At 39.0% G+C, this 57,671-nt stretch carries 46 protein-coding genes (1 of these 46 only partly in view); 27 read left to right on the forward strand and 19 right to left on the reverse strand.

The window, feature by feature from the left end:
- Positions 1-623: the end of a methyl-accepting chemotaxis protein gene (locus AC2INI_RS17090; RefSeq protein ID WP_486305811.1), read on the forward strand. The gene continues 1,261 nt to the left of window position 1, outside the view; only the last 623 of its 1,884 coding nucleotides appear in the window; its start codon lies beyond the left edge, outside the window; its stop codon occupies positions 621-623.
- Between the two features lie 315 nt (positions 624-938).
- Positions 939-3,362, forward strand: coding sequence for a bifunctional diguanylate cyclase/phosphodiesterase (locus tag AC2INI_RS17095; RefSeq protein ID WP_486305812.1), 2,424 nt, complete (start codon positions 939-941; stop codon positions 3,360-3,362).
- An 82-nt stretch (positions 3,363-3,444) separates the two neighbouring features.
- Here the strand turns inward: AC2INI_RS17095 and arsB are convergent, their stop codons facing one another.
- The gene (gene arsB / locus AC2INI_RS17100; protein WP_486305813.1) at positions 3,445-4,488 is read right to left on the reverse strand and encodes an ACR3 family arsenite efflux transporter; all 1,044 of its coding nucleotides are present in this window, start codon (positions 4,486-4,488) and stop codon (positions 3,445-3,447) included.
- Positions 4,489-4,669: 181 nt separating this feature from the next.
- On the reverse strand, positions 4,670-5,011 hold the full coding sequence (locus AC2INI_RS17105) for an ArsR/SmtB family transcription factor (RefSeq protein WP_371413425.1): 342 nt from the start codon (positions 5,009-5,011) through the stop codon (positions 4,670-4,672).
- A gap of 273 nt (positions 5,012-5,284) precedes the next feature.
- Here AC2INI_RS17105 and AC2INI_RS17110 point away from each other — a divergent pair, with 273 nt between their 5' ends.
- The 6 genes from AC2INI_RS17110 to ccoP all read left to right on the forward strand — a co-directional run bounded on the left by AC2INI_RS17110 (position 5,285) and on the right by ccoP (position 11,385).
- On the forward strand, positions 5,285-5,623 hold the full coding sequence (locus AC2INI_RS17110; protein ID WP_486306461.1) for a hypothetical protein: 339 nt from the start codon (positions 5,285-5,287) through the stop codon (positions 5,621-5,623).
- A gap of 75 nt (positions 5,624-5,698) precedes the next feature.
- Entirely contained in the window at positions 5,699-6,361 is a 663-nt protein-coding gene (locus AC2INI_RS17115) for a hypothetical protein (protein WP_174213421.1), read from the forward strand.
- Between the two features lie 491 nt (positions 6,362-6,852).
- Positions 6,853-7,191 carry a c-type cytochrome gene (locus AC2INI_RS17120; RefSeq protein WP_122032618.1) on the forward strand — a complete coding sequence of 113 codons (339 nt, stop codon included), beginning with the start codon at positions 6,853-6,855 and terminating at the stop codon, positions 7,189-7,191.
- Between the two features lie 5 nt (positions 7,192-7,196).
- Complete coding sequence (gene ccoN / locus AC2INI_RS17125; RefSeq protein ID WP_486305814.1) at positions 7,197-8,612, forward strand: cytochrome-c oxidase, cbb3-type subunit I; 1,416 nt, start codon at positions 7,197-7,199, stop codon at positions 8,610-8,612.
- Positions 8,612-9,226, forward strand: coding sequence for a cytochrome-c oxidase, cbb3-type subunit II (gene ccoO / locus AC2INI_RS17130; RefSeq protein ID WP_122032848.1), 615 nt, complete (start codon positions 8,612-8,614; stop codon positions 9,224-9,226). The genes ccoN and ccoO overlap by 1 nt, the downstream gene beginning before the upstream one ends.
- A 2-nt stretch (positions 9,227-9,228) precedes the next feature.
- Complete coding sequence (ccoP, locus tag AC2INI_RS17135) at positions 9,229-11,385, forward strand: cytochrome-c oxidase, cbb3-type subunit III (protein WP_486305815.1); 2,157 nt, start codon at positions 9,229-9,231, stop codon at positions 11,383-11,385.
- 70 nt (positions 11,386-11,455) lie between these two features.
- On the opposite strand, the gene AC2INI_RS17140 is transcribed toward ccoP, so the two are convergent.
- Entirely contained in the window at positions 11,456-12,580 is a 1,125-nt protein-coding gene (locus tag AC2INI_RS17140) for a M14 family metallopeptidase (protein ID WP_486305816.1), read from the reverse strand.
- A gap of 45 nt (positions 12,581-12,625) precedes the next feature.
- Positions 12,626-13,780, reverse strand: a complete 1,155-nt coding sequence (locus AC2INI_RS17145; RefSeq protein ID WP_486305817.1) for an aminotransferase-like domain-containing protein — start codon at positions 13,778-13,780, stop codon at positions 12,626-12,628.
- Between the two features lie 113 nt (positions 13,781-13,893).
- Between AC2INI_RS17145 and AC2INI_RS17150 the strand changes: the two genes are divergently transcribed.
- A complete protein-coding gene (locus AC2INI_RS17150) occupies positions 13,894-14,763 on the forward strand; it encodes an AraC family transcriptional regulator (RefSeq protein ID WP_486305818.1) in 870 nt (289 codons plus the stop codon).
- On the opposite strand, the gene AC2INI_RS17155 is transcribed toward AC2INI_RS17150, so the two are convergent.
- Positions 14,750-15,601: an EamA family transporter gene (locus tag AC2INI_RS17155; RefSeq protein WP_486305819.1), complete on the reverse strand. Its 852-nt coding sequence runs from the start codon at positions 15,599-15,601 to the stop codon at positions 14,750-14,752. The genes AC2INI_RS17150 and AC2INI_RS17155 overlap by 14 nt on opposite strands.
- Before the next feature lie 140 nt (positions 15,602-15,741).
- Here AC2INI_RS17155 and AC2INI_RS17160 point away from each other — a divergent pair, with 140 nt between their 5' ends.
- Both AC2INI_RS17160 and yghU read left to right on the forward strand, forming a co-directional pair.
- Positions 15,742-16,362: a DsbA family protein gene (locus AC2INI_RS17160; RefSeq protein ID WP_486305820.1), complete on the forward strand. Its 621-nt coding sequence runs from the start codon at positions 15,742-15,744 to the stop codon at positions 16,360-16,362.
- Positions 16,363-16,414: 52 nt separating this feature from the next.
- Entirely contained in the window at positions 16,415-17,275 is an 861-nt protein-coding gene (gene yghU, locus AC2INI_RS17165) for a glutathione-dependent disulfide-bond oxidoreductase (protein WP_122032625.1), read from the forward strand.
- An 80-nt stretch (positions 17,276-17,355) separates the two neighbouring features.
- On the opposite strand, the gene AC2INI_RS17170 is transcribed toward yghU, so the two are convergent.
- Entirely contained in the window at positions 17,356-18,558 is a 1,203-nt protein-coding gene (locus AC2INI_RS17170; protein ID WP_486305821.1) for a putative manganese transporter, read from the reverse strand.
- A gap of 322 nt (positions 18,559-18,880) precedes the next feature.
- Here AC2INI_RS17170 and astB point away from each other — a divergent pair, with 322 nt between their 5' ends.
- On the forward strand, positions 18,881-20,215 hold the full coding sequence (gene astB, locus AC2INI_RS17175; protein WP_486305822.1) for an N-succinylarginine dihydrolase: 1,335 nt from the start codon (positions 18,881-18,883) through the stop codon (positions 20,213-20,215).
- 488 nt (positions 20,216-20,703) lie between these two features.
- Positions 20,704-22,173: a NarK family nitrate/nitrite MFS transporter gene (locus AC2INI_RS17180; RefSeq protein WP_486305823.1), complete on the forward strand. Its 1,470-nt coding sequence runs from the start codon at positions 20,704-20,706 to the stop codon at positions 22,171-22,173.
- Between the two features lie 105 nt (positions 22,174-22,278).
- On the opposite strand, the gene AC2INI_RS17185 is transcribed toward AC2INI_RS17180, so the two are convergent.
- The 3 genes from AC2INI_RS17185 to AC2INI_RS17195 are packed head-to-tail and all read right to left on the reverse strand — an operon-like array spanning position 22,279 to position 25,257.
- Positions 22,279-23,379, reverse strand: a complete 1,101-nt coding sequence (locus AC2INI_RS17185) for an ABC transporter permease (protein ID WP_122032629.1) — start codon at positions 23,377-23,379, stop codon at positions 22,279-22,281.
- Positions 23,376-24,302 carry an ABC transporter ATP-binding protein gene (locus AC2INI_RS17190; RefSeq protein WP_122032630.1) on the reverse strand — a complete coding sequence of 309 codons (927 nt, stop codon included), beginning with the start codon at positions 24,300-24,302 and terminating at the stop codon, positions 23,376-23,378. Before AC2INI_RS17190 ends, AC2INI_RS17185 begins: the two co-directional genes overlap by 4 nt.
- Entirely contained in the window at positions 24,295-25,257 is a 963-nt protein-coding gene (locus AC2INI_RS17195; RefSeq protein WP_122032631.1) for an HlyD family secretion protein, read from the reverse strand. Before AC2INI_RS17195 ends, AC2INI_RS17190 begins: the two co-directional genes overlap by 8 nt.
- Positions 25,258-25,618: 361 nt before the next feature.
- On the opposite strand from AC2INI_RS17195, the gene AC2INI_RS17200 reads away from it, so the two are divergent.
- Entirely contained in the window at positions 25,619-27,763 is a 2,145-nt protein-coding gene (locus tag AC2INI_RS17200; RefSeq protein ID WP_122032632.1) for an LruC domain-containing protein, read from the forward strand.
- 11 nt (positions 27,764-27,774) lie between these two features.
- Positions 27,775-28,239 (forward strand): hypothetical protein, encoded by a 465-nt coding sequence (locus tag AC2INI_RS17205; RefSeq protein WP_122032633.1) that lies wholly within the window; start codon positions 27,775-27,777, stop codon positions 28,237-28,239.
- Positions 28,240-28,291: 52 nt separating this feature from the next.
- Here the strand turns inward: AC2INI_RS17205 and AC2INI_RS17210 are convergent, their stop codons facing one another.
- Positions 28,292-29,482, reverse strand: coding sequence for a leucine-rich repeat-containing protein kinase family protein (locus AC2INI_RS17210; protein WP_486305824.1), 1,191 nt, complete (start codon positions 29,480-29,482; stop codon positions 28,292-28,294).
- A 204-nt stretch (positions 29,483-29,686) separates the two neighbouring features.
- On the opposite strand from AC2INI_RS17210, the gene AC2INI_RS17215 reads away from it, so the two are divergent.
- The 3 genes from AC2INI_RS17215 to AC2INI_RS17225 all read left to right on the forward strand — a co-directional run bounded on the left by AC2INI_RS17215 (position 29,687) and on the right by AC2INI_RS17225 (position 32,479).
- Entirely contained in the window at positions 29,687-30,508 is an 822-nt protein-coding gene (locus AC2INI_RS17215; RefSeq protein WP_162922443.1) for a hypothetical protein, read from the forward strand.
- 116 nt (positions 30,509-30,624) lie between these two features.
- Positions 30,625-31,317, forward strand: a complete 693-nt coding sequence (locus AC2INI_RS17220; RefSeq protein ID WP_486306462.1) for a hypothetical protein — start codon at positions 30,625-30,627, stop codon at positions 31,315-31,317.
- Between the two features lie 10 nt (positions 31,318-31,327).
- The gene (locus AC2INI_RS17225) at positions 31,328-32,479 is read left to right on the forward strand and encodes a GGDEF domain-containing protein (RefSeq protein WP_162922444.1); all 1,152 of its coding nucleotides are present in this window, start codon (positions 31,328-31,330) and stop codon (positions 32,477-32,479) included.
- On the opposite strand, the gene AC2INI_RS17230 is transcribed toward AC2INI_RS17225, so the two are convergent.
- The 4 genes from AC2INI_RS17230 to AC2INI_RS17245 form a co-directional block, all read right to left on the reverse strand.
- On the reverse strand, positions 32,470-33,402 hold the full coding sequence (locus tag AC2INI_RS17230) for a LysR family transcriptional regulator (protein WP_486305825.1): 933 nt from the start codon (positions 33,400-33,402) through the stop codon (positions 32,470-32,472). The genes AC2INI_RS17225 and AC2INI_RS17230 overlap by 10 nt on opposite strands.
- 142 nt (positions 33,403-33,544) lie before the next feature.
- Positions 33,545-34,690, reverse strand: a complete 1,146-nt coding sequence (locus AC2INI_RS17235) for an OmpP1/FadL family transporter (protein ID WP_486305826.1) — start codon at positions 34,688-34,690, stop codon at positions 33,545-33,547.
- A gap of 251 nt (positions 34,691-34,941) precedes the next feature.
- Positions 34,942-36,081 carry a DUF1254 domain-containing protein gene (locus tag AC2INI_RS17240; protein WP_486305827.1) on the reverse strand — a complete coding sequence of 380 codons (1,140 nt, stop codon included), beginning with the start codon at positions 36,079-36,081 and terminating at the stop codon, positions 34,942-34,944.
- A 170-nt stretch (positions 36,082-36,251) separates the two neighbouring features.
- On the reverse strand, positions 36,252-37,172 hold the full coding sequence (locus tag AC2INI_RS17245) for a LysR family transcriptional regulator (RefSeq protein ID WP_486305828.1): 921 nt from the start codon (positions 37,170-37,172) through the stop codon (positions 36,252-36,254).
- A gap of 210 nt (positions 37,173-37,382) precedes the next feature.
- On the opposite strand from AC2INI_RS17245, the gene AC2INI_RS17250 reads away from it, so the two are divergent.
- The 3 genes from AC2INI_RS17250 to AC2INI_RS17260 all read left to right on the forward strand — a co-directional run bounded on the left by AC2INI_RS17250 (position 37,383) and on the right by AC2INI_RS17260 (position 39,402).
- Positions 37,383-37,694 carry an Mg2+ and Co2+ transporter gene (locus AC2INI_RS17250; RefSeq protein ID WP_122032640.1) on the forward strand — a complete coding sequence of 104 codons (312 nt, stop codon included), beginning with the start codon at positions 37,383-37,385 and terminating at the stop codon, positions 37,692-37,694.
- Positions 37,691-38,722: an HlyD family secretion protein gene (locus tag AC2INI_RS17255; RefSeq protein ID WP_122032641.1), complete on the forward strand. Its 1,032-nt coding sequence runs from the start codon at positions 37,691-37,693 to the stop codon at positions 38,720-38,722. Before AC2INI_RS17250 ends, AC2INI_RS17255 begins: the two co-directional genes overlap by 4 nt.
- Positions 38,723-38,874: 152 nt before the next feature.
- Positions 38,875-39,402 (forward strand): lipocalin family protein, encoded by a 528-nt coding sequence (locus AC2INI_RS17260; protein ID WP_486305829.1) that lies wholly within the window; start codon positions 38,875-38,877, stop codon positions 39,400-39,402.
- Positions 39,403-39,462: 60 nt separating this feature from the next.
- Here AC2INI_RS17260 and AC2INI_RS17265 read toward each other — a convergent pair whose 3' ends face one another.
- Positions 39,463-40,722: a hydroxymethylglutaryl-CoA reductase gene (locus tag AC2INI_RS17265; RefSeq protein WP_122032643.1), complete on the reverse strand. Its 1,260-nt coding sequence runs from the start codon at positions 40,720-40,722 to the stop codon at positions 39,463-39,465.
- A gap of 344 nt (positions 40,723-41,066) precedes the next feature.
- Here AC2INI_RS17265 and speA point away from each other — a divergent pair, with 344 nt between their 5' ends.
- Both speA and speB read left to right on the forward strand, forming a co-directional pair.
- The gene (speA, locus tag AC2INI_RS17270; RefSeq protein WP_371413427.1) at positions 41,067-42,959 is read left to right on the forward strand and encodes an arginine decarboxylase; all 1,893 of its coding nucleotides are present in this window, start codon (positions 41,067-41,069) and stop codon (positions 42,957-42,959) included.
- Positions 42,959-43,885, forward strand: coding sequence for an agmatinase (gene speB, locus AC2INI_RS17275; RefSeq protein ID WP_274443020.1), 927 nt, complete (start codon positions 42,959-42,961; stop codon positions 43,883-43,885). Before speA ends, speB begins: the two co-directional genes overlap by 1 nt.
- Before the next feature lie 61 nt (positions 43,886-43,946).
- Here speB and AC2INI_RS17280 read toward each other — a convergent pair whose 3' ends face one another.
- Positions 43,947-44,855 (reverse strand): M15 family metallopeptidase, encoded by a 909-nt coding sequence (locus AC2INI_RS17280; protein ID WP_486305830.1) that lies wholly within the window; start codon positions 44,853-44,855, stop codon positions 43,947-43,949.
- Positions 44,856-45,232: 377 nt separating this feature from the next.
- On the opposite strand from AC2INI_RS17280, the gene AC2INI_RS17285 reads away from it, so the two are divergent.
- Entirely contained in the window at positions 45,233-48,283 is a 3,051-nt protein-coding gene (locus tag AC2INI_RS17285) for a DUF748 domain-containing protein (RefSeq protein ID WP_486305831.1), read from the forward strand.
- A 98-nt stretch (positions 48,284-48,381) separates the two neighbouring features.
- On the opposite strand, the gene AC2INI_RS17290 is transcribed toward AC2INI_RS17285, so the two are convergent.
- From AC2INI_RS17290 to AC2INI_RS17300, 3 genes are all read right to left on the reverse strand, one after another.
- Positions 48,382-49,434 carry an aldo/keto reductase gene (locus AC2INI_RS17290; protein WP_486305832.1) on the reverse strand — a complete coding sequence of 351 codons (1,053 nt, stop codon included), beginning with the start codon at positions 49,432-49,434 and terminating at the stop codon, positions 48,382-48,384.
- A 33-nt stretch (positions 49,435-49,467) separates the two neighbouring features.
- Positions 49,468-50,259 carry an ABC transporter permease gene (locus tag AC2INI_RS17295; RefSeq protein ID WP_486305833.1) on the reverse strand — a complete coding sequence of 264 codons (792 nt, stop codon included), beginning with the start codon at positions 50,257-50,259 and terminating at the stop codon, positions 49,468-49,470.
- A gap of 103 nt (positions 50,260-50,362) precedes the next feature.
- On the reverse strand, positions 50,363-52,237 hold the full coding sequence (locus AC2INI_RS17300) for an SUMF1/EgtB/PvdO family nonheme iron enzyme (protein ID WP_122032650.1): 1,875 nt from the start codon (positions 52,235-52,237) through the stop codon (positions 50,363-50,365).
- A 474-nt stretch (positions 52,238-52,711) separates the two neighbouring features.
- Between AC2INI_RS17300 and AC2INI_RS17305 the strand changes: the two genes are divergently transcribed.
- The 3 genes from AC2INI_RS17305 (at position 52,712) to AC2INI_RS17315 (ending at position 57,526) form a co-directional block, all read left to right on the forward strand.
- The gene (locus AC2INI_RS17305) at positions 52,712-53,491 is read left to right on the forward strand and encodes a helix-turn-helix transcriptional regulator (protein WP_162922446.1); all 780 of its coding nucleotides are present in this window, start codon (positions 52,712-52,714) and stop codon (positions 53,489-53,491) included.
- A gap of 145 nt (positions 53,492-53,636) precedes the next feature.
- On the forward strand, positions 53,637-56,804 hold the full coding sequence (gene putA / locus AC2INI_RS17310; protein WP_486305834.1) for a bifunctional proline dehydrogenase/L-glutamate gamma-semialdehyde dehydrogenase PutA: 3,168 nt from the start codon (positions 53,637-53,639) through the stop codon (positions 56,802-56,804).
- 14 nt (positions 56,805-56,818) lie between these two features.
- Positions 56,819-57,526 (forward strand): 1-pyrroline-5-carboxylate dehydrogenase, encoded by a 708-nt coding sequence (locus AC2INI_RS17315; protein ID WP_122032652.1) that lies wholly within the window; start codon positions 56,819-56,821, stop codon positions 57,524-57,526.
- Positions 57,527-57,671: the final 145 nt, after the last annotated feature.

A 57,671-nucleotide genomic window follows, 5' to 3' on the forward strand; every position in this document is an offset into this window, starting at 1 on the left:
GCCGCTCGACATTGGAAGATTCTATATCATTAACTATTAATATTAATGAATCAGTTCAGCAAACTGCGGAAATGATTACGGCCTTAAGAGATGATGCTATAAATATTGGCGAAGTCACCGATGTGATTAGGAGCATATCAGAACAAACCAATTTGCTTGCTCTTAATGCGGCCATCGAAGCGGCGAGAGCCGGAGAGGCAGGGAGAGGCTTTGCTGTTGTAGCAGATGAAGTTAGAAATCTTGCAGCGAAAACTCAAGAATCAACAATAAATATTCAGGGAATTATTAGTAAATTACAAGCTCAATCAGAAAACGCTAATAAGAATATGTTGGAAAATGTCCACTCAATTCAAGAATCAGTGAATCTGACTGAAAGTGTCAAAGAATCGTTTAATGAAATTGTAAATGCTGTTCAGTCTATTTCTGATATTAATACGTTAGTTGCTACGGCATCGCAAGAGCAGTTTAGTGTGACTGAAGATATCGCTAAGAATACGACCCGAACGTTTGATTTAGTTACACAGAATGTATCAGCCATAAATCAAACTCAACAAGCAGCTGGTGAACTATCTAAATTAGCTGTTGCTCAAAAAATGGAGTTGGATTTTTTTAAAGCGAAGTAAATCTACAATAATTGCCTTTAGACCATTATGTCTAAAGGCTTTTATAGGTTTATGACTAGGTTTCATTCTGGCCTTCCAAGCATAAATAGAAGATAAGCATAACAGGACTCATACTTATAGGAATAAATACCCCTTGTTTAGGTGTCGGTAAAATAGCTCAATTTTGATACTTTTAATTTTAGGGTTTGATGTATTATAAAATATAGGGCAAAATATTACTGTTTGTTTTCTAAGCGAGTTTGAGTATCTATGCATTCACTAAAAAATAGTAAATTACTACGATTACTACAGTATTTACCAATTATGGTGATCGTTGTGTTTACTATCGTTCTAAATTTGAATGTTATTAATAGTAACGAAAGGAAAATAACAGCATTACTTGATGCGGTTCATAGTGAGGTGTTAGAAACAAAACAACGGCAAGCACAAGCCGTTGTTGAACAAGCTTATCAACAGGTTGAGCATGAAAAAGCATTGATTGATAGGATTGCTCGTGAAAAATTACGTCTTCGTGTGCAGACCGCTTTTAGTATTGTCGATGGTTTACTTAAGATAAATAAAGTTAAGCCAGTCAGTGAAGCCAAACAGCAGATAATAGATGCCTTAAGAGCGATGAGGTTTGATGATGGGACTGGCTACTTCTATATCTATGATATGGAGGGGCGAAATATCATGCACCCAATTTTACCTGACGTGGAAAATACATTGGTGCTTGATATGGTTGATTCGCGTGGTAATTATATTATTCAGAATCAACTCAAGTCATTAAAGGATACTGGTCAAGCATATAATCATTATTGGTATATAAAACCAACTCAACAAGATAGAGAATTTGAAAAAGTTAGTTTTGATCGTCATTTAGAGTCTCTTGGTTGGTATATAGGCTCTGGTGCTTATGTGGAAGATATTGAAAAGCAAATACAAGCTCAAGTATTAAGCATGTTATCGAGTGTGAATTTAGGCAATACAGGCTACATTTTTGTTTCGGACATTAACGGTGATGTGAAGTTACAGAATCAAAAAGTGATTACTGATCATTCCTCTTCATTTTTGGCTGATAATAACGAAGTGCATCAAAAATTAATTCAAACGGCTAAAACTGGAGACTTTTTTACCTATGAACATATTGATGCATATTCTAAAAAGCTTGAAGAAAAAATAAGTTACGTCCGCCTCATCGAAGATTGGAATTGGGTCATTGGAACTGGTTTTTATACTTCTGATATCACTAAAATTACAGAAGAAAAGAAACAAAAATTGATTGCTGAATCCCATTTCGAATTACAAATTATGCTGGCATTCAGCGTGATGTTAACCACTTTGTTAACGGTCGTTGTTCTTGTGATTGGTAAACGAGTGACTAATCACGTTATCTTTTTAGAAGAGCGGGTCATTGGAGATTATGAGCGTCTTGAAAGTACTAAAAATGAGATGCAGTACATGGCTGAGTTTGATGTGCTAACGAATTTACCAAATCGCACCTTATTATCGACTCATATTCAAAAAAGTATTGGTTTATCCAGATTGGAAGATAGAAAGGTAGCGGTTGTTTTTGTTGATCTTGATGATTTTAAAAATGTGAATGATCAGTTTGGCCACTCTGCGGGTGATCAACTATTGCAGCAAATTGGTGCGCGCTTTGAGAGTATTATTGATTGTTCTGATTTTGTCGCACGATTTGGCGGCGACGAATTTGTGTTTTGTTTTTCTTTACTAAAAGATATCGATGAAGCAAAGCTCAAAGTGGAACAAATTTTACAATCCTTTGAGATCCCCTTTTTATTAAATGGACAGTCTGTGCAAACCAGTTGTTCTATTGGGGTTTCTATGTACCCCGATGACGGCCATAGTGTTGAAGACTTGATATCAAAAGCGGATATTGTTTTATACAAGGTGAAAGACCAAGAAAAAGGGAATATTTTATTTTATGATGCTGAAATTAATCAACAAGTTCAACATGATTTCCAATTAGAAAACCATTTAAGACAAGCGCTAGATAACAATGAAATAAGTGTTGTTTATCAACCTCAGATCGATGCGGAAACACAACAAATCTGTGCCGTCGAAGCGTTATGCCGTTGGAATAGCCATGCTCTTGGTTTTATCTCACCACTGGATTTTATTCCTTTAGCTGAACGGACGGGTTTGATCCACCAAGTGGGTGAGTTTGTATTTGAAACGGCGTGCAGAGATACTTTAGCGCTTATGCCTAATGACGCTAATGCGATAGGGGTATCAATTAATATTTCGCCAAAGCAATTTTCATATCCTGGTTTTGAAGATAAGGTATTGTCAATTGTTAAGCGAGTTGGTATTGATATTGAGCGTATTACATTAGAGATCACTGAGAACATCTTTATTGAAGATTTACACTCTATTTCTCCTATCTTAAATCGCTTTAGAGATCATGGCTTTGGGATTTCATTGGATGATTTCTGTACTGGCTATTCGTCACTGAATTACTTAAATAACCTTCCTATAACTGAAATTAAAATAGATCGCTCTTTTGTTGATAAATTACTGAGTAATAAGCAAAGTGATACGTTAGTGAAAGCGATTATTGCGATTGGCTCTTCTTGTCATATGAAGGTGGTGGCAGAAGGGGTCGAAACTATAGAGCAGCATCAAAAATTAAAAGAATATCATTGTGATTTACTGCAAGGGTATTACTTTGATAAGCCATTAATTATTGCTGATTTGATTGAGCGTTATACTGATAAAAAAATATTGGCGAGTTAATTAGTGGCATTAAAAATGGAGCGTTAGTGTTGAATGATTCAAACACTAACGCTCCACATGCGTCTTCTTAGATATCGATAATTTAAGCGACTGAGTTTGCTTTTTCTTTTCCTTTCATTCTCAAAGCAACATTAACTAAAGCGATTAAAACAGGTACTTCGATTAGAGGCCCAATAACACCTGCAAAAGCTTGGTCAGAGTTCAAACCAAATACCGCAATAGAAACCGCAATAGCTAGCTCAAAGTTATTTCCCGTTGCTGTAAAAGCGATAGAGGCGTTCTTATCATAAGGAATCCCCATTTTCTTACCGATAAAGAAACTAGTGAAGAACATTAAGACAAAATAAATAGCCAGTGGAATAGCAATGCGAACCACGTCCATTGGAAGCTCAAGGATCATCTCTCCTTTTAAGCTAAACATAAGTACAATCGTACCTAGCAGCGCAATCAAGGTGATTGGTGAGATCTTAGGGATGAAAACTGTGTTGTACCACTCTTCGCCTTTTTTAGAGACTAAAATCTTACGGCTTAAAAATCCAGCTAGAAATGGGATGCCAAGATAAATCAGAACACTTTCAGCAATATCCATCATAGAGATATCAACCACCATGCTTTCATAACCAAATACTGGTGGTAGCACACTAATGAATAACCACGCCATAAAGCTGTACGTTACGATTTGAAACGCAGAGTTTATCGCAACTAAAGCCGCACCATACTCTTTATTGCCGCCACCAATATCATTCCAAACTAATACCATGGCAATACAGCGAGCTAGGCCAATAAGAATAATACCGACCATGTAACCTGGGTGATCACCTAAAAAGGTCAAGGCCAGAATAAACATAAGAATTGGGCCGACAACCCAGTTCATAATTAGAGAAAGGGTAATCGCTTGTTTGTCTTTTACGACCGTACCAAGTAAGTTGTAATTCACTTTTGCTAACGGTGGATACATCATTAAGATCAGACCGATAGCTAATGGAATATTGGTTGTACCGACCGACATCGATTCATTCCATTGTGCAACTTGGGGGAACTGAACCCCAAGTAATACGCCTATAGCCATGGCGATAAAAATCCACAGTGTTAAATATCTATCTAGAAAGCCCAGTTTAGGTTGCATAGTCTCGCCTTAATTAATGTTGTAAATTGCAAATAATTTAATCGTACATCGTCGAAAACCGATTGATAGGATTAAAAATTATCACGAAGCTTCTTTATTACAAAGTTTAAAGTGACCAGTTCATTTAACAGTTAGGTCATTAAGCATTCGTGACAGTGTGTCGCTAATAATCGCTTTGGTATTAATCTAAAATACTTTGTGTCAGGTTTTTGAATTGACGAATGCACTCTCGATTTATGCGATAGCACATTTTTGGTGGTATCGACTCAGCAGTAATAAACCCTGCCAGTTTTAAAATACGTAAATGCTCAGAAACGGTTGATTGTGCCAAGCCTAATTCTGATACTAAATCGCTGTTTAGGCAGCCTCCTGCTTTTTCTAGTGCAGATAGAATATGTAAAATTCGCACACGTGCAGGATGTGAAAGGGCTTTTGCTAATAGTGCAAATTCTTTCTCTTTTTGAAGATCTTGCTCTGTTGAGCTAAAAGTACAAACATCATTTACGTTACAAGTCATCGTTATTATCTTACCTTTTTTACAGCTACGAAGGTTAATCGTCGAATTGCGATTAACTATAGGCGGAGTTAAGAAAGAGATCAAGCCCTGAATTCCACTTATGGAAAATAAACAATAAGTAAAGGCAGCAAAAAAGAGTGAAGTGCATCAAAAAATCAAATCAATGGGCGATAAATATTCACAAGTTTTCTACGTTATGACCGATATAATATATAGACGGTTAATTATTCATCAAAGGACAGGGTAATGATAAGTGGCGTTTCTTCATATCAAAATGCAATGACATACAGTAAAGCAGTGCCTTCTACTGTAATGACAGCTAGTCCAAGTGTGAAGGTCTCTTCAATGGGAACGGCAGTAACAGTGAGTGATAACCAAGTCAGCTTATCAAGTGAAGGGAAAGCTTTATTGTATGCGCTTCAAGATATTGAAAAAGAAAGCCAGATAAACCGTAATTTAACCAAAGATGTCAGTGATGACGTCGAATCTTTTGCTCATGGCGCTTTAGGAATGGATCATCCGGATAAAATCGAAGAAGAAAATGATTCCTCTTATTCTGCTGGGCAATACTTGTCAGCAGCATTAACCGTAGGTGGGGTGTTATTGGCTCTAGTTTGATAATCTATTCTCGTTATTGTGTATTCTTATCTAAACTTAGGTTATCGTTAAGAAAATACAATAATAGGTATGATTATGTTGGCTCGATTAGGAATAGCAATACAGGCGTTATTAGCGATCTCAATTTTTTATTTGGGCTATACCATTTACGCGTTTACTAACTCAGTAAATACCGTAGTTGAGAAATATCCAGAATTAATGACTGAGGTGAATAAAACGGCTGATAAATTGGAAATTGATCAGTGGTTATTATTAGCTCAGCACATTGATGATCTCACCCCTCAAATATTAACCTTAGTCAGTGAAGTGAAAGATACGGTAAAGGATGTAAATCAGACCGTTGCTTCTGTTGATAATAAAATCCCGCTTATCCTTAATGAAGTTAAGGCTATTCGCACAGAATCGTTACCTGAAGTGTTCACAGTCATGAATGCCGTTAATAAAGAAACTGTGCCTAATACACTGGTTGAGTTGAAACATTATCGCGAACAGGTTTTCCCTAAAGCCTTTGTAGAAAGTAAAGGTTATCGAATAACAACGATTCCTGCTGTGATTAAAGAATCGGAGAGATTGCGTAAAGAAGTTCCTCCAATCATGGTAAAAGCCGATCAAATTATCGATAAAACGGAAGAGTTATCTCAACAAGCTACCCAAGGTGCTGTGAAAGGAGTAATAATGTCGCCGTTTAATCTATTGAGAGAAGCGGGAACGGAGATTCAATCTAAAGTTCAGAAATAACCACTACTTTTATCAAATTGCTTCTAAGGTGTTCGCCATAGCATTTTAAAAAATTGAATGTTTGTAGATGCCATTAAGGTGTAGGGGCAGTTTGCAATAATACTCGGCCATTCGTTATTGGTCGCTATATGAAATTGCTCGAATATAAAACAGAAAGGTCCATTATTACACTTTCTTACGAACCAGGAACTTTTCTATATAATTCGACATACCTTCATATTACCTTTTTGCTGTTAGATAATAATAAGAAACATAGCTCTAAAATTGGAATGGATATTCTTGATTTCATTGATTCAGTTTGGGTTGAAAGGTATGAGCGTTTGATATTAGATAATTGACCAATCTATAACAAGGAGCTTCGCATCTTATCCTGAATAGTGAGTAAGCCACATTTAGCACTTATATTTATGATTTTATACGACCTAAATTAGGCAAGCTTAAAATAAATAACCTAAGCTTATTATTATTGTTAAACCATAAGGGTTTTAAATATGAATAAGTGGATTGTCGTTTATTTTGCTTTTTTATTTAGTGGTTTTCTTTCTGCTGAAGAATCAAATCAGTTTGAAATTGGAAAACAAAAAGCCAAAGTATGTATGACTTGTCATGGTGCTGATGGTATTGCATTGATTGATCCCTATCCAAACCTACGAGGCCAGCGTGCTTCTTACCTTGTGTCTGCACTAAAAGATTATAAATCCCGCGAGAGAACGAGTGGGTTAGCCATTCTAATGCAGCAACAAGCAGATACTTTATCCAATCAAGATATGAAAGATATTGCCTACTATTACTCGATGTTAGGTTCTGAGTCTCAAGATAAAATGGAGTAAAGGCGATGACAGATATCAGGGATTACGATACAAAAGTTGTACGCTATTTTATTATTGCCGCGGTTATTTGGGCGGTTATTGGCATGAGCGTTGGCGTCATACTCGCCGCCCAGCTTTATTGGCCATCACTCAATTTTGATTCACAATATTTTCAGTTTGGACGGTTGAGACCACTGCATACCTCGGGTGTTATTTTTGGTTTCGTCGTCAATATATTAATGGGGACCTCGCTGTATATTGTTCAACGAACAAGTAAAATTGAGTTATTTAATAAAAGCCTGTCTTGGATGGTGTTCTGGGGATGGCAGTTTATTTTAATTCTCGCCTTGATAACCCTCCCATTAGGATACACAACCACCAAAGAATACGCCGAATTAGAATGGCCAATCGATATATTAATCGCCTTAGTTTGGGTGCTTTATGCGGTCTTGTTCTTCGGTACTATTGCGAAACGAACCGTCAGCCATATCTTTGTTGCCAATTGGTTTTTCGGGGCATTTATTCTCGTTATCGCGATGATTTTCATTATTAATAATTTGGCATTACCCGTGTCGATGTGGAAATCTTATTCTGTTTATGCAGGTGCGCAAGATGCCATTGTTCAGTGGTGGTGGGGTCACAATGCAGTAGGTTTCTTGTTAACAGCGGGCATTATTGCCATGAACTACTACTTCATTCCTAAAGTATCAGAACGTCCTATTTATTCCTACCGTTTATCTATCATTCATTTTTGGGGGTTAGTGGGCTTTTATACATGGGCGGGAACGCATCATCTGATCTATTCCTCAGTACCAGAGTGGGTGCAAAATATTGGTATCGTGATGTCGCTGATTTTGTGGATCCCATCATGGGCAGGTGCATTTAATAGTGCAATGACGCTGCTCTCTAACAAAAGCAAACTGAAAAAAGACTACATTATGTTGTTCTTCTTCTCGGCCATTCTTTATTACTGTCTCGCCACGTTTGAGGGACCATTACTGGCGATCCGTTGGTTTAATATGGTCGCTCATAATACCGAATGGATCATTGGTCATGTGCATTCTGCGGCCTTAGGTTGGGTTGGTATGTCTGCCATTGCTGTATTTTATTACTTTATTCCTCGTTTATGGGGAAAAGAAGAGCTGTGGTCACTCCGTTTATTAAAATGGCATTTCTGGTTCGCTCATATTGGCGTTGCTCTTTATGCTATCGCCCTTTGGGTTGCAGGGATTGGTGAAGGCTATATGTGGCTTACCCAGCTTGATAATGGTTCACTTGCTTATAGTTTTGTGGAAGCGATGGACTTTAAAGCGCCATGGTTGTTTGTTCGATTCCTTGGTGGTGTGTTCTTTGTGGTCGGTTTATTGATGATGGTCTTTAATTTGTATAAAACGGTTACCTCAAATTCGATTCCCACAACAGCAATGGAGGGTAAATCATGATCTTAAGTAAAGATTTTACCCAATCGGTGTTCATTTTAATTCTTTCAACGGTTATTGTTGCCTCTTTTTCGTTGTTAGTTTGGGTCGTTCCTAATGTGTTTATGGCCTCGGATTTGAAGAAAATATCCTTGGCTAAACCACTGACGGCGATTGAACTTGCAGGACGAGATATTTATATCAGCGAAGGGTGTCATGTTTGTCATACTCAAATGGTGCGTCCGTTAGAAGCAGAAATACTGCGTAATGGCCGTGCCAATAAAGAAGCCGATGATATTTATGAGTTTCCAAATTTATGGGGTTCAAAACGTACCGGTCCTGATTTGACGAACATGGGGCGTAAGTATTCAGATCAATGGCATGTGATTCATTTAATGGACCCTCGTAATGTGGTGCCAACCTCTATCATGCCAAGCTATCCATGGTTGTTTGAACAAACGCTCGATGGAGAGGCCATTTCCGACAAAATGCGAGCGTTACGTAAGCTTGGTGTACCTTATACGGATGCAGACATTGATGGAGCTCGACTTCAAGTCATTGGGAAAACTCAAGGTGAAGCGTTAATCCGTTACTTGCAGAGCTTGGGTGTTGATACCATGCAAGATCAGGGAGAATAATTATGACTGGATTTTGGAACGTATGGGTCATTAGTCTTACTGTTATCTTCTTAGCGCTAATGGTCTATGTGGTGATTAAATATTGGCGAACCAATCACCTTGCCGATAAAGACAAAACTATTGATTCATTTGATGATATTGATGAGAACGACGGACCACCGCCACGCATTATGTTTGTGGGCTACTTTGTCGCCTTCGCTTGCTCTTTGGTTTTCCTCGTTTTATATCCGGGGCTAGGTAACTGGCAAGGACTGTTAGGGTGGCAGCAAAGTGATGATACGGTTCAGGATCACAATAAGTCTTTGGATGAACAAATAGCTCAATTAGGTGAGGCCGATTTAACGGTACTCGCTGCCGAGCCTAATATTGTGGCTTCTGGCAAAGGGCTATTTCAAACCCATTGCGCAGCTTGTCATCGTGCTAATGGGCAAGGTCAAAAGCATTTCCCTAATTTAATTGATAATGTGTGGTTATATGGTGGCTCTGATGATGCCATTTTGCATTCGATTCAAAAGGGACGTTATGGAGCAATGGCTGGGTGGATAAATATTCTTCCTAAAGAGGATATTCAAAACATCTCTTATTATCTGGCTTCTTTACAGCAGCGCCCACTTAATGCCCCTTCATTAAAGATAGATCTTGGTAAAACAGCCTTTATGAAAAGTTGCATTGCGTGTCATGGGGTAGATGCAAAAGGAAACCAAGCGATTGGGGCACCAAATCTATCTGATAATGTGTGGTTGCATGGAGGAAGCATTGAAGAAATACAGCACACCATTAATTATGGTTTGAATAACATCATGCCTGCGTTTGAAGAGCAACTCAGTGATAACGATATCCTAGCGTTAGGGGCGTTTATTACCTCTCAGCGCCTGGCTTATGATGAAAAAATGGCCGCTATTCCACAAGAGGAATTAACACAAGGCGAATACCTTGCTTATGCAGGGGATTGTGTTGCTTGTCATAGTGCAGAAGGAGGAGAACCATTTGCGGGTGGGCTGCCTTTTGTTACACCATTTGGAACTGTGTATTCAACCAATATTACGCCTCATTACACAGAAGGGATTGGTGATTACAGTTATGAAGAATTCAAAGCGGCCCTTTATGATGGTAAAGGAAAACATGGCTACCTGTACCCTGCAATGCCTTATACGTCTTATCAATATGTGACAGAAGAAGATGTAAAAATACTGTGGGATTATTTGCAATCAATACCTGCGGTTTCACGTCGTAATGATGACAATAGCATGATGTTTCCGTCAAATATTCGATTAGGGTTGTTAGGTTGGAATATCGTATTTATGGACAGGGACCCTCTTGATTTAACCAGCAACATACCAGAAGGCTCCACAAAAGAAGAGGCGGATATTTGGGCTCGTGGTAAATATTTAGTCGCGGGGCTTGGGCATTGTTCGGAGTGTCATACGCCACGTAATATTGCTCAGGCATTAGAAACGGATAAGATCTTCCAAGGTAATATTATTGATGGTTGGAATGCGCCAGATATTTCATCTCGTGAGTTATATCAAGACCGCTGGGATATTAAATCACTGACTGATTTCTTACATACAGGGCATTCAGATAAGGGTTCTGCTTTTGGTGGTATGGCTGATGTGATTAAGAACAGCACAAGCTTTATGACGCGTGAAGATGTAGAAGCAATGGCGACGTATCTATTGGTGGGGGATGAAAATAATACCATTCCGCCAAATACGAAGCAGTTGCAACCGACAGGATTCACAGAAGAAGCCAAACAATCTGATATGTATTCTTTATTTGTATCAACCTGTGGCGCATGCCATGGTGAAGACGGTAAAGGGCGAGATCCTATTGCTCCGACGTTGTTAAATAACGGTATTATCATGCACCGAGACCCATACAATGCCATTGCGGTGGTCATTCGAGGGTTAGAACCAAGCTACCTTAATGAAGAAAGAAATTTTATGCCAATGGTGAGCTTCCAAAATATATTAACGGATGCACAGTTGTCTGAATTGATTTCGTTTATTCGAGATTACCTTGGAGACCGAACTGAGGTGGTGACGACAGAAGAGGTAAAAACGGTACGAGAGAAACTTCAACAAGCAGGTTATGCTGGGAATTTCCATACTACGCCTGACATGTACGATAAACGAGACCGTAATATTAATGTCGATTAATTAAGATTTGTTAACATAAACGCTGATGTAATAAAAAGCCGATCATATGATCGGCTTTAGTTATATAAATTTATAGCTTACCAACGGTAGCCCAGATTGCAGATAGGGTGTCTTGACCAAAGGCGATGCTTCGCTCTGGAGACCAACCATACAGTTCATCAGCGTGGCTAATGTGATCTTTAAATGGCATCTCAACAGTATAAGACAGACATTTGAATTGTTCACCAACCCAGTTAGAACCCACGGTTAAGTTTGCAGTACCTGGCTCATCTTTGTCGTAGCCAATCTCGTCTTGAAACTCAGGAGTAATCGTTAGTAGCGCTTGTTTAAAGGTATTCTCTAACTCAGCAATACGCTCATTGTAAGAAGGAAGGCCTTCACTGCCTGCAACGAAGTTGTATGGAATAGCCTCATCGCCGTGAATGTCTAAGAACATATCAACGCCGGTTGCTAGCATACGCTCACGGACAAGGAATACTTCCGGTGACCTTTCCATTGATGGTGTTTGCCATTCACGGTTTAAGTTCACGCCAATCGCATTGGTACGTAAGTGACCACGGATACTGCCATCAGGGTTCATGTTAGGGACAATATGGAAAACAGCTGTATCAAGTAGGGCACGGCCAACCGTGTCGGTTTCATCTAATAGGCGTGATAATAAGCCTTCAATGAACCATTCCGCCATTGTCTCACCCGGATGCTGACGACCAGTGATCCAGATGTTTTTCTTACCTTCGGCAGGCTCACCAATCGTTAGAATACTGATGTCATTGTTATCTAATGTCACACCAAGCGTTTCTAACTGGCAGCTGTGGTGCGTTTGTGCACCGTGAAGTAGGTCTTGGTGACGGTCATACGAGTAAGGTGCAAAGTAAGCGAAATACATTGAACGGTACTCTGGCATTACATTAAAGCTAAGCGTATCGCCATCAAATTCAGCTGGAATACGGAACCACTCTTCACGGTCATAAGAAGCAACCACATCGTAATCTTGCCAGCCTTCAGGATAAGCAGATTTAGCCAACCCTAAAATTTTAAATGAATGCTGCTGTTGAGGCTGGCTTTCTAAACGAAAGTGAAACCATTGAGAGATCTCAGTTTGGTTATCGGCAGGAATAGTCAGCTGAATATCATTAGGCGTATTCGCTGCAACGACATGGATGTTACCACTTTCAAAATTACTGAATATTTTCATTTATATACTACTCAAATTATAAATATTGTGATCATTAGTCTACGCCTAGTTTAGCGCTTCATTCAATACTTTAGTTAAACGACCTACGGCTTCAACCAACTCTTCAGTATTTGCATTAGTAAAGTTTAGACGTAGTGCTGAGGGTGCGCCTTCTGGTTTTGGATAAAATACAGGGCTTGGTACCACTGCTACACCGTTAGCAATTAATGTTTTAGCCAGAGCGAAAGTGTCGCAATCTGGTAGAGATAACCAAATGAACATGCCGCCATCAACAGGATTAAGCACACAATTTTTAGGTAATTGTTTCTGAAGTTCCGCAAATAGCACTTCATAGCGAGTTTTATACAGTGCTTGAATTTGTTCCATGTGCAGACCAAAATCAGCGTGTTTTAATAAACCAACCAGTAGAGCTTGCATTGGTACGCTTGAATGTAAATCAGCGCCTTGTTTTACTTTAATCAGAGGTTCTAAATAGCTTTTCTTGCCAGTTACTGCGCCAATACGTAAACCCGGAGAGGCAATTTTTGAGAATGAACGCAGCACGATAGAATCGTCAGGGCAAAAAGTTGAAACCATTGGCAGCGCTTCGCCGGTAAAGCGTAGTTCACGATATGGCGCATCTTCAATGAAAGCGACTTTGTATTTAATGCACAATTCAGCCACTTTTTTGCGTGTTTCTAATGACCAACATACACCCGTTGGGTTGTGGAAATCAGGCACGGCATAGAACATTTTTGGTGAGTCTTGAATAAAGCATTGCTCTAGCTCTTCAAGGTTAGGACCAAAATCTGTTTGAGATACGGTTGCAATATTTGCTTGAACCAAACCAAATACTTGCATAGCACCAAGGTAGCTCGGCGCTTCCATTACTACGGTATCATTTGGGTTAATGTAAGCTCGCGCAATAAGATCTAATCCTTGCTGAGAGCCAGTACAGATCATTGGCATATGCGTTTCTGGTAATTGGTACATTTCTGTCAGTAGTTCTAACAGAGGGCCATAACCTGCAGTCGCACCGTATTGAAAGACTTCTGGCATATCAGACAGGCTTTCTAATGTTGGCTTCATTAAATCAATTGGGAACGTTTTCTCATCAGGTAATCCACCTGCGAGAGAGATAACATTCTTGTCCGTTGCTGCCGCTAAGATCTCTCTGATATAAGAAGATTGGATCTGTTGCAGTGAGTGAGCTATTTCCATATGTGTTCCCATCATTATCTTATTTATTTTATCCTTTGATAGTACAAGGCGTTGCACAACTATGTTTGTCCGTTTATGCTTATAAATATGTCCATTTATGCTATTTTGAGTTTATGACCCAACAACATATATCAAGAATCAATGATGTTCTGTTTTATATACATAAAGACATCAGCAAAGAGCTTACGGCAAAAGAGCTTTCTGAGGTAGCGGCGTATTCAGAGCAGCATTTTCATCGCATCTTTAAACAAGTGGTCGGAGAGTCTATTCATCAGTATATTCGTCGAACTCGCATGGAATATGCAGCGAATCAGCTTATGTTTGATACTAAATCGACCGTTTTAGACATTGCCAATACCTGTGGGTTTAGTTCGCTCTCTTCTTTTAGTCGTGCATTTAAGTCGACTTTTGATATGTCTCCGGGGGAATGGCGCAAGCATGATTTACAGATATCAGATAAACCGTATTTGAAAGATCCTGAAATTGCAGAGGGGTATTTAAGTGTGGCTGATAGAGTGTTACCTCAACCAAAAATCACAGAAGTTTCAGAACTGCTGGCGGCTTATGTGAGACACGATGGCTATAACCGCTCTATTCGTAATGCGTGGCTGGTATTAAAAGCGTGGGCAGATACAGAGAATCGAGATTTCTCTACTCAGTTTGGCTTACACCATTCAAATCCTGCATGGGTTGAGCTTAATAAGTGTCGTTATGTAGCGTGTATTGCGATTGATAAACCATTGAAATATCGTGGTGTGGTAAATCAAATGGTGATCCCTGGTGGGTTACATGCGGTGTTTCGGTTACATGGTGTATATGGGCAACTACTGCCACAAATCAGTACAGTATTAGAGAAATGGTTGCCGGCGTCAGGCTTTAAATTAAGATCGACACCAGCGTATGTACGTTACCACAAAAATCATTTTTTGAATGAATCTGAAGAATTTGAATTGGATTTTTATTTGCCAATTAGCTTTTATTAGCAAGGTTCGGTTTATTTGTCTTTTTCATTTTTATGTTAGCAACCATGATAGAGATAATGACCAATATCAATGCGCACTTTTGACCGCTAGAAATAGGCTCATGATAAACCCATATAGCTAAAGCAAGATGCAACGTTGGCTCAATATATTGGAGTAAGCTTATCTTGCTTAATGGTGTTTTGAGAATGGAAATACTCAATAATAAAATAGGGATAAGTTGCAATGGTGCAGCTCCCATTAAGGTCGCCCAGTTAAGTGCAGAAAGGCCATCAGAGTGAGTCATGATGTACCACAAAGCGATAGGTGCAAAAAGAATGTGCTCAAAGAAAACAGCACCAAAGGTATTTAATTTAATCAGTTTTTTGATGGCAATATAGCTCGCAAATGAGAGTGAAATAGCCAAACTTAACACAGGCAATTGTTGGTCTAAATACACATAACTCACAATGGCTAATACCATCAGAAATAGGGCTACTTTTTGTGGTGATTTTAGCTCTTCTTTAAAAAAGACAAAACCCATAAAAAACACAAAAACAGGCGTAATATAAAAGGCTAATGACGCTGCCATGATGTTATTGGTGATGGTTGCGTATACAAATCCTAACCACGATAAATTCATCATGATCCCTGCCATAAACGCAATAGAGATATTTCTAGCCGTACATTGTTTTTTGTTTATTAAGTTGGGCTTAAAGCAAAAAACAGCAATTAGAATCACCGCCGACCAAAAGATACGATTAGATAAAATTAATGCAGGGCTGAAGCCTTCCAGTTGATGGAAGTAAACAGGAACTAATCCCCATATAATAAAAGCCAAAGCCCCAAAAAATGTATACATAACGAACCTTTTAATAATCTACATCAACACGACAGTAGTGCGCTATCTGAATGGTGTCGATTCTATGCCCTTCTTTGATATTTTGCTATTAAGTAATGCATCCCATATGATGAAAGTAATTATTTAAAAGGAATTAAATTATGTCAGAGGAAAAAGCGATACTTTATTACGTTTACGACCCAATGTGCTCATGGTGTTGGGGCTATAAACCAGTATGGGATAAGGTTAAACAAGCCGTTTCTAGCGACGTCGATATTGTCTATGTTCTTGGTGGGTTAGCACCTGACTCCGAAGAGCCTATGTCGCAAGAGATGCAGACCCAAATCGCATCATATTGGCAAAAAATAGAAAACTACTTAGGTACTTCTTTTAATCATGACTTTTGGGAGAAGAATACCCCTCGTCGTTCAACATATCCTTCTTGCCGTGCCATTCTTGCTGCACGATCTCAAGGTGCTGAATTAGCAATGCTTGAGGCAATCCAAACCGCTTATTATTTAGACGCTAAGAATCCAAGTGATAATGACGTATTGCTCGACTGTGCTAGAAATATTGGCTTAGATATGACTCGCTTCGAGTTAGACTTATTATCTCCAGAGACAAACCAAGCATTGTTAGATGAAATTACATTTTCTCGATCAATTGGTCGAAGTGGTTTTCCTTCTTTATTTTTTAAAACAGAAGATGAGCTAATTGAGTTTCCAATTGATTATGAAAAATCAGAAGGAACCGTAGCATTATTAAAAAGTCGTCTATATTAATAGATAACAAGGTAGCGATGTACTTAACTTTCTAAATGGATAAGGAATGACGATGGCAATTGAATACACACCACCGAAAATTTGGGTTAATGACACTGATGGCGGTAATAAATGGGCGAATATCAATAGCCCAGAATCAGGTGCAAGGCATGAGAAAAAGCTTCCGGTAGGCGAGCATTCTTTACAGCTTTATTCTTTAGCGACGCCTAATGGTCAAAAAGTAACGATTCTATTAGAAGAGTTATTAGCACTAGGCATTAAAGAGGCTGAATACGATGCCTACTTAATCAATATTGGTGAGAGTGACCAATTCTCATCAGGCTTTGTGGATGTGAATCCAAATTCAAAAATCCCTGCGCTAGTTGATCATTCTGTTGATCCTGAAGTTCATGTTTTTGAATCGGCTTCTATCTTGGTTCATTTGGCTGAGAAATTTGGTCAGTTTTTACCAAAAGAAGGCAGTGCAAGAACCCAAACCTTTAATTGGCTATTTTGGGCTCAAGGCTCTGCACCATTCTTAGGTGGTGGTTTTGGTCATTTCTATGCGTATGCTGATGAAAAACAAGAATACCCAATTAACCGCTTTTCAATGGAAGCAAAACGCCAGTTAGACGTACTTGATAAGCAACTTGCTAAAAATACTTATGTTGCAGGTGAAGAGTACAGCATTGCTGATATGGCGATTTGGCCATGGTATGGCAACCTAGTATTAGGTAACTTGTATGATGCTGCGGAGTTTTTACAAGTAGACTCTTACACCAACGTAGTGCGCTGGGCAAAAATGCTTGAAGCTAGAGAAGCAGTACAACGCGGTAAAATTGTCAATCGTGGGTGGGGCGAAGAGTGGGAGCAAGTGCCAGAGCGTCATAGTGCCGCGGATATTGATGAAGTATTAAAGAAAAAACCGAAGTAAATTTCGTTGTTATTTTTTATATACCAAAGGCGACAGTATAATACTGTCGCCTTTTTCATTCGCATGTTCTGAACAATAACTTACATCTCAAACAAGAAGTAATAACCATAGCCAACTACAAAGGCAGGAACTGCTGAGTAGAAGGTCGCAACCATTGCCGCTTTTGGTGCTAAAGCAATTGCCGGGAATAGCGCGTCACCATCATTTGAAATTGCATTTGAAAGCTGTGCTGACATTGGCATCGCACCGGATAAATATAGGCTCGTCACTAAAATCTGAGGACCACAACCCGGAAGTAAACCAATCGCCAAGCCAATCAGTGGCATCCACATTCCATAGCCTAAGAAGACCGTTTGTAAATTGATGCCTGAGAAGTAGGTGGTTAGTTCAAAAATTAAGAAAGCGACAATTACCCAAGCAGAGATAAAGTTAGTGTCTTGCGCAGCCTTTTGTATTGGGTGCGAACTTACACACTTATTATCTTCTGAAACCGTTGATTGATAATCACTGATCTCTTTGGTTAACGACCATAACATCATGCTGCCAATCGCTAATATTGCGCCAATCCATTCAATGCTGTGTTGTGGTAAATGAAACAGTTGATTGATATCCACTTGGAACGAACCGAGTAGGGCAATCACTGTTGCAGGAATTAATACCCATTTCCAAAATACACCCTGTAAGTTGATCGCCTTTACTTGTAAACATGATGTGTTTTGTTCTGAATTTTCAGATTTTTGATCTTGTTGTTTATCTTGAGTCTCAGGGCGTAAAAAATCGTCTTTATGTAATGCATTTACAACAATGCCTGAGATGGCACCAACCACAACGCCTAATGCCATTACGCCAAATCCCACTTTAGGTTGTGCGGCAATTAATAAGAACGCCGCATCACCCATGGTAGCCGTTAATACTGCAACGACTGAGCCAAAACCAACTTTACCGCTAATGTATTGAGTGGTAACGACAATGGCACCACCACAACCAGGCAGAGCACCGAGTAAAGATGAAAACACCACTTGGTTGGTACGAGATTTATTATAAAGCGCAGTAATACGATTAGTTTTACCCATTATATTAGATAGGTAATGGTAAATAACCAATGTGAAAGCTACGTAGGTAGATACCGCCCAAAAAGCATCAGATAAGGTTGTGACGGTGATTTCTCTTGTCGTTTCTGCCCCGACTAAGGCCAATAAAGTGATAGGCAATAATAGACGCTTGTGTTGCAGTGAAAACTGCGAAAGCGAGAGTGATTGTGAAAATGAATGAGTAGTCATCATAATAATAAAGCCATCAGTAAATGCGAATGATTATCAGTATATGCAAATGAGAATTATTATCAACTATCATTTTAATAGTTTTTCCCGATGGATAAGGTATTTTTGTATACATAAAATAATTAGAATAAAAATCTGCATAGTTATTTGATAACAGAGAATAGTTAATTAAAAGTCACTAAATGTTAAATAAAAGTTGTGATTGTGCGCTTGTTTGGTGAGATCAAATGCTGCTGACTGAGTTTAATTTGCTACTATCAGGCCAATAAATAGATTAAGCCAAAGTGCTTAGTTAGCTGATAAGAGAACGGTTATGAGGGAACATATGAAAGCAGTTGAAGCGAATTTTGATGGCCTTGTTGGGCCAACGCATAACTACAGCGGTTTATCGGTAGGGAACATCGCCTCTAAAAATAATAAATCCGGCGCATCGAACCCAAAACAAGCAGTAAAGCAAGGCCTAGAAAAAATGAAGGCTCTGCATGATATGGGCTTTACTCAAGGGGTGTTAGCGCCACAAGAGCGTCCAGACATTCATACTCTGCGTCGTTTAGGCTTTTCTGGCTCAGACGCTGAAGTGTTACAAAAATCTCATCAATATTCACCACAACTGCTCGCTGCGTGTAGCTCTGCCTCAAGTATGTGGACAGCAAATGCAGGTACGGTTTCTCCAAGTGCAGATACCTCTGATGGCAAAGTCCATTTTACTCCTGCTAACTTAATTAATAAGTTTCACCGTTCAATTGAAGATGAAGTGACGGGTAATATCTTAAAAGCCACGTTTGCGGATGAAAAGCACTTTGCTCATCACGAAGCTTTGCCACACAGTGACTACTTTGGTGATGAAGGGGCGGCAAACCACACTCGTTTTTGTAATGAATATGGCGAACAAGGCGTTGAGTTCTTTGTCTTTGGTAAAAGTGCATTTGATGAGAGCTACCTTGCTCCGAAAAAATACCCTGCACGCCAGACATTAGAAGCCAGTGAAGCGATTGCACGAACGCATGGTTTACGCGATCAATTTACGGTATTTGCACAACAGAACCCTGATGTTATTGACCAAGGTGTCTTTCATAATGATGTTATTGCTGTGGGTAATAAGAATACCTTATTTTGTCATCAACAAGCATTTTTGAATCAAGAACAAGTGAAGTTAGATCTAAGTGCTTCTTATGGTTCTGGCTTTAATGTTATTGAGGTTCCAACAGATAAAGTGTCGGTGCAAGATGCAGTCGAAACTTACCTGTTTAACAGTCAGCTAATCACCAAGTCGGATGGGACTACCTTGATCATTCTTCCACAACATTGTCGTGAGAATCCAAGAGTATGGGCATATCTAAATGAGCTAGTAGAGCAAAAACGCGGTATTGATGAGTTGCATACCTTTGATTTAAAACAGAGTATGAAAAATGGTGGTGGGCCAGCGTGTTTACGTCTACGGGTTGTATTAAATGAAGCAGAGAAAAAAGCCGTCAATCAACATACCTTGATGAACGAACAGCTATTTACAACGTTAAATCTGTGGGCTGATAAGCATTATCGAGATCGTATTGAAGACAAAGATCTTGCGGATCCTCAATTGTTATTAGAATCACGAGCAGCGCTGGATGAGTTAACACAAATCATGCAGCTTGGTTCTGTGTATCCTTTCCAAAAATAAGTGATTAATGGCTTTACATCAGATTATGCTTAAGCGAATTAAGTCGTATGCTAAGTTTAAATTTGATTATAGAGCCATTTTTTATTCTTCGATTTAGTTATAGAGTAATATCAATCGTAGTAAATAACTGATCATCCTAACTGGTTTAAATACTCGATAACTGTGTTGAATTGTTCCAATGAATTGGCATAAACAGGGAGGATTCAGCAATGTCGTTGGTGATTTTAACTCGTGCTTGAATTTCATTGTTTACATTGTAAATCGTCGCTATATGGTCGTTTCGAGTTGATGTGCCTTTACTGTAAGCTAAGTGAGCGTTATCAAATTGGTCAAGCGATGTGATCTCACTAGGAGTATGGGGTCATTAGAAGGTGAACCTTACCTATCTTCATCGCTTTATAAGCATCACCGGATATATCGTTAACGACTTACTCTGTGCGTGTGATGGATCACTATGTACAAATATGTCTAACTCATTAAAGGACTCAATGATGACAGATAAATTTTCACTGTTTTCATTTTCAGGAAAGATGAAAGTACTGCATTTAAGCTGGATGGCTTTTTTTATTACATTCATGGTGTGGTTTAACTTTGCTCCTTTACTTAATGTCGTTAAAGAAACGCTTGGATTAAGCTCTGAGCAGATAAAAACTTTATTAATTCTTAACGTCGCTTTGACGATCCCTGCACGCGTTATTGTCGGAATGCTAACGGATAAATATGGACCAAGAATTGTCTATTCTGTCTTGCTTGCGGTCTGCTCTCTTCCTTGTTTTATGTTCGCTTTTTCTGATTCGTTTATGCAAGCAGCTATTGCTCGTTTTTTACTTGGGTTCATAGGAGCAGGCTTTGTCGTCGGTATTCGTTTAGTTTCAGAATGGTTTCCTCATCATGAGCTAGGTACTGCTGAAGGGATTTATGGGGGCTGGGGTAACTTTGGCTCTGCCGCCGCTGCATTTACATTGCCAACGGTTGCCCTATGGTTTGGTGGTGATGAGGGTTGGCGTTATGCAGTCGCGATCACCGGAGTCATGAGTTTACTGTTTGCTTTTGTATTTTATTCGAATGTTACTGATACACCAAAAGGCGCGACGTATTTTAAACCTACCCATTTAACGGCAATGGAAGTGACCTCTATCAGTGACTTCTATCTGCTTTTGATTATGAAAATACCAATGTATGCCGCATTAGCATTGTTGGCTTGGAAATTGTTACCATCGGGTATCGATATGCTTTCAAGCGTGATGGTTAATGCAATTTATATGGCGTTAATTGTGATTTATTTTTATGAAGTATCACAAGTTTGGAAGGTTAATAAAGCCATATTTACCAATAATGTTGCGCCACATCACCAATATAAATTTAAGCAAGTAGCGGTATTAAACGTTTTGTATTTTGCGACCTTTGGATCAGAGTTAGCAGTTGTATCTATGTTGCCATTGTTTTTTTTAGATACGTTTGAATTGACGCCTATTATGGCAGGAATGGTGGCCTCGGCGTATGCGTTTATGAACTTAATGTCACGTCCCGGAGGTGGATGGATATCGGATCGATTTGGTCGAAAACTGACATTAATGATCTTAACCGCAGGGTTGGCAGTAGGCTATTTTATCATGGGTCAAGTCGATAGTGAGTGGCCACTATGGCTTGCTGTGGTGGCAGCTATGGCGTGTTCTTTCTTTGTTCAAGCAGGTGAAGGCGCCGTATTTGCTACCGTTCCATTAATTAAACGTCGTATGACAGGGCAAATAGCGGGGATGACTGGGGCGTATGGCAATGTAGGTGCTGTAGTTTATCTAACCATACTTTCCTTTGTTGAGTACCAAACCTTTTTCTTGGTGATAGCAGCAACGGCAGTACTTGGCTTTGCAACATCACTGTTGATGGAAGAGCCAAAAGGGAAGATCACCGAAGTGAATGATGACGGCAGCATTACACTTATCGATGTCTCTCATTAAACTAAGCTTTGGGTAGCCATCTTTGAAAGTGGCTTTTCAATGGGTAATAGCAAGGAGGCGTGTTTCATGTCGCATCAAATAACCTCTCAGCATGAGTTTGTTTACTTAATCTAATGATTTTTTAAATCGTTTTGAGGCAATAAATAAACCAATGATGGTAAAAATGATCATCCAGACAGTATCTCGCCATAAATCAATTAAATCAGCGCCACGTAAAACAATACCGCGAATTAATCTCATAAAGTGAGTCGCGGGTAAAATCTCAGCTATCCATTGAGCAACGACAGGCATTCCTTCATAGGGAAACATAAAACCTGATAATAAAATCGATGGCAATAGAATAAATATCGTCATCTGCATCGCTTGAAGCTGTGTTTTAGCAATGGTTGAAATAACTAATCCAAGCGTAAGACTTGCTGAAATAAATAACAATGTACCAAGCAAAATTTGACTTAATGAGCCATTAATCGGAACGTCAAAAATGAAATATCCTAACCCAAGAATAATAAATACTTGAATCAAACCGACAAAGATATAAGGTATGATTTTAGCAACCATTAGTTCAAAAGAGTGAATAGGGGTAGTAATAAGTAATTCTAAGTTTCCTCTTTCACGTTCTCGTACAATGGCTGAGCTGGTGAAGAGTATCATTGTCATGGTTAATATAACGCCTAATAGTCCCGGTACAATATTGACTGCGGATTGTCGGCTAGGGTTATAAAATAGCGTCACCTCAAATGTCTTAGCGTGGGCACTATTGCGAATATCAAAATCCAAATCGCTTAATGGCATGCTTTGCAATCCAAGAATGGCTGCACTTATCATGGTGTCTGAACCATCTACAATCCATTGGCCTAGCTCTCTGCCTTGTACCATGCGTTGTGTAATGTCTTTGGGTAATATCAGTGCAGCACGCACAACGCCTTGCTGAATTGCTTTTTCGGCTTCTTTTACTGTTGGATAATGTTGTTTAACACTGACGACTTGCGTGACTTTCACTGATTCAGTAATGAGTCGACCAAAAGTACTCTCACTTTGGTCAACAACCGCAATAGGTATATCTCTAATATCAGTATTAATAGCGTATCCAAATAATAACAATTGTATTAAAGGGATCATAATAACCATACCAAAGGTCAACTTATCTCGTGATAATTGACGAATTTCTTTGACCATGATGGCTTTCATTCGATTGAGTGACTTCATTGACGACCCTTCCCTGTTACGGTAACAAAGACATCTTCTAAACTTGGACGCGCGATATTCATTTCGGAATCTTTTAATTCAGGGAATTCAGATCTTAACCATGAAATGGGGTCATTAATATCTTGATGAATAAGTACTCGTAATCGAATACCTATTTGGGCTGCAGATCTGATTTCATTACGTTGAATTAATGTGTTTTTTAATGCGCGTAAATTATTTGTTTTCACTTCAACGATATTAACCCCCATGTTAGCCATTAATGTCTCTGGCTCTCCATCGGCACGGATAATACCTGATTCCATTATTGCCAATCGATGACAGCGTTCAGCTTCATCCATGTAATGGGTTGTAATAAGGATGGTGGTTCCTTTATCTGATAAATCAAATAGTTGCTCCCAGAAATCTCGACGATTCTCAGGGTCAACCGCAGAGGTTGGTTCATCTAGAAACAATAGTTCAGGCTTATGCATGGTTGCAGCAGCTAGTGAAAGGCGCTGTTTTTGACCTCCACTCATGCCTGATACTCGTTGTTTTCGTAATTGATCAAGCCCATAGGTAGAGAGTTGCTCCGTTATGCGTTGGAGTAACGTTTGTTTTTCCATACCAAAAATTTGGCCAATGAATTCGAGGTTTTCTTCTACACTTAAATCATCATACAAAGAGAATTTTTGCGTCATATAGCCAATTTTTAAACGCAGAGCTTCTGATTCTTTAGGGATACTTAAACCAAGGACATTCACCTGACCAGAGGTAGGGCTTAATAGGCCGGTTAAGGTACGAATGGTAGTAGATTTACCACAACCATTAGGGCCTAAAAAGCCATAAATACAGCCTTTGGGTACGGATAAGTTAATGCCATCAATAGCGGTAAAATCCCCAAATTTTTTCATAACATCAGTGGCTTGAATAGCAAACTCAGTCATTTTCATTGTCCTTTTCTAAGAGGACTTGGGCAGGTACGCCAGAAGGTAAAGAGGCCGCAGATTCAGGTAAATCTACTTCTGCTAAGTACATTAAATGAGATCGGTCTTCTTCTGTTAAGGCGTAATATGGCGTAAATGACGGTTCAGAGGAAACCCAACGAACGGTTCCTTTAAATGGAGAGCTAACACCATCCACAGTCACTGAAAATGTTTTCCCTGGGATGAATCCAACACGATAAGAGGCAGGAACGTAAACACGAGCGTAAGGGATACGATTGGCTTGAATAACAGCAACAAAACCATTTACAGGAACACGCTCGCCAAGGTTATACGGAAGATTATCTAAAATGCCGTTACGAGTGGCGACGATGGTTAATTCATCCAGTTTCTGTTGCTGCAATACAACTTCAGCATCCATCGCATCAAGTTCTGCTTTTGCTTGGTCTATATCTTCAGGTCTTGCTCCTGCGGTTAATTTTGAGAATTCTTCATTAGCTGAGTTTAATGTAGCGCGCGCAGAGTCTCGGGAGGCGAGGGCAGTATCTTTATTGGATTGGCTAGTGAGTTTTTTCTTTACTAGCTCAACCATTCGACGGTAATTTTTTTCAGCATCAATAAGCTGTGCTTTTGCTTGGTCTACTTTGGCTTTGGCTGATGCAATATCTTCAGGGCGCTCACCATTGGTTAAGCGTAATAAATAGGCTTGGGCTTTCGCGGCGTTTGCAATGGCATGGGCAAGGATGGCGTTTTGATTTTTTGTGTCCAATTGGACTAATACGTCACCGACTTTGACTTCACTGCCTTCTTTGATAGGTAAAGCTCGGATAATTTCATTTGAAGTCGCGGAGAAAGTGACCCGGTCTCGCTCTAAGGTTCCTAATGCTTCATCTCCTTTGTCTGAGCCACAACCTTGTAATAGTGCGACACATAAGAATCCTAAGAATAGCTGTTTCATCTTTAAATCTCCTGACATTGATTGTTTACTTATAGCCTAATCAGGGGATCGTCATAGCTTAAAGTAATATCAATTGCTTATAAGGTATTTAAAGAAACTATACTCAATTAACGAGAAGCGCAAATTATTTAATTCAATTTAAAATGCGCTTTCGCTTAATTTAGGTTGATTTAACGGACTTCCTTTCTGCAAATCATCAATATACTGTTATCAGTTTGCGTCTCAAAAAGATAATACAGAATTCTTATTTTGATTCTATTTATCTCAATTACATTAAAATACCATTAATATCAATGTTTTAAAAGTTTGGTATGGGTTGTGCTTTTCTTCATTATACGCTAGGTATAAATGAGGGAATATTATGAAAAAAAGCAGATTACTTTCTTGTATCGCTACATTAAGTCTTACTGTTGGAGTCAGTGGACAAGTGGAAGCTGCAATTCCATTTGCTTCCTGTCCAGGACAAGCATTTATGATACAAAACCCTTCTGGAACTCCGGTAGCTTATGGCATTAATTTGGATGTAGGTAGCTATAGCACTTTATCTTGGGAAGTTGGAAGCGGAAAAATTAATGCTATTGGATATAGCGTTCATGATGATTATATTTATGGGTGGGATTATGGAGCGAAAACCTTAACTAAAATTGGTTCCGATTTCGTATCAACGCCATTATCGGTCTCTAACCTAAATGTTGGGCCTACTTCAATTTATGTTGGTGATGTATCGACCATTGAAAATGCTTGGTATGGCTACAGAGTTAATCAAGGACTTTTTAGAATTGGCTTGGATGACTTGATTATGACTAAAGTTGCCAACTCTGGCACTATTGGCAATATTCGTATACTTGATATGGCTTTTCATCCAGATGATGGACTTATCTACAGTGTTGATAATTCTGGATATCTTTATAGAATTGATCCAAATACAGGGTTAAGTACCCAATTAAACAAAGTTATCAGCAGTGATAATGTTGGTCATAGTTTAGCTTTTGGTGCTCAATATTTTGATGTCGATGGTAATCTTTATCTCAGTAATAATGGGAATGGGTATATCTATCTTATTAATATTGATGATGTAAATTCAACTTCAGCCTTTTTTGCTTATGGACCATCGAGTAATTCAAATGATGGTGCTCGCTGTGCATTTGCTGCGGTGGGACAAAATGATAATAGCGATTACGGGGATGCTCCCGATACTTACGGTACTTTATATGATTCATTTGGTGCTCGTCATGGTATTTCTGATTTAAAATTGGGTCCTATCGTTGATGGAGAAAGTGAAGCTTATGTGTACCCGCTTTCAGATGACACATCAGATTCAAGTAATGATGATGATGGTATTTCATTTCCTGTACCACTTGAAATTAAGGAAACAAGCTTCATTTATGCCGATGTTGAAGGTGCAGAGGGAGAAGGGGTACTTAGTGCTTGGATTGATTGGGACCAAGACGGGGTGTTTAATGATGATGAAATGATCCTTAACAGTGAATGGGTAGATGATGGCCAGAATCAACTCTATTTTGAAGTACCAAGCTGGGCTCTAGCAGGAGATACTTGGGCTCGTTTTCGTTTAAGCCATACTTATGATGTTGGTCCAAATGGTGGGGTAAGTGCAGGTGAAGTTGAAGATTATCAAGTTACTGTTACAGACCAAGGTGTATCCGTTGAGCTTTACCCTGTAGGATCTGACTACACCACTTTCGCTTATGAAGATCAATTTCCTAAAGTCGGTGACTACGATATGAATGACGTCCTTATGAACGTCAAGTACACTGAATTTAGTCATAATAACCAAGTGATTCAACTTAAAATTGAAGGGCAAGTTGCAGCTCTTGGCGGTACTTATCACTCTGGTTTTGCTATTCGTTTGCCTAATATCAGCCCAGATAAAATAAAGGCTGATTCAGTTAAATTATTCATTGATGGAGAATTACAAAATACAACAGTGTTAGAGAGTGGCACTTTAGATGCCGTTTTGATTATTCATGAAGATCTTTGGTCTCTTACCGAGTCCGGTGAGGCTGACGGTTGTAATATGTTCCGAACTGAACCCGGTTGTGGGACTCAATATCGTCCTAGTTGGTCACTTACCGTCCCGTTTGAATCACCTATTTCTCAAGGACAAATGCCTGCTTTACCTTACGACCCATTCATTTTTGCGACTCCAGGTTATTACTACGGGGAGAATGGCTTACAAGTGAGTGGTGGCCATCCTGGACGTAATTTAGAAGTACACCTGAAAAACAAAAAACCGACCTCTAAGTTTGATTATCGCTATATTGGTCGAAGTGATGATGCAACCAATACCGCGAACAGCACTTACTTCCAGACAGATAACGGGCTTCCATGGGCAATTGAAATTCCGCTTAATTGGGAGCATCCAAATGAGTCAGTCAGCATTCTTGAAGCGTATCCTCAATTTGCAGGTTTTTCTCAGGATGCAACAGGACAAACAGCTGCAGATTGGTATACCACGCCTAGCGCTGGAAAAACTTATATAGATTAAGGAAATATTTTATGAATAGTATCGTGAATAAAATGTATTTATTACTTTTTGCTGCTAGTTTTAGTCTACTCACTGCTTGTAATAGTGATAGTTCTGGTGGCTCAAATGATTCAGGTACAGGGTCATCTGTGAGCCCTCAATTATCGGTTTTAGATTTAAAAATTAGTGCTGAGAATAGCCTTAGTTCGGTATATAGCGTTGATATTGATGTTGATATTTCAGAGCGTTCCACTAAGCGTGCATTTATTTCTATTTGTGATAATAGTCAAGCACAAGGTGATTTATCTAAAGTAGATTTTGATATGTGTTTACTTAAAGGTCGCTTAGAGCAAGGTGTTGGTAAATTTGACCTTCGTGTTGCGAATCATTGTGAAGAGTTAATTACCATCATATGGATCATGGAAAAAGATAGGGAGCCTCTTATCTATACTTTGTCGCATAATAATCAAAAAGAAAATTATTGGTTAATTAATTAAGAGTATAAATAATGCGATTGACAAACCGCCTTAGTAAAGGCGGTTGTCATATTTATTTAGTGCAAATATTCATTAAATCATCGACAAAGTGATTCAATGCACGCTCTTCAATGGCTCTAACTTTCTGTTGCTGACTCTCACTTAGCATGTGGTACATACTCGCGGCACCAAAGTCGCCAAAGATAATGTTCGCATCTGCATCAAATAAGGTGTTATGCGCATACAAATCACCATGACACACTTGGTTATCATGCAGGTGTTCAAACACATTACGCATTTCAGCGGTCATTTTATTGATGTGCTCTAACGATAAGGTAAACCCTGCAGGGAAAGTATCACGCGTGCAGCTTTCTAAACTTGGTGGTAAACCTAAGTTTTTATAATGTGAAGGGATCAAGTTCATGATCAACGCCAGATGATTGTCTTCATTCACCTGTGCTAATGATTGCACCAAACTTGGATGATTGCCGACTTTTAAACACGCTTGTAACTCATCTTCAGGGTAACCATCACTGGTGACTTCGCCTTTAAATACTTTAACTGCAATTTCTTGTGGAAAATCCATTTGTTCTTTATTCCAACGGGCTTTAGAAATGACACCTGATGCGCCTTGGCCTAATACATTTTCTAATGTGTAGTCTGATGAGGCGATACTAAGAACGGATTTCACTTTCACATCAGATTTGCAGAATGGATTACCGGCAAACGCAAACCACGCCAGTTTTGGTAAATTAAGCAGTTGCTCTGGGCACTCAATCAATTGGTTTGCTGAAATACGCAGTAATTCCAAGTTATGAAGTTGAGACAAGTTGTTTGGCAGTTCAGTCAGTTTGTTGCCTGCTAATGCCAGTTTTTGCATTAAGTGGCAGTCACCCAATGAGTTTGGTAATACTTCTACTTGGTTATCGGTTAAGATCAACCAACGTAATTTTGGCGGAAAGGCATCTTCAGGAATATGCTGAATTTGACACGATTTGAATCCAATCATCTCAAGATTTTGACACTGCACCAGAACATCAGGGAACACAGTAAATGGATTGTTTGATGCAAAGAAAATCTTCAAGTTAGGTAATTGAGCGATCTCAATCGGTAGCGTAGTTAGTTGATTATTCGATAAATCTAAGATTTCTAATGAATCAGCAAGAGATAAGATCTCAAGTGGAAACTCTGTTAACCCTTCACTTAATTGTAATCGAGTAATACCTTGTAATTCACCGGATTGTAACTGCGCTAATGTATGCAAACTAATCTACCTATGTTGTTTATATTTTGCCGCTGATTGTACGGTGTTTCAGTATGAAAATCTAATATACCTATTTGGTTATAATGGATATAACGGATGGGTCATTGGCTCTTGAATTGTCATCACGTATCTTTTGTCCCATTGAAATATATTGTGGATAAGGGAGTAAATGGAACTTACTTCAAATTACGTGGAGAAGTTCAAATGGCTGTATTAAAAAATAGAGATAAAGTATCAAAAGCAGGGTTGATAATTACAAGTCTATTATTATGTTCTACGAGTGTTTCGGCTCAAGAGTCAAATGACGATATACAAGATATGTCAGATCCATTAGCTGTATACACCCAAGCTGGTGCAGGTTATACGGATAAAGGGTTGAACCTAAAAGTTGGACAGACCTACGATACAGGTAGTGATACAACGATGGGGATGAATATTATTGAAATTAAAGGCATCGGTGGTGAAGCCGTTGGATGGAATGGGGACGCTCGTTCAGACAACGATGACAGTATAGATTCTCTTCGTTTTCGTAATTTTAGTGTCGATTTAACCAATGGCCGTGGTGCTCAGGTTGATGTCGATTGGAACTTTGATAGCAACCAAGGCTCAGCTTCTTATAGTTTCATACAGGCACTTCCAAAAATGGGACCTGTTAGTTTATATCCTTTAGCAGGATTAGGTTTGGCAGCTGGTGAAGCATACGATCCTCAGGATAAAGGGGCAGCTCAAGCACAAGACCGTTATGACTTGCATGGGTCTTTTTATGTTGCTGGCCTCTACAGTAAAATTGAAATTACCGATAAGATCTGGATTAACTATAATCCAATGTATTTAGGTACGATTTCTGGTTCTGAAGAATATAAAGATAATGCTTATGGCATTGATAATGATGCCATTCTAACTCATGAAGCAGCGATTAGTTACCAAATAACTAAGCGTTCAAATGTTCGTTATTTTGCAAACTGGACAGAAGATACTCATTATTCCGATGGTGACCATAGAATTGAATTTAACTATCAATTTTAAAATATTCATCATTTAAAAATTCGATCTTATATCATCCAATGGATTAATTAATTCGTTGGATTTTTTGCCTTTTAAAAATAAATATTGAGTAATTCATGAATCTAAAATCTACATCAATGTACCAAGGTGTATTTCCTATTTTAAGCCTTTTTCTTGTTAATCCTTCTTTTGCTTCTACTGAAGAAAAGCATCAAGATGATCCAACAAAAATAGTGACAAAATTGGGTTTTGGGTATAACGATGATTTAACTATTTCTGGTTCCATCGGGTTAGATCCGGTGCGAATGCTAAATATGAGAACCACTGCTGATGGGGATGATTGGCGTCTTGGTAGTTCATGGCTATTACCAATAGGTATTATTAATGTCAATTTTAGCCGTACAGAGTATGACCATAGTGCCTATAAAAATAACTACAGTATTGGAACCTTTATACCATTATCCTATTTTGGGGTAGAGCCTATGGGCTGGCAAATTTTCCCAATGGCTGGTTATGCTTATAACGATGGTGAATTTGCTGTTGAGCAACATAATGAAATGCAATCTGGTGATTATGTCTTGATGTCTAACTCAAATCATAGTGGCTATTTAGGGGCGTTTGCATTAAAACCACTTACAGATACATGGAGTATTCTCGCTTTTGGTGGAGGGGCTTTAGGTTCTGATGATTACAGCAGTTATTGGGGAGGCGGTGGCCTTAGCTATAAGATAAATGAACACCAATCTTTTAATTTCTACGGGGTAATTAGTGAAGATGATTTTGGTCACAATGAAAAAGTAGGCTTGTCTTATACCTATGAGTTTAAGTAGCAATTTGAATATGCAGAGCCATTATACTAAACAATTTTCGGATTATGTTAATGTGCATAACCATCAACGTATTTTTACTATTTCATTAGTGATTTTATTTATTTCTGTATTTTTAGGATTAACCTTAGATTTGTGGATCTCACGTAGTGCAATTATCGATTCTGAACATGAATTGTTTGTATTATATAATACGTTATTAATGGGGATACCAATTATATGTCTATGCGTTGGTTTGGTTTTTAGGTTTTCTTTACCAAGTAATCCTTTGAATATAGGTGGTATTTTCTCGTTGAATGCCAGTCTTGCAGCTATACATACCGTCATATTAACCGACGCATTAACCTTTTCTCCTATTAGTATCATCGCTATTACATTAATGGCGAAAATATTTATTCTTAAAACGATATCGTTGATCTTTCTTTTTGGTAGCTATGTTCTCTTTGGCTTTTTAACCATTGTAGAGTTTCATGATACAGAAACCTTAGGCATTCAGTTTTATTTTTTCTTGGTTATGTTATTTATTTGGTTACTTTACCTAGGGTTAGACCATTATAAGAAAGAGAGAAATCAATTTGTATATAAGAGAAGGCAAGCTCGGCAATTGAGTCAAATTACACTACAAAGAATGTTGATTGAATCTCATAATATGATTTTAGAACGTAAATCGAATGTGGATGAGTTAACGGCACTATATAACCGTCGTTTTTTTGAAAAAGCCTACAATGATGAGCTTCTTGGTATGAATAGAAGTTGCCGTTCATTAGCGGTGCTATTGGTTGATATAGACCATTTTAAAGCGGTTAATGATAGTTTTGGTCATGACCGTGGAGATCAATGTATTCGTCAAATCGCAACAGCTCTTAATCAATGTGTAACACGAAAAGACGATGTAGTTGCTCGTTATGGTGGCGAAGAGTTTATTGTTTTATTGCCTAATACAGACATTGCTGGTGCCCTGGGGCTTGCCAATCATATTAATCAATATATTCGAAGATTAAATCTACAGCACCCATTTATGGAGCATGTCACTGTCAGTATTGGTGGTGCCGTCGCCTCTAATAAAATTACGGATAAAAAAGCATTTATCAAAAAGGCTGACGAAAATTTGTATACGGTAAAGCATAACGGACGAGATGGTGCCTGTATTTTGCGTTACTCATGATTAATGATCTGTTGGATTAATGTCGTAATTTGCTCTTGTAGCCATTGAAAGTAAGGGTCATTACGGTATTTATAATTACTATATAAAAGAATGTTTCTTGGCTCTATTTTTGGTAGTCGATCATGGTATATAGGGGTCAAGTTTTGATGAGGTTCTATATATAATTCAGAAACAGGGAAGATAGAATCTGTTTCTGAAACGACTTTTGAGATATTTGAAATGACTTCTGAGCTAAACCCTTTTGTAAATGTTAGTCCTTCAAGTTCAAATAATCTTTCGAGTAATCCTTTCCTATCATTCCAGTTGGGTAAAATGGCTGTTGTGATTGGGTAGTGTGATAAGTCATTAATCGTGATCTTGGATTGCTTGTTTAGAGGGTGTTTATCACTAACATAAGCTTTAAAACGATCTTTTAGTAAACATGAAGCAACGACCAATTTATTTGGCACGTCTATATCGTAGTGAATCCCCATATAGATTTGATCTGTTTCAATATTCTCTAAGGTGTATTTATTCCATAAGTGACAAGAAAAAGTGACTTTAGGTGAGTGTTTAGCCAGTAATAAATAAATTTCTGCCGGTAATGTTTGACCTAGAATTGGATTAATAGCGAGTGATATATGGCCTTCTTTTTTTGCGGGATCAAATTCTTGCTCGGGTGATAGCGTTTGATAAATTGCATCGAGTAAATCAGGTAATACTTGCGCAATTTGTTCACATCGCGGCGTAAGAATGAGTCCTTTGGGAGAGGAAATAAACAGAGCATCATCTAAATTATCGCGTAATTTCCTTAATTGCCGGCTGACAGAAGGTTGAGCTAGATGTAATCGGTCCGCTGCTTTTGTGACGTTTTTTTCTTCGATCAATACTTTTAGAACTTTAAGTAAATTGAGATCTAATTGTGCTAATTTTTTAGTGGTCATTATGCTCTCTTTATTTTTATTCCTTACATGAACTATAGCTGTTTTCATTAGAGACATAACTTATTTGTTATGGATTAGTGATGAGGATAACAAGCAGCATAGAGGGTATGCTGCTTAAATGAGGTTAGATGCTTATGATTGATTAGAATGTAAAATTCACTCCGACAAAATGAATACGTCCGTCGAAAGTCCCATTTACGTTGACATTAGGGCGGTTCATATCAACAGAGCCAAGATCTGCGTATTCGTAAAACATGTCTATCGTGATGTCATCCCATGAGGTAGATGCACCAACTGAATAGCGGTATTGTTCACCAACGGGTAAATCAACCCATTGCATCGAAGGGTCATCTTGTGGTGATGTTTCATATGAGAAGCCCGCTTTTAAGCGCCAATCTGCATTTAAGCGATAATCAGTACCTATAGCAAACTTCCATACATCATCCCAATCTCGCTGGATCTCTATTCCATTACCGTAATTTAAATTCAAAGCGGTAGAATCCCAGTGACTCCAACGATGGAATTGTATGCTTGCAAGTAGGTTTAGGTCCTTACTTAATGCGTAGCTTGAGCTCATATCGACAATCTCAGGCATGATCATTCCGCTAGATAATGTCTGATTTCTGGCCAAATCATTATTAAATTCGTGCTCTAGCTTTGAGCGATAACTTAGACCAAGAGAGAGCTTTTCTGATGCTTGATACATAGCTCCAAGGTTATAACCATACGCCCAATCAGAATCTTGTTCTGCGGTGATAGATCCCATTGATTGTTCAAAAGAAGCCCAGCTTAACTGCAACCCAGCTCCAAGTGATAATTTGTCATTCACTTTATAACTAAGGGCAGGGTTTAGTTGCATAGCCGTAAGAGTGATATCTTCTAATAAATGGCTTCCGGCCCATTCACTGCCATAGTCTAGACTTGAGCCGCCAACAGCGCCAAGGGCTAATCCAAAATGAAGTTTGTCTGTTATCTGTTCTACATGGAATGCACCTGCAGAAGGTAAAACTGAATGTGCTTTACCGTTTTCTGAGCCATTTTTATCATCGAATTTCATTTCCAGATCAAACACGAGTGCATTAATGGTGGTTTTTCTTTTACCCATTGACGACATTGTTGCAGGGTTTGTCCACATGGCAGCAGCAGATTTAGTGTACACACCGTCACCAGCTCCAGTGGTACCGGCGTTTGCAACAATGGCTTCTTGAAGAAAGAGTCCGCTAGAAAAGGCATTAAAGCTAAGAAGGATAGCAGAAGCAGTTAAAGAGTAATTAAAAATAGGTTTCATAAAGTGCTCTTATTATGGAGTTTAGAGTATAAAAATACTTACGCTTAAAACGCGAGTTTTCACTTCATGATAAAGAAAAATGGATTACGATTAGGAATAATGAATATATCTAAAAGTAATAGAAAAGTGTGAAGCTGTCACTTGCGATATTAATTACGTTATGGATATATAAAATCGACCTCAACAACAATTAAGGCCGATTAATTTACTATGTCTTACTTAGTTATTTACCCTTAATAAGGAATACCGAACTATTTTATCGGTGTTATTTCAGGCATTTTATATTGTTTCATTTCATCAACTTTTGGTAAGTATACGCGCATTAAGAAACCCCAGTTATCATCTGGCGTATAAGCAAAATTGCTTCCTGTTATATCTGCTACGGTTTTACATTCCATAGAACCAAAGATAACGTCAAACGATCCATCCGAGTTGTATTTAGTCGAGGCGTGGTTTGATGAAACGATATTGTACTCATCAGACATTAAGTATTTGTCTTCACCATAAACAGTAATAGAAAAATATCCTCCATCTTCTAATCTGGTTGGTGGCGCAGGGTAGTTGGCTTGGTAACAAGAACCACCTTCCACTCCTTTTAATGCATAAGCAGGATACATTGCGGTATCTTCTGGTGATAATCCCCACGCTCCTGCAATGCTATAGGTGGTTTTTTCCCAATTAGAAACATCATTGATATCGTAAGTAACCGTTTCATACGTATTTGGCAGTTTGTCATACTCTGTAATTAATGCGGTACGTACTTTCATCATTTTAGCTAGATCTACGCTAGGGATATTAGAATCGGCTGAACCTGCATTGATTTGATATTGTGGCTGTAAAGTATTGGCGATGTAATCAAGGTTTTGTTCTGTTCCATCTGAAGCCATACGAATACCAACAACGACGTATTTAGTATCGACATCTTTAGCATCATAAGTAAAAGTACCCGCACCCACTTCATAATCAACAAAGGTATGGTTTTCATCTTGAATGTGTAGCGATACAAACCGTCTGTCGATATTTTCTGGTACCGTAATACTAAAACCTTTTGATGCATCAACAATTGCGATGGAGTAAAGGTGATCTAATGATGGTGATACAACCCACTTATCTTCTGCTTTGGCTAGCTTAGTGAAATGAAAGAAATTGTTTACGCCTAATTCACGGTTGATTGCAAACTCATTCATAAAGGCATGACTTTCAGCAAGAAAATACTCTTCTACTGTCATTCCATAATCTTCAGGGTTTACTTTCCAGTTTGATGAATCAATAGCCGGGAAAACGGATGGTTTTATAGCAGAAGTTACATCATTATTTGTTGCAGTGGTTGATGTAAATGCTGAGACATTAAAAGCGGTAAATAAGCTCAATGCGATAAGTGTTTTCTTCATAGTGACCTCGTAAAAAATAGTATTTTCATACAGAGCTACGAGTGAATATCCCGTTGGCTCAAACTCGTTAACTGAGTGCTATTTTTATCGATCACCTCGGATTTGACTAATTGATAACGTCTATCTTGAATATAACAAATTTGTTATGGCTAATTTAAATGCCGTCCTTTCTAATGCTTGGTCATCTTAGGCGGTAAGATGGTGTCTACTAACTTTTCTAGCCAGTTAAATTTTTCTGAGTTCATGTACTTAGTATTGTAAATTAATGCGATTTTCATCTCATGGCGCTTTAGTTTGTCTTCCACTTCAATAAGAGCGTATTTTTTAGGATCAAGTACATCCATTAAGCTCTGTGGAGCAATAAACAGCATGTTTGAGTTTTCAAGCGCTTTCAAAATGGGATTGACTTGCTGAGAACGGAATTCAGGTTGATTAGTAATATCTCTATCTGAATATTGAGGCGCTAACATGGTTTTAAAGTTAAATTCAGGAACGATTAATCCGGCAAGGGGATAATTAAAGATTTCTTGAAGGTCGATAGTCTTATTTGCCATCGGATGATTAATATTACAGATACCAGCATAAGTAAATAAACCGACCGGTACTTGTCGTAACTCTTTGGAGACATCAATAGGATAATAGTTAAGAGCAAAATCGAGCTCGCCGTTAATTAAATCATCCGCAGTGGTTTGAGTAAAACTATGCAGTTCAATGCTGATATTAGGCGCATCTTTTTTAATTGCTTGGCAGATCTGATATCCATGAGTTTCAATTACAAATCCATTCATTGCGATCTTAATTTTCCCTGTTAGCTGCTTGGGCGAGAAGCTGTCGTTCTTTAGAGTTCCTTCAAGCGCTTCGAAGATCTTAGGTAAACTGATCGCCAATTCTTCAGCTTTTTGTGTGAGTTTCAATCCGCGAGACTGCCGGATAAATAGAGGATCATCAAATTCTTCTCGGATCTTGGCTAGAGTGCGACTTACCGCAGGCTGGCTAGTGTTAAGTCGCTCTGCTGCTTTATTGGTGTTTTTTTCTTGCAGTAGCACTAAGAGAGTTTTAAGTAGATTAAGATCAAATTTGGCTAAATCCATTTTATGCCCTTATTGATAGCTATCGATTAACTATAAACTAACGTCATTCATTAGAAATATCAAATCTGTTATATCAGAAATACGTGTATGCCATTGGTAAAACGATTAAATTTGATTATTTTATCAACAAATAGTTTAGATGTGCCATTTTAAGGAATAAGAGGGCTTTTAAATCTAAGGATAAATAGAATAACGACAATAGGTGTTCCAATGCAGATACATCCTACAAGTTTAGAGTTTGAAAACCTCCCTAGTGTTTATGCACTTCTCGATTCCATTGTATTTATGTGGTTTATCATTTTAGTTACGGTTGGCATTATTTCATGGGTAGCGGCGAAGGTTTGGCACATTCATTCCATTCCAAAGCATTTGGCGAAAGAAAAGGGATTAGCACAGGCCAAATTGATTTTTTGGATGTGTATTTTAGGCTTAGTTTGGAAGCCATTATGGGTACTGGCTGTACTAGCTATAGTAACCGATTGGGATAAAGTTCAAACGTGGTTTAAAGGGGCGCAATCATGAAAGAGATAATGTTGCCGTACATTTTAATCGTGTGGTTATTGTTTAAATTTAATGTATTAAAGCGAACCGCAGGGAATTACTTTATTACAACTTTTGTTGGTGTAATTTTAGCGCTAGCACTATTTTTTGGACATCGATTCTATTCGCCTGCGGATTTAACTAATTCTACGACAGTTAAAGCTCCTCATGCTGTTCTGTCTCCATCAGTTGGCCAACATATTGATGAGATCTACATTGAACATAACCAACATGTTAAAAAAGGCGATGTACTTTATCTACTAAAAGATGACAAAATTACTTCTGCGATAATCGAGGTTGAGTCAGCTCAATTGGAAGTAGAAAAAAGTATTGAAGCAAAAAAGGTCGCTTTACAACAAGCAGAGCGTAATCACCTGAGAAACTTAGGTATGAAAGAACATGTGTCAGTACGTGATACCGAGGAATCACAGGACTTAGTTGAAATGCTAATCGCTGAAATTCATGTTTTAGAAGCAAAAGATTTAGGCTTAAAAGCGCAGTTAACCAATCTAAATTTTGAATTGGACCGCTTAACTATTACCGCACCCTTTGATGGCATGGTGACACATATTTTTATTGCTGATGGCTCTCGTATTGGTTCACTTCACTTGTGGGATACGAGTAAAAAGTTTGTTGAAATGCGTATACCAGATCAATCGTATAAAAATATTAAGCCGGGGCAATTTAGTGAGTTTTTTGTTAGTGCTTACCCAGGTGAGATTTTTAGATCAAAAGTGCATAGCGTAGTAAAAGCAACAGGTGAAGCTCAAGGCAGTTTATTACCTCAAGAGCAGTCAGTATCGAGTCATATTCAACGAGGATCTGCGCCAGTTGGTCGAACGGTTATTCTTGAAATAGATCAAGATACGATGGATATGCTACCGATTGGAGCGACAGGTTCGGCATGGATCAGTGCTGAGAAGCCACATTCAATCTTAGGCTTTATGGATATTATTGGTGGAGCGACGGTTCGTTTAAGTGCAGCTAAATCTTATTTACAAGCTTTGTAGTTCTACAATATAGATCAATACAATGTTAAAAAAGGTGAGTTAATTTCAGTAAGTGAAGTTAGCTCGCTTTTTATGTATGTACTGATTAACTAAGTGATCTTTTTACGCTAATCTGCCGTAATATTAAAAAGATAAAGTTAAGGGAGCTAACGATGATAAAGCGTATAACTAAAATAGGTTTCATAGGAACAGTATTAATGATATTAAGCGGCTGCTTAGGGATGCCAAAGGGCGTTGAACCCGTATCAGGCTTTGAATTAAATCGCTATTTAGGCAAATGGTATGAAGTGGCACGGTTAAATCATTCTTTTGAAGAAGGGTTGAGTAAAGTCAGCGCCGAGTACAGTATTAATGAAGATGGAAGCGTTAAGGTCATTAACCGAGGCTATTCAAAAGAAAATCAAGAATGGAATGAAGCAGAAGGGAAAGCTAAGTTCATTGATGCAGAAGATCAAGGTTATCTTAAAGTCTCGTTCTTTGGTCCTTTCTACGGCTCATACGTGGTGTTTGAATTAGATAAAGAAAATTATCAATATGCATTTGTATCAGGCCCTGATCTTGATTATTTATGGCTACTATCTCGAACAAAAGAAGTTGACCAAGAAGTGATTGAGCACTTTGTATCAACGGCTCAATCACTCGGTTTTAAAACAAATGAACTTATCTTTGTTGAGCAATAATTAAATGTCGCGTTAGTTAACGGATATTCTTGGGATCTAAGGGATATCCCTGTCTATTAACTAGCGCGCTAACTTATGGTGTGCTCGTGAAAAATGCCCCGCACAAAATGCACCTACAATAGATAACTCTCCTGCTAAACATAAGGCAGCACATACTTCAGCTAACGCTTGTGATTTTCCTGCACCGTGCAGTCCCATCAATTCTAAACAGGCTTTTTGACTTGGTAATCCAGTTCCACCGCCAACCGTACCCAGCATTAAGTTTGGTAAGGTTACACTTGCGTATAAATCGCCATTTTTATCCACTTCAATTCGTGTCATGCCAATAGCAGATTCGGCCACACACGCAGCATCTTGACCACACGCAATATAAAGGGCAGCAAGGGCGTTAGCGTAATGAGCATTAATACCTATGGTGCCACTTAGTGTTGCGCCAACCGTACTCATCTGAGTAAATTGCATCATTTTTTCAGGTGTCGTGTGGAGATACTTTTTAACTAATTCGGCAGGAATATGCGCCTCAGCGGTGACTTTTTTACCACGAACACTGCGCAAAGTTTGGCTGCTTGCTTTTTTATCTCCTGATAAGTTGCCATCTAAATAGGCATTTTCTGGAGTAATTGGAGAGTGCTCCATGATGTAACTAAACACGGCATTGGTAGCGATGGTGACCATATTTTGTCCAGAAGCATCACCAGTTAAAAACTCAAAGACCAGATAAACATGATTGCCTTCAATACTTATATTAATGTCGCTGAGTTTACCGTGTGAAGTTGTCGCTTCTGCTAATTGTTTAAAGGTGTCGTATTGGGTAACGGCCCATGCCACAAATTGTCCAGCTTCAGCTAAACCAAAAAATGCAAAAGCAGGAGTACGAGTAACCCCTTCGTTTAATAGCATGGCACTTGCGCCACCACTTGCTGTTAGCAGTTGTGCCCCGCGATTATAAGAGGCCACTAAAGCTGCTTCTGTGGTTGCAAGAGGTACTAAGTAATCATCATTGGCAAATAATCCATTCACACGTAATGGGCCAGCAAGACCAACGGGTAATTTCACCGTGCCAATAAAATGCTCGATATTTTTCTCGTACACATGGCTTTGGGCTTGAGTGTGCGGATCGAGTAATTCTGATTGCAGCTCAGGCTTTGCTAGCTTATCCCAACGGCGAGTAAGGTTCTTTTCTGTAAGATAAGGGCTAGGGGTGATTCTATTGGTTGGTCTTTCAAAATGAGGGTTGAGCGATTGCTCTAATTTATCTGCGGAGATATCGCCTCCTAAGATTGATACATAGTCACGACGGTGCAGATTCAGTTTTGGCATAGGAACATATTAATTACAGCAAATGTTAAGAGTGATTTTACTGAGTAATGAGAGAGAAACAAGAGATAGATATAAACGGTTACAGTTTGCTTATATTTTAGGGGCTTGTTAGGGCTAAGAGATGCAGATAAAACAACATTATAAAGATCACATTTATCGACAAGTTTTTTTGATTATCACGATAAATATTCATTATTGGACTACCTTTTAATAATGTTAGTTAATGCCGTCAACACTTCGCTAGATTGCGATGTTTGTTGGGTTATGCCTCGATATTCCAACGAGGTATTTTCTGTTGATGGCCCTATTGTGTGAGGTCTCTAGATTTGGAACATTCGGTTAATTTGGAACGCATCCGTGCTGAGTATAATGTAAAGCATTGGAGCCAAGGTTTTTACGGTATTGATGATAATGGTGAAGTGTATGTTTCACCACGTAGTGAATCAGATCATCAAGTCCCATTAAGTCATATTGTGAATCAATTAGAGCAGCGAAATATTGGATTGCCTGCTTTGGTTCGTTTTCCTCAAATCGTACATCAGCGTGTACATAATATTTGTAACGCATTTAACCAAGCGATTGAAGAATACCAATATGAAAACCATTATCTTCTTGTTTACCCTATTAAAGTAAACCAACAAAAAGAAGTGGTTGATGAAATTCTTGCAAGTCAGGCGCAATTAGAGCAAAAGCAATTAGGCTTAGAAGCGGGCAGTAAGCCTGAGCTATTGGCCGTATTAGCATTAGCTCAAAAAGCGAGTTCAGTGATTGTATGTAATGGTTATAAAGATCGTGAATACGTTCGCTTAGCGCTGATTGGTGAGAAACTTGGCCACAGTGTTTTTATCGTTCTAGAAAAATTATCAGAATTAGATTTAGTTCTATCTGAAGCAAAGGCATTAGGTGTTAAACCTCGCCTTGGTTTGCGTATTCGTCTGGCCTCTCAAGGTGCAGGTAAATGGCAAGCAAGTGGTGGTGAAAAATCGAAATTTGGCCTGTCTGCCTCTCAAGTATTGACGGTAATTAATCGTCTAAAAGCAGAAGATCAGTTAGATATTTTAGAGCTTGTGCATTTTCACCTTGGATCACAAATGGCGAACATTCGTGATGTGCGAAATGGTGTAAGTGAAGCGGCACGATTCTATTGCGAATTACGTGATATTGGCGCAAAACTTAAATACCTAGATGTGGGTGGTGGTTTGGCGGTGGATTACGATGGTACTCGTAGTCAATCATCTAATTCTATGAACTACGGTTTGGCGGAATACGCACGTAATATCGTGATGACCATTGGTGATATTTGTCAGCTTTACTCACAACCAATGCCAGTGATTATTTCTGAATCTGGACGTTCGTTAACCGCGCATCACGCCGTGTTAATTACCAATGTTATTGGTACAGAAAGCTACACGCCAGAAGCAATAGAAGCGCCTTGTGGTGATGATCCTTTGTTATTACACAATATGTGGCGTAACCTAGAACAGTTAGAAAATGGCGGCGATGATCGCGCATTAATTGAGATTTATAACGATACTCAATGTGACGTAGCAGAAGCGCATAATCAGTTTGCAACAGGCATGATTAACCTTCAGCATCGTGCATGGGCAGAGCAAATATCACTACGTATTAACTATGAGTTAAGCGTAAAAATGAGTACAAAGAACCGCTACCACCGTCCAATCTTGGATGAGTTAAGTGAGCGTTTAGCGGATAAATTCTTTGTGAACTTCTCTCTGTTCCAATCATTACCAGATGCATGGGGCATTGATCAGGTATTCCCTGTGATGCCATTAAGTGGTCTTGATAATGCGGATGAACATCGCGCAGTGGTATTGGATATAACGTGTGACTCAGACGGTACGATTGACCAATACGTTGATGGCCAAGGTATTGAAACCACACTGCCAGTACCAGCTTGGAACCCTGATGAGCCTTATTTGATGGGCTTCTTCTTAGTGGGTGCATACCAAGAGATCTTGGGTGATATGCATAACCTATTTGGTGATACCCACAGCGTTGTTGTAAATGTGGATGAAAATGGTGAAGCGAATATTGATTACATCAATGAAGGCGATACCGTTGAAGATATGATGCGTTATGTGCATATCGATGTAGATTTGATCCGTCAAAACTACAAAGACATGGTAACAGCGAAAGTAGCAAAAGAAGAACAACAAAGCGTGCTTGAAGAGTTAGAGCAGGGCTTGATGGGTTACACCTATTTGGAAGATTTTTAATGAACGATTTATTCACCAAAAAAGATTATTCATTGTACTCAAATGCAATGACATTTATGCGTCGTCCATTGGTGCAAAACCCAATTGATAACGATGCAGATATCGTTGTTCTAGGTGCACCATTAGATATGGCTACCTCTGGACGTCCTGGTGCGCGTTTAGGCCCTGATGCGATCCGTCGTGCGTCAGTAAATCTTGCGTGGGAAGGTAAAAAATTCCCATGGGACTTTAATGTATTTGATCATACAAAAGTCATTGATTCTGGCGATTTAGTGTTTGATACCGGTGATGCAGAAGACTTCACTGTACGTCTAGAAGCTGCGGCTGATGCTATACTAGATAGTGGTAAAACGCTGTTAGGTTTAGGCGGCGATCACTTTATCACGCTTCCATTACTTCGTTCTTACGCGAAAAAATACGGTGAAATGGCATTGATCCATTTTGATGCTCACACTGATACTTATAGCCATGGCAGCCGTTACGATCACGGTACCATGTTCTATCACGCACCAAACGAAGGGTTAATTTCACCAGAGCATTCTGTTCAGATTGGTATTCGTACTGAGTATGACCAAAAAGATCATGGCTTTAATGTGATCAATGCGATGCAAGCGAATGACATGAGTGTTGATGCAATTATCGAACAAGTAAAAGGTATTGTTGGCGACAAACCAGTCTACCTAACGTTTGATATTGATTGTCTTGATCCTGCGTTTGCTCCGGGTACAGGAACCCCTGTGTGTGGTGGCTTGAACTCAGATAAGATCTTAAAAATCATCCGTGGTTTGCAAGGTATCAACATGGTTGGTATGGATGTGGTAGAAGTATCACCTGCGTATGACCAAAGTGATATCACAGCATTAGCAGGCGCGACGATAGCTCTTGAATTATTATATGTTTGGACGGCGAATCGTTTAAACAAATAAGAACTATAAGCTTTGAGTAAAAATAAACCCGTTGAATGAGAGTTCAACGGGTTTATGCTTTTCAGGATTTAAAGCAGCGATATTGTGATACTTGTGCTTTCTTGTTTATCGCTTGCATAACCGCGTTAGGGTTTACTTTATATAGGCGATTTAAAGAGGTCGTTGTTTTTAATTCTGTTTGTAAATATGAACTATAATCTTTAAAGCTATTCATATTTTCTGAGCCATAGTTGTTTTGGCAAGATTGAACCCAATTAACGTAGTTCGTAAAAAATTTCGATGCCTCTTTGGTTGGCATTGCTGTCATCAAATACGCCATATCTCGGTTGGTTTGAAAGTGCTGAAAATCTATTGGTGTATCCCAATAGCCACCCCAATAGATGAATCCATTTTTAGCAAAAAGATTAATGACCTCTTCTGCAAATCCCTTTCTATCTTCCTTACCTAAGCGTTGTAACATTCGGTTTGAATATTCGTGGCCTTTTAGCGGTTTGAATGTTGCGGTTCCCCAAGAGGTAAATTCAACGAACGGATTTTGCAGGGGATTGATATCAATAGCAACGCCATAAGCATGCAAAGAAACCGATGATTTCCCCGCAATCGGTCGGTAGTTAAATGCTGAGGTGTTATTGGCATCCATTGATTTAATATCGTTACCAGCGTAATACTCGATGGGTTTTGCTTGGGCAATAGGGAAACCTTGTTGATAAAGCTCATCAAAAATACGTTCAACATGAGGCGCCACTGCATCTAATACAATCAACTTACCTGACGTAGTTTTTCCATTAAAGGTGTAATGCTGAAAGGTCACATTACGCAAACGGTCACATTGCACTGGGGCTTTAGTGGACATAACACTTTTACCAATCATGGCTTGGCATTGTGATGAACTAAGTGGAGTCACGTTAGCCCAAAGCGAAGTGGAAAAAGCGGTGACAATAACCGCGCTTATTATAGGAATGATTTTCATTTTTAGGGTACCTAACCATGTACTGATGAATTACTTTATGTATTGATAATAAATGTATAGCAGGACTATGACAGTATTTATTTAGCGATGTAGAGTAAATATCACACCATTAATTAAGGTGATACTGCTTCAAAGTTACTTTTGTCTAATTTTAAGAAAGGATAAGAGGAGAGTGGTGGACATAAACAAACACTAGGGATAGAATTTTGATGTTTTACTGAGTGTCTATAGACAAAAGTAATCATTCTTGTATTTATGCCATTGATGGCTTTTAGAAAATCAGGGAAAGATACCTATCTGGATAAGTTTTAGTATTAAGGGTTATCCAGATGAGTATCCGATTCTTGTCGATATAGACGTAGGAGTAGAGAGTCATAATGTCGAACAAATTCAAAACAGCCATAGCCAAGTTTCGTGCTTTTCCGCGTCGAATTCGTTGGAGTACTTATGCGATAAGTAGCTACCTTTTTTACGCAGCATTGCTTGGTTTACTCGTTCCTTATATTGCTAAACAGCAGATCCCAGAGCAAGTGTCTAAGTTGATCGAGCGACCAGTGACATTGACGGATATTTCGATTAATCCATTTACCCTTCAGTTTGACGTTCATCAGTTTGCTATTTTAGAAGAATCGGCGCCTTTTGTTAGCTTTGAAGATGCTCGTATTCAAGTTAACTTTTGGGAGTCTATTTTCAATGCCGCAATTTCAGTTGAATATATCTCATTAGATAAGCCTTACATTAATATTGAACGTTTGAATAATAGTGACACGTTAGCTTTTAATTTTAGCGATATTTTAGATGCAGTTGCTCGTAATACTGTAACAAGTGAGGCTCCAGAACCTAACGTTGATGAGACTACTGATCGACATGCTCCGCTATTCCCTGTTCTAATTAAACAAACTGCATTGGCTCAAGGTAATGTGCGCTTTTTTGATGGTGTGACAGCAACAGAATTAGCGTATCCAGACATTAATGTCACGTTAGGTGCGTTTTCTACCCAAAGCTTATTCACAGATGCAGAGAAAAAGAATGACTACCATTTACAAATTACCGATGCAGATTCTGGCAAGGTAGAGCTTAAAGGCCAAGTGCAATTAAAACCGCTAGAAGTTGTTGGTGATATTAAGATTCAACACATTCAGTTACCACGTTTATGGGGCTTTATTGAAAAAGACATTATTGCCAAGTTAACCTCGGGTAATGTAAATTTTTCATCAAACTATCATTTGGCTCAAACCATCGGTGACACCGAGAGTGGTGATACGATGAGCATTACTACTGATAAGGGCATGTTCTCTGTTAATGATTTGAATTTTAATGCTGAGGGCAAATCGATTGTCTCTTTGCCTGATTTTTCAGTCAATGGTATTGCGACGAATGTAGAGAAGCAAACCGTTAACATTGATTCTGTTACCTCTCATGGTTTAAATGTATCAGCAAAGGTTGATGATAAAGGGGCAGATCTTGTTAGATTATTCACTCCTAAATTTATTACAGAAGCAGAAAATAAAGCGGAACCTGTAGAAAAAGAGCCAAAATCAACTATTGATGCACCTTCATGGTTAGTGACACTTGATGGTGTAGAAATTAAAGACTATCAGTTAAACGTCGAAGAGAAAGTCGTTACCAAAAAAGCCAACCAATGGCAGATCTCCCCAATTAACTTAACGACAAGTCAGATTGTAAGTGATTTATCTAAACCGATAGATTTTGATTTCTTCACGTCGGTTAATAGTAAAGGTGACATTAGCGTTAAAGGCCAAGCTGATGCCAAACAACAAGCCGTATTAGCTGATATTGATGTGAAATCACTGAAGTTAGCGCAATTCCAACCTTATTTAGCAACCGCTGTAAATGCGACACTAACCAAAGGGGAAGTGAGTACGCAAGCTAAGTTAGACGCAAATGCAAAAGGTAAATTTGAGGTTAGCGGTGGCGTTCAAGTAAACCACCTTTCAATTCGTGATAATAAGTTAAGAAAACCGTTTGTAAAATGGCGTTCATTGGCGGTCAATAAGTTTGATTTTGATTTACAAAAAAACAAATTAGCAGTCGATACGCTAAGTTTAAGTCAACCTTATGCGCGAGTGGTGATCAATGAAGATCGTACAACTAATATCGGTGATTTGATTGTCGCTCAATCAAGCACTAAAAAGAAAAAGGCAGCATCCGTAAAAGCGAAGAGTAAGAAAGAGAAGCCGTTTGCATTAAGTGTTCGAAAAATAGCGTTTAACAATGGTTCAGCGTTCTTTGCTGATAACTCACTCACGCCGAATTTCTCTTCAGGTATTGAGCAATTAAAAGGCAATATCGGTCATGTATCGAGTATTCCAGGAACGAAAGCAACGGTTGATATCAGCGGTAATATTGAAAAATACGCACCGGTAAAAGTGAAGGGCGAAATAAACCCATTACTTAAACAGCCTTACTTGGATCTTGATGTCATATTCCAAAGTGTAGAGCTAACAACGGTAAACCCTTACTCAGGTACGTACGCAGGCCATTACATTGATAAAGGCCAATTAACATTAGCGCTTAACTATAAATTAGAAAATAACCAATTAAAGGGTGAAAATCACGTTATTATCGACCAACTACAGCTAGGTAAAGCCAGTGATAGTGATATCGCGACCTCACTGCCATTAGAGTTGGCTATCGCTTTACTGCAAGATAATAATGGAGTAATTGACTTAGGGGTTGAAGTCTCTGGTGATGTCAACGATCCAGAATTCAGCCTTGGTGCGGTGATTTGGAGTACGATTTCAAACATTATAACTAAAGCAGTAACTGCGCCATTCTCGTTTATTGCAGGCCTTGCGGACTCAGATGAAGAATTAAATGTGATCGCGTTTGATTTTGGTACGAATACGTTAACGACGGAAGAGCAAGAGAAGTTAAAAACACTGGGTTCTGCACTAGAAACTCGTCCGAAATTAAAGCTAACCGTTGATGGAGCAGTAAATGCACCAGAAGACAGTAAAGCGTTAGCTCTTGCGCAATTTAATGAGAAACTTGCCGAGAGCGCGCAAATGAGCGTTGCCGAATTTCCTGCGAATTTAAGTGCGAGTACGATGCCAACTTCTGGGAAATTATCTGATGGATTACAAAAGCTTTATAAAGCCGAATTTGGTGAAAAAGCGAGTAAAGTAGAAGATAAAATTGAAGATGAGCAAGATGAAAAGGGTGTAGAGCTAACCGATGAAGAGTTAGATCAGCGCTGGCATATTGCGTTGTATAATTTAGTGCTTAATAAGCAAGAAATCGCAAAAGGTGAATTAGGTCAACTGGCGCAACAACGTGCTCAAGCAGTAAAAGCCTATTTGGTTGATATCGTTAAAGTTGATGCATCTCGTGTATTTTTACTTGATAGCCGATTCGATATTGAGCAAGACACGAGTAGCGTATTACTAACACTTGAAGCTAAGTAACCTCAAGCTCAATAGTTACTGGGATTGATTCAGTGAGATAGAAAAATGGCGACCAAATAAATCTGGTCGCCATTTTTATTTGTTATTTAGATTCTTTTTTAGAACGGCATTGGGTACTTTTTAAAGACTAGATTAATATCTGAAATAGCTTCGTCACTTAATGGTTTTGAAAAAGCGTCAATGTCTTCTTTCAATTGCTCTAGAGACGTTGCGCCAATAATAGTTGATGTCACTCCATCCACTTGGTCACACCATGCTAATGCAAGCTGACAAGGTGTATAACCGTGTTTTTCTGCCACTTGCATATACGCTCGTACCGCTTCATTTGCAGCTGGCGTATCTCGGAAAATACCATTACGTTGTGAGAACGTCCAACGGCTGCCTTCTGGCATTTTCCCATCTAAATATTTACCACTTAACATACCACCGGCTAACGGTGACCACGGTAAATATGCAACATTTTCATGGATACAATTTTCAATTAAATAAGGCCAATCTTTAGCGTGTAATAAGCTGAATTCATTTTGAATTGATACCATTCTTGGTAAATCGTATTTAGCACTTAGTTTAAGGTAAGTGTTAATACCCCAAGGCGTGTCGTCTGATAACCCGATATGACGGATCTTACCTGCTTTAACACATTCATTTAATGCTTGTAAGATCTCAAGCATATCGGCTTCTTCTTTCTTCGCATCAAAATCACTGAACTTGAACTGATTAGGAAAATGCTTACCAAAATGTGGAGAAGTACGGTTTGGCCAGTGCAATTGGTACAGATCAATATAATCCGTTTGTAGACGAGCAAGTGATGCATCTACCGCAGCAATGACGGCTTCACCTGTAATCGGTGCACCTTCACGAACCCAAGGTAAGCCGGGACCTGCGATTTTAGAGGCTAAGATAATCTCTTTACGTCGTTCTGGATTTTCAGCTAACCAATTACCAATAATGGTTTCTGTTTTTCCGTAGGTATCAGGCGAGGGTGGCACTGCATACATCTCAGCAGTATCAATGAAATTAATACCTTGGCTAAGTGCATAGTCAATTTGTTGATTGGCATCTTCTTGATTGTTTTGCTTTCCCCATGTCATGCTGCCTAAGCAGATACGAGAGACAGAGAGATTGCTGCTACCAAGTGTTGAGTATTCCATTTGAGAAGGCTCCTTTATTTGATTTTTATTAGATCATTGATCTAGAAAACGTACTAATACTTTCCCTTCTTTAGAAATATTATGTTTGAGGGTCAGTTGTAACGTGATGGTGACTGATATTGTCAGCATAACAAAAATGGCGATTAAAATAAGTAATTGATATTTGATAGCAACCATTGGGTTTACCCCACCTAAAATTTGACCTGTCATCATGCCGGGTAGCGTAACTAATCCAGTGGTGGCCATTGATGCCATAATAGGGGCAAAGGCTTTTTGCATCGCAGCACGAACAAAAGGAAGAGTCGCATAATGAGGAGATGCGCCAAGAGCGATAGCTGCGTGATATTCACTTTCACGCTCTTTAAATGCGGTGAATAAGTTTTGCAATGCAACGATATTTCCACTCAAACTATTACCTAGCAGCATTCCGGCTAAAGGGATCACATACTGAGCACTATATAGTGGGGTTGGTTGAATAATCACAGAGCTGAGTAAAATAACTAATGGCGATAGCCCAACCAGTAAGCCAGTTGCAACTGGAAGCAGTAATTGCTTTCTAGGGAGTTTGGCTTTAGAAATGATAGAGCTGGATCCAATTCCTATCATTAAAATAATCCAAAGGGTATTCAGTAGTGGATCATTTAATTGGAAAACAAACTCAAGATATAAACCAATAAAAGCCAGTTGTGCCACCATACGAAACACACTAATACCGATCTCTTTAGCGAGATCCAATTGGTAAATGCGATTAATGGTAAAGGGAATAATGAGAGTAAGGCTAAATAGCCCCATCAATGCCCAACTGATATCTAAAGATTCTTGCATGCGTTTTGCCTAAAGCGGTTAATTAACGTTATTTGAACATAAAAAAACCGCTGATGTCAGCGGTTTTTGTTATTTATGAATTTAGTTAAAGCATATTGATTAACTACAGAGTTCGAACCACACGGAAACCAGTGTAGTTAGCGCTTGTAGATGGGTTAAGCTCTAGAGATTCATACGCTTTTGCTTTTGTTGGTGCAAAGCTCCATGCGCCGCCACGAACAACCCCTGATTTAGTGTTTGTCCATTCCCAAACATTACCTGCTGTATCATAGATACCGTAAGGGTTTGCGCCAAAGCTACCTACAGGGGAAGTTGACTTGTTTGCCCAAGAAGAACCACCCCAGCCAGTGTTTGCGTTGCCTGAACCAATGTCAGAGCCCCACCAGTAAGCTTCTTTACTTCCTGCACGAGCTGCAATTTCCCATTGCGCTTCAGAAGGCAGTGCGTATTTAAAGCCAGTTTGTTTTGTCAGCCATTGTGCGTAGGTTTCAGCATCTTTCTTAGAGATACATACAGCAGGCGCATTTTTTGACTGTTCAAAACCAGGTTTGCGCCAGTTTTGATTTTGGTGACGTTTAGTCTCGCCGCCATTGATAGCATTACAACCCGCGCCTTTTTCTGCTTCAGTGATGTAGCCTGAGCTCGCAACAAAGGCATCAAATTGATTAACCGTTACTGGTGTTGCTGCAATAGAGTAGGCTGTTGAGATATTGATGTTTTTTGCAGCATCTTTACCTATGTGGTAATTACCAGAGCCAATCACAACCATTTGTGGTGCTTTTTGGTTGTTACTTAAGCGGTCAGCAAACTTTTTACCTGGCTTTGGGCGGTTTTCTTGTAATTTTAATTCAGCCCATACTGTCATGTCTTTAGATAATGACATTTGGCGGCTGTATGGTTCAAAGCCTGATTTCTCAACTGTAATTTGATGTTGACCTGCAGGTAGCATTACATCTACAGGAGTGCTGCCGTAATTAACGCCATTAACAGTTACGTTATCTTCATGACGGTTAGAGCGAATGGTAATACCAACCCATTTTTTTTCTTTTTTGATTTTATCGTTAGATGCTTGTGATGTTCCTGGTTCAATACAGTAACGGTTTTCTAAACCAAGCAGTTGACATGCTGCCGTTGAATTTGGACGAGCGCGTAGTGACGCTTGCAGCTTAGTTGTGTAACGGTTACTACCATTAAAACCACTGTCAATAATTGCGCTATCAAGAACGTGAATATTAAGGGATACATTCTCAACGTGTTGCTTAACTGTGTCCGCTTCTGTAAAACCGTTAATTAACTGCTGCTGAAAGCTATTTACTGCTTTTTGCATACTCAGTGTTTTACCTTGGCTTGAACACGCATCTAATGTCATCGACATTTTACAAGTAATCGTATGAACCACATCTAAAGAATCTTGAGTTGATAGTTCTTCTTGTAGGCGAAGAACACGAGCTTCTTGACGAGATTCACCGAGAATTTCAAGCTCATCTAATGCGCGTTGTTTTTTTGTACTGCTTGCTTTTAATACACGAGTCTGTTCTTGGATATCTTGTTGAATAGATAATTTAGCGACTTGGTTTTCTTTTACTTCTTTCCAAGAGTCTTGGTATTGCTTTTGGAAAGGAGTAATGTCAAGTTCAGGATCATCAATCATTCGGTTATATTGCTCATCTAAATTACGTTGAGCAAGTTTTCGTTTTGAATCTAACTGCTTTGCTTTTTTATCTAAAGCATCACTTTGATTACGCAAATCACGAAGACGATGTTGATCGTTTACCACGGTGCTTTCTAATTGCTTAACTTCATCACGCTTGTGAGTTAATTTGGTATCAATTGAAGCAACAGAATCAACGCTAATAGTTGTTGATTGAGTGTCGGTATTAGCAAGCGCAACAGAGGTAAAAAGCGCCGGCGATAACAGTAGTGCTAGTGCGGGTAATCCTTTACGGTTCATAATTTTTCTGCTTTTAATTTTAGACATAAGATAATTTGGTTCTTTAATTCATTTTTAGTTAACCCTTCGATTATAAGGGTTACGGTATCTCGATACTGATCTGCATAGCCCATTTTTAAAAATATCCTAGGCAGATGAGTATCCGTGTATTCATAGTTTTGACACTAAGTACTGATGCAATTTCTATACCAAATGTAGACGACGCCGAGAGTGTAAATTAGAGCTTTACTTGATCATCGTTTCAATAATTAAGAACGATGATCAAGGTTATAAATAAGAAAGTACTTTCTGAAATCTGAATAACTATTCTAATTTACTGTAAATAAAGATTATTTATATAAAATTCACAGGGTTAAATCTAATGTAATTAGTTGAAAGTACATCGACTGTATCATACGAAAACATGATCATGCTTTCGTAGTGATATTTGAAATAGAGTGGTACTATGATGTAGATAACATTTTAACGAAAAGACTTTACCTAGATATAGATGGATTTATCATGAAAAAGAATTGGATTTCACCCGCACAAATTATCATGCTGCCCGAAGAGAGAGATCTTCATTCACATGAATACCATCAATTAGTAATAGGTTTAAAAGGCCAAGCTGAGTTTGAAATCAATGGAAAAAGCAGTTTGATTTACGCAGCTAAAGTCGGAGTAATACCTGCTTACCAAGAACATGCCTTTTCTAGTTTGCATCAAGCTGAAGTCTTAGTACTTAATTTTCCTCAGTTTTTTGAAGATCGTGAGCTAGCTTCGAGGGTCAATGAATTGTTTAGTCAGTCTGGGTATTATGAATTAGATGGTCAGATCCAGAATTTGATTCAATTATTGGTCTGTGAAATTCAAGCGAGTGTTAATGATCACCTTTTAAATAAAGCCTGCAGTGATACGATAATTTCCTTGCTCCACCGTCATTTAATTGATGAAAATTCAGAAAAAAAAGTTCAACGACTAAATTCTGATGTGATTGACAATTTTATAACGCAGCACATTGGAAGTAAGATCACAATTGCTCAGTTGGCTAGTACAGTTTTCCTCGGGGAGAGTCAATTTTATGCCATTTTTAAGCAAGAATTTGGAACTACCCCACATCAATATATTATCGTAAAGCGGCTAGATTTTGCCAAAAAGCTACTGAATCAAAGTCTATTGAGTATTGGAGAAATTGCTCAACAAACAGGATTCGCGAATCAGAGCGCGTTTAGTCATGCTTTTGTGAAATATAAAGGGATCTCACCAAGTAAATATCGTCATTTACACTTTATTCGTAATTAAAATTTACCGCTTTTGTTCTCATTTTGTAACCGCATGGACGATTTAACAATTAAATCGTAGGTTTTGACAAGTAATTTAAGTAAATAGAAAATAGACTCTTTCGCAATTAGCCTTACTAACGAACAGATTAATAAGAGGAACAGATATGTTTCAAGCGAAAGATGTATTGGTGTCATCCATTGTTGACCAGCCATTAACTTCCTTATGGTCAATAATTTCCCCTCTTTATATGGTCGATGAAGCTCAATGGTTAAAAGAGCTGATCCCATTAGCTCAGCCGAGTGAGCAAGAAGCCAACATGATGAGAGATCAGGCTGGTGAACTTATTCAACGTGTCCGCAATGATAAGCAAGCCGTACAGATGATTGATGCGCTATTGCTAGAGTACAGCTTAGACACAAAAGAAGGCATTTTATTAATGTGTCTTGCTGAAGCGTTAATGCGTATTCCTGATTCAGCAACAGCAGATGCACTTATTCGTGACAAATTAAGCGTAGCCGATTGGAAATCTCATTTAAAAAATTCAGACTCAACGTTCGTTAACGCTTCTACCTGGGGGCTATTGCTGACTGGTAAAGTGGTTAGTATGGATGTAAAAACTGATGGTTCTCCCTCTAACGCTATTAGCCGTTTAGTGAATAAGTTTTCAGAACCTGTTATTCGTCAAGCAATGAACCAAGCCATGAAGATCATGGGCCATCAATTTGTGTTGGGCAGAACGATTGAAGAAGCGCAAAAGAAAGGCAAGCCAATGCGCGAAAAGGGCTATACCTATTCATTTGATATGCTAGGTGAGGCAGCATTAACACAATCTGATGCACATAAATATTTCAAAGACTACATTGTCGCAATCGAAAGTGTCGGTAGAGCTACAACGATTGCGGGCTCTCCTGATCCAACCGTATCAATTAAATTATCAGCACTACATCCTCGTTATGAAATGGCGAACAAAGCCCGTGTTATGGGTGAAATGTGTGATTCAGTACTTAAGTTACTAGAACGTGCTCGTGAGCTTGATGTTGGTATTACCATTGATGCTGAAGAAGCCGATCGTTTAGAACTGTCTTTAATGTTATTTGAGAAATTGTATCGCAGTGACATTGTTAAAGGATGGGGTAAGTTTGGTATCGTTGTTCAGGCGTATTCTAAACGCGCGTTGCCAGTATTAGTCTGGTTAACTGCGTTAGCAAAAGAGCAGGGTGATATGATCCCTCTTCGTTTAGTGAAGGGCGCTTATTGGGATACCGAACTTAAAATATCTCAGCAACTTGGCTTTGCTCGTTATCCTGTGTTTACTCGAAAAGAAGCGACCGATGTTTCTTATTTAGCGTGTGCACGTTACCTATTAAGTGCCCATGTTAAAGGTAATATTTTCCCACAATTTGCTAGCCATAATGCCCATACGGTTGCTGCTATTTCGTCAATGGCTACTCATGATGAGTTTGAGTTTCAGCGTCTACATGGAATGGGAGATGCATTATACGATCACGCAATGGATATGTTTAAGCGCAGTGTTCGAATTTATGCACCTGTTGGCAGCCATAAGGATCTATTGCCTTATTTAGTTCGCCGTTTACTTGAGAATGGGGCAAACAGCTCGTTTGTTCACCGTTTAGTTGATGCAAACTGCCCAATCGAAAGTTTAACAGAGCACCCGGTTGATACATTATTAGCGTGTCCATCCCTAGATAATCAATTGATCCCATTACCGCCACAGATATTTTCTGATCGTAAAAACTCATACAGCATTAATTTTGATGTAGAGAGTGAAGCTCAGCCGTTTGAAGCATTGGTTAAAGAGCAGATGACTACGTATTGGCAAGGTGGTCCAATCGTTAACAATAGCCGTTATTACGAAAACATGATCAAGGATAGCTCTGCTGACTTACACAAGATTACTTCGCCATATGACAGAAGCAATAATGTAGGTTCATTAGTATGGAGCTCTGAAGAGCAAGTATCAGACGCATTAACTATCGCTCATGATTTCTTTCCAACATGGCAGGCTACGCCAGTATCAGAACGTGCCGAGTATTTAGACTTATTGGCGGATAAACTTGAAGAGAACATGCCTGAGTTGGTTGCTTTATGTCATAAAGAAGCGGGAAAAACTATTCATGACAGCATTGATGAAGTGCGTGAAGCAGTCGATTTTTGTCGTTACTATGCCGTTCAAGCTAAGCTAAATTTTACAACGCCTGAAACTATTGTCGGTTTTGATGACGTGTCACATCAAATTGCACGCCAAGGTCGTGGTGTATTTGTGTGTATCAGCCCGTGGAATTTTCCATTAGCTATTTTCTTAGGTCAAGTTTCCGCGGCATTAGTCGCAGGTAACACCGTCGTTGCAAAACCTGCGGAACAAACCTCGTTGATCGCCGTTCGTTCGATGGAGTTGCTATTAGAAACGGGTATCGCACCGCAAGCCGTTCACCTATTACCGGGTGATGGTAAAACAGTGGGGGCACCATTAACTTCAGATCATCGTGTAGCAGGCGTAGCCTTTACTGGTTCAACAGAAACCGCGCAATTAATTAATCGAACTTTAGCTAATCGAACCTTTGAAGGTAATGGCGTAGCTCCGGTTCCTTTTATCGCTGAAACTGGTGGTCAAAACGCAATGATAGTGGACAGTACTGCATTACCTGAACAAGTGGTGCGTGATGTCGTTCGCTCAGCCTTTGCATCTGCAGGTCAGCGTTGTTCTGCATTGCGTGTGCTTTTTGTTCAACAAGACATTGCCGATAGAATTGTGAACTTAATAAAAGGGGCGATGGCAGAACTAAGTGTTGATTTACCTGAACTGCACAGTACTGATGTCGGCCCTGTTATTGACTCGAAAGCAAAAGAAAAATTATTAGCTCACATTGAGAAAATGACCATTGAAGGCAAATTGGTTGCTCAAGCAGAGTTACCTGATTGGGCTGAAAAGGGTGATTTTGTTCCGCCAACGGCCTTTGAAATTGAGTCTATTAGTCAATTAGAGAATGAACAATTTGGGCCAATTTTACATATTGTTCGTTTTAAAGCAGAAGATCTGGATAACATAGTTACTGAGATTAACGGCACCGGTTTTGGATTAACAATGGGGATCCACAGTCGAAATGAAGTGACGTACACACGAATAGAGAAAAACAGTAAAGTCGGTAACTGTTACATCAACCGAGATCAAGTTGGTGCGGTTGTTGGCGTTCAACCATTTGGTGGGCAAGGGCTGTCTGGTACGGGACCAAAAGCGGGCGGACCACGTTATTTATTCCGCTATACCCAAGCACAGCAGATCACTTCAATTGCGACTACCTCTACTAAATGAGAAAGGAGATCCTCATGACAACGATTACTCACATTATTGACTCAGCTCTTTCTCAAGGCCAAGTAGAGTGGCAAGTTGATTCATTCTCAACTCGAATGGAGAAACTATGGCAATGGTCGCACCGTTTAGCTGAACATCCTGACTTTGGTGTTCTAGCAGCAAAAATGGTTCGTTTTCAATGCCAACGCGCGCAGCATTTAATTTCAGAAACTGAGCTAATGCCAGGTCCAACAGGGGAGAGCAATGAGCTTTACACAGCAGCAAGAGGCGTTTTTTACATCACATCGGATGAAAAAGCATCGGTTGTTGCATTGATTGGACAAATAACTGCGTCATTAATCGCAGGAAACGCTATTATTGTCGCCCTTTCGAGTCAGGATGCGAAACTAACTTCAGTTATTCTTGAAGGGTTGCACCAAGCTAAAGTGCCAAGATTAGCGGCTCAACAAGCAGAGTTTGCAATAACAGACATTAATGATGTTCGTTTAGCGGGCGTCTGCTTTGTTGGTAACGAGCAAAAGTCGATAGTGCTTAACCAACAATTAGCAAAACGAGATGGATTATTAGCGCAATTGGTTGCAGAAACCGATCAAGAACGCTTACCAGTAATTACAGATCCTCATTTTGTTCTACGTTTTATTACAGAGCGTACACGAACAATCAATGTGACAGCGGTTGGCGGCAACGCAACATTGCTTGAACTTGGGGGTGGTAACCACTGATATTGAATGATTGATATCAATTTGGATAAAGTAGTTGTCCACATTGGTGTTGGATCCCATCGTCGTTATTGCACCATAACAATAGGGCTAAGATGCTCATACAGCAGTAACGACGTTAAACTTACTGCCAATAACATAAAGGAAA

It is taken from the genome of Aliivibrio friggae, from assembly GCF_057368515.1.

Excerpts from the sequence above, each read along its gene's own strand:
- arsB (WP_486305813.1), bottom strand. The coding sequence starts at position 4,488 with ATGCAACCTAAACTGGGCTTTCTAGATAGATATTTAACACTGTGGATT.
- AC2INI_RS17110 (WP_486306461.1), top strand. The coding sequence starts at position 5,285 with ATGACATACAGTAAAGCAGTGCCTTCTACTGTAATGACAGCTAGTCCA.
- AC2INI_RS17115 (WP_174213421.1), top strand. The coding sequence starts at position 5,699 with ATGTTGGCTCGATTAGGAATAGCAATACAGGCGTTATTAGCGATCTCA.
- AC2INI_RS17120 (WP_122032618.1), top strand. The coding sequence starts at position 6,853 with ATGAATAAGTGGATTGTCGTTTATTTTGCTTTTTTATTTAGTGGTTTT.
- ccoN (WP_486305814.1), top strand. The coding sequence starts at position 7,197 with ATGACAGATATCAGGGATTACGATACAAAAGTTGTACGCTATTTTATT.
- ccoP (WP_486305815.1), top strand. The coding sequence starts at position 9,229 with ATGACTGGATTTTGGAACGTATGGGTCATTAGTCTTACTGTTATCTTC.
- AC2INI_RS17140 (WP_486305816.1), bottom strand. The coding sequence starts at position 12,580 with ATGAAAATATTCAGTAATTTTGAAAGTGGTAACATCCATGTCGTTGCA.
- AC2INI_RS17145 (WP_486305817.1), bottom strand. The coding sequence starts at position 13,780 with ATGGAAATAGCTCACTCACTGCAACAGATCCAATCTTCTTATATCAGA.
- AC2INI_RS17150 (WP_486305818.1), top strand. The coding sequence starts at position 13,894 with ATGACCCAACAACATATATCAAGAATCAATGATGTTCTGTTTTATATA.
- AC2INI_RS17155 (WP_486305819.1), bottom strand. The coding sequence starts at position 15,601 with ATGTATACATTTTTTGGGGCTTTGGCTTTTATTATATGGGGATTAGTT.
- AC2INI_RS17160 (WP_486305820.1), top strand. The coding sequence starts at position 15,742 with ATGTCAGAGGAAAAAGCGATACTTTATTACGTTTACGACCCAATGTGC.
- yghU (WP_122032625.1), top strand. The coding sequence starts at position 16,415 with ATGGCAATTGAATACACACCACCGAAAATTTGGGTTAATGACACTGAT.
- AC2INI_RS17170 (WP_486305821.1), bottom strand. The coding sequence starts at position 18,558 with ATGATGACTACTCATTCATTTTCACAATCACTCTCGCTTTCGCAGTTT.
- astB (WP_486305822.1), top strand. The coding sequence starts at position 18,881 with ATGAAAGCAGTTGAAGCGAATTTTGATGGCCTTGTTGGGCCAACGCAT.
- AC2INI_RS17180 (WP_486305823.1), top strand. The coding sequence starts at position 20,704 with ATGATGACAGATAAATTTTCACTGTTTTCATTTTCAGGAAAGATGAAA.
- AC2INI_RS17185 (WP_122032629.1), bottom strand. The coding sequence starts at position 23,379 with ATGAAGTCACTCAATCGAATGAAAGCCATCATGGTCAAAGAAATTCGT.
- AC2INI_RS17190 (WP_122032630.1), bottom strand. The coding sequence starts at position 24,302 with ATGACTGAGTTTGCTATTCAAGCCACTGATGTTATGAAAAAATTTGGG.
- AC2INI_RS17195 (WP_122032631.1), bottom strand. The coding sequence starts at position 25,257 with ATGAAACAGCTATTCTTAGGATTCTTATGTGTCGCACTATTACAAGGT.
- AC2INI_RS17200 (WP_122032632.1), top strand. The coding sequence starts at position 25,619 with ATGAAAAAAAGCAGATTACTTTCTTGTATCGCTACATTAAGTCTTACT.
- AC2INI_RS17205 (WP_122032633.1), top strand. The coding sequence starts at position 27,775 with ATGAATAGTATCGTGAATAAAATGTATTTATTACTTTTTGCTGCTAGT.
- AC2INI_RS17215 (WP_162922443.1), top strand. The coding sequence starts at position 29,687 with ATGGCTGTATTAAAAAATAGAGATAAAGTATCAAAAGCAGGGTTGATA.
- AC2INI_RS17220 (WP_486306462.1), top strand. The coding sequence starts at position 30,625 with ATGTACCAAGGTGTATTTCCTATTTTAAGCCTTTTTCTTGTTAATCCT.
- AC2INI_RS17225 (WP_162922444.1), top strand. The coding sequence starts at position 31,328 with ATGCAGAGCCATTATACTAAACAATTTTCGGATTATGTTAATGTGCAT.
- AC2INI_RS17230 (WP_486305825.1), bottom strand. The coding sequence starts at position 33,402 with ATGACCACTAAAAAATTAGCACAATTAGATCTCAATTTACTTAAAGTT.
- AC2INI_RS17235 (WP_486305826.1), bottom strand. The coding sequence starts at position 34,690 with ATGAAACCTATTTTTAATTACTCTTTAACTGCTTCTGCTATCCTTCTT.
- AC2INI_RS17240 (WP_486305827.1), bottom strand. The coding sequence starts at position 36,081 with ATGAAGAAAACACTTATCGCATTGAGCTTATTTACCGCTTTTAATGTC.
- AC2INI_RS17245 (WP_486305828.1), bottom strand. The coding sequence starts at position 37,172 with ATGGATTTAGCCAAATTTGATCTTAATCTACTTAAAACTCTCTTAGTG.
- AC2INI_RS17250 (WP_122032640.1), top strand. The coding sequence starts at position 37,383 with ATGCAGATACATCCTACAAGTTTAGAGTTTGAAAACCTCCCTAGTGTT.
- AC2INI_RS17255 (WP_122032641.1), top strand. The coding sequence starts at position 37,691 with ATGAAAGAGATAATGTTGCCGTACATTTTAATCGTGTGGTTATTGTTT.
- AC2INI_RS17260 (WP_486305829.1), top strand. The coding sequence starts at position 38,875 with ATGATAAAGCGTATAACTAAAATAGGTTTCATAGGAACAGTATTAATG.
- AC2INI_RS17265 (WP_122032643.1), bottom strand. The coding sequence starts at position 40,722 with ATGCCAAAACTGAATCTGCACCGTCGTGACTATGTATCAATCTTAGGA.
- speB (WP_274443020.1), top strand. The coding sequence starts at position 42,959 with ATGAACGATTTATTCACCAAAAAAGATTATTCATTGTACTCAAATGCA.
- AC2INI_RS17280 (WP_486305830.1), bottom strand. The coding sequence starts at position 44,855 with ATGAAAATCATTCCTATAATAAGCGCGGTTATTGTCACCGCTTTTTCC.
- AC2INI_RS17285 (WP_486305831.1), top strand. The coding sequence starts at position 45,233 with ATGTCGAACAAATTCAAAACAGCCATAGCCAAGTTTCGTGCTTTTCCG.
- AC2INI_RS17290 (WP_486305832.1), bottom strand. The coding sequence starts at position 49,434 with ATGGAATACTCAACACTTGGTAGCAGCAATCTCTCTGTCTCTCGTATC.
- AC2INI_RS17295 (WP_486305833.1), bottom strand. The coding sequence starts at position 50,259 with ATGCAAGAATCTTTAGATATCAGTTGGGCATTGATGGGGCTATTTAGC.
- AC2INI_RS17300 (WP_122032650.1), bottom strand. The coding sequence starts at position 52,237 with ATGTCTAAAATTAAAAGCAGAAAAATTATGAACCGTAAAGGATTACCC.
- AC2INI_RS17305 (WP_162922446.1), top strand. The coding sequence starts at position 52,712 with ATGAAAAAGAATTGGATTTCACCCGCACAAATTATCATGCTGCCCGAA.
- putA (WP_486305834.1), top strand. The coding sequence starts at position 53,637 with ATGTTTCAAGCGAAAGATGTATTGGTGTCATCCATTGTTGACCAGCCA.
- AC2INI_RS17315 (WP_122032652.1), top strand. The coding sequence starts at position 56,819 with ATGACAACGATTACTCACATTATTGACTCAGCTCTTTCTCAAGGCCAA.